This window comes from Pseudoalteromonas sp. SWXJ133 (assembly GCF_015864365.1).
Taxonomy (GTDB): Bacteria; Pseudomonadota; Gammaproteobacteria; order Enterobacterales; family Alteromonadaceae; genus Pseudoalteromonas; species Pseudoalteromonas arctica.
Genome location: NZ_JADYXJ010000030.1, coordinates 1 through 53,763 on the forward strand (window position 1 = coordinate 1; position 53,763 = coordinate 53,763).

At 40.0% G+C, this 53,763-nt stretch carries 59 protein-coding genes; 18 read left to right on the forward strand and 41 right to left on the reverse strand.

Annotated features, from left to right (window positions below; genetic code table 11):
- Positions 1 to 821: 821 nt before the first annotated feature.
- The 18 genes from rplQ to I6F40_RS17640 all read right to left on the reverse strand — a co-directional run bounded on the left by rplQ (position 822) and on the right by I6F40_RS17640 (position 11,541).
- Positions 822 to 1,223, reverse strand: coding sequence for a 50S ribosomal protein L17 (gene rplQ / locus I6F40_RS17555; protein ID WP_002959450.1), 402 nt, complete (start codon positions 1,221 to 1,223; stop codon positions 822 to 824).
- Positions 1,224 to 1,262: 39 nt separating this feature from the next.
- Complete coding sequence (locus I6F40_RS17560; protein WP_002959452.1) at positions 1,263 to 2,249, reverse strand: DNA-directed RNA polymerase subunit alpha; 987 nt, start codon at positions 2,247 to 2,249, stop codon at positions 1,263 to 1,265.
- Between the two features lie 24 nt (positions 2,250 to 2,273).
- On the reverse strand, positions 2,274 to 2,894 hold the full coding sequence (gene rpsD, locus I6F40_RS17565; RefSeq protein ID WP_002959461.1) for a 30S ribosomal protein S4: 621 nt from the start codon (positions 2,892 to 2,894) through the stop codon (positions 2,274 to 2,276).
- 21 nt (positions 2,895 to 2,915) lie between these two features.
- A complete protein-coding gene (gene rpsK / locus I6F40_RS17570; protein ID WP_002959471.1) occupies positions 2,916 to 3,302 on the reverse strand; it encodes a 30S ribosomal protein S11 in 387 nt (128 codons plus the stop codon).
- 12 nt (positions 3,303 to 3,314) lie between these two features.
- The gene (rpsM, locus tag I6F40_RS17575; RefSeq protein ID WP_007584664.1) at positions 3,315 to 3,671 is read right to left on the reverse strand and encodes a 30S ribosomal protein S13; all 357 of its coding nucleotides are present in this window, start codon (positions 3,669 to 3,671) and stop codon (positions 3,315 to 3,317) included.
- Between the two features lie 124 nt (positions 3,672 to 3,795).
- Positions 3,796 to 3,909 carry a 50S ribosomal protein L36 gene (rpmJ, locus tag I6F40_RS17580; RefSeq protein WP_002959476.1) on the reverse strand — a complete coding sequence of 38 codons (114 nt, stop codon included), beginning with the start codon at positions 3,907 to 3,909 and terminating at the stop codon, positions 3,796 to 3,798.
- Between the two features lie 22 nt (positions 3,910 to 3,931).
- Complete coding sequence (secY, locus tag I6F40_RS17585; RefSeq protein WP_007584663.1) at positions 3,932 to 5,260, reverse strand: preprotein translocase subunit SecY; 1,329 nt, start codon at positions 5,258 to 5,260, stop codon at positions 3,932 to 3,934.
- 10 nt (positions 5,261 to 5,270) lie between these two features.
- The gene (gene rplO / locus I6F40_RS17590) at positions 5,271 to 5,705 is read right to left on the reverse strand and encodes a 50S ribosomal protein L15 (RefSeq protein ID WP_002959480.1); all 435 of its coding nucleotides are present in this window, start codon (positions 5,703 to 5,705) and stop codon (positions 5,271 to 5,273) included.
- Between the two features lie 4 nt (positions 5,706 to 5,709).
- Positions 5,710 to 5,892 (reverse strand): 50S ribosomal protein L30, encoded by a 183-nt coding sequence (rpmD, locus tag I6F40_RS17595; protein WP_002959482.1) that lies wholly within the window; start codon positions 5,890 to 5,892, stop codon positions 5,710 to 5,712.
- Between the two features lie 2 nt (positions 5,893 to 5,894).
- Positions 5,895 to 6,401, reverse strand: a complete 507-nt coding sequence (gene rpsE / locus I6F40_RS17600) for a 30S ribosomal protein S5 (protein WP_002959485.1) — start codon at positions 6,399 to 6,401, stop codon at positions 5,895 to 5,897.
- Between the two features lie 9 nt (positions 6,402 to 6,410).
- Positions 6,411 to 6,761, reverse strand: coding sequence for a 50S ribosomal protein L18 (rplR, locus tag I6F40_RS17605; RefSeq protein WP_002959486.1), 351 nt, complete (start codon positions 6,759 to 6,761; stop codon positions 6,411 to 6,413).
- A 9-nt stretch (positions 6,762 to 6,770) separates the two neighbouring features.
- Positions 6,771 to 7,304, reverse strand: coding sequence for a 50S ribosomal protein L6 (rplF, locus tag I6F40_RS17610; protein ID WP_002959488.1), 534 nt, complete (start codon positions 7,302 to 7,304; stop codon positions 6,771 to 6,773).
- A gap of 13 nt (positions 7,305 to 7,317) precedes the next feature.
- Positions 7,318 to 7,710, reverse strand: a complete 393-nt coding sequence (gene rpsH, locus I6F40_RS17615; protein WP_007584660.1) for a 30S ribosomal protein S8 — start codon at positions 7,708 to 7,710, stop codon at positions 7,318 to 7,320.
- Between the two features lie 21 nt (positions 7,711 to 7,731).
- Positions 7,732 to 8,037, reverse strand: coding sequence for a 30S ribosomal protein S14 (gene rpsN / locus I6F40_RS17620; protein ID WP_010554914.1), 306 nt, complete (start codon positions 8,035 to 8,037; stop codon positions 7,732 to 7,734).
- A 10-nt stretch (positions 8,038 to 8,047) separates the two neighbouring features.
- Positions 8,048 to 8,587: a 50S ribosomal protein L5 gene (rplE, locus tag I6F40_RS17625; RefSeq protein WP_010554915.1), complete on the reverse strand. Its 540-nt coding sequence runs from the start codon at positions 8,585 to 8,587 to the stop codon at positions 8,048 to 8,050.
- Between the two features lie 16 nt (positions 8,588 to 8,603).
- Positions 8,604 to 8,918, reverse strand: coding sequence for a 50S ribosomal protein L24 (gene rplX / locus I6F40_RS17630; RefSeq protein WP_002959496.1), 315 nt, complete (start codon positions 8,916 to 8,918; stop codon positions 8,604 to 8,606).
- A gap of 10 nt (positions 8,919 to 8,928) precedes the next feature.
- On the reverse strand, positions 8,929 to 9,297 hold the full coding sequence (gene rplN, locus I6F40_RS17635; RefSeq protein ID WP_002959498.1) for a 50S ribosomal protein L14: 369 nt from the start codon (positions 9,295 to 9,297) through the stop codon (positions 8,929 to 8,931).
- Between the two features lie 273 nt (positions 9,298 to 9,570).
- Positions 9,571 to 11,541 carry an AsmA family protein gene (locus tag I6F40_RS17640; protein ID WP_024608096.1) on the reverse strand — a complete coding sequence of 657 codons (1,971 nt, stop codon included), beginning with the start codon at positions 11,539 to 11,541 and terminating at the stop codon, positions 9,571 to 9,573.
- Between the two features lie 213 nt (positions 11,542 to 11,754).
- Between I6F40_RS17640 and I6F40_RS17645 the strand changes: the two genes are divergently transcribed.
- The 4 genes from I6F40_RS17645 to I6F40_RS17660 all read left to right on the forward strand — a co-directional run bounded on the left by I6F40_RS17645 (position 11,755) and on the right by I6F40_RS17660 (position 14,666).
- Positions 11,755 to 12,174: a hypothetical protein gene (locus I6F40_RS17645; protein ID WP_166378892.1), complete on the forward strand. Its 420-nt coding sequence runs from the start codon at positions 11,755 to 11,757 to the stop codon at positions 12,172 to 12,174.
- Between the two features lie 8 nt (positions 12,175 to 12,182).
- Positions 12,183 to 12,383: a helix-turn-helix transcriptional regulator gene (locus I6F40_RS17650; RefSeq protein WP_002959505.1), complete on the forward strand. Its 201-nt coding sequence runs from the start codon at positions 12,183 to 12,185 to the stop codon at positions 12,381 to 12,383.
- 155 nt (positions 12,384 to 12,538) lie between these two features.
- Positions 12,539 to 13,702, forward strand: a complete 1,164-nt coding sequence (locus I6F40_RS17655; protein WP_024591362.1) for a hypothetical protein — start codon at positions 12,539 to 12,541, stop codon at positions 13,700 to 13,702.
- Between the two features lie 277 nt (positions 13,703 to 13,979).
- Complete coding sequence (locus tag I6F40_RS17660; protein WP_197193272.1) at positions 13,980 to 14,666, forward strand: TorF family putative porin; 687 nt, start codon at positions 13,980 to 13,982, stop codon at positions 14,664 to 14,666.
- Positions 14,667 to 14,720: 54 nt separating this feature from the next.
- Here I6F40_RS17660 and I6F40_RS17665 read toward each other — a convergent pair whose 3' ends face one another.
- The 4 genes from I6F40_RS17665 to I6F40_RS17680 all read right to left on the reverse strand — a co-directional run bounded on the left by I6F40_RS17665 (position 14,721) and on the right by I6F40_RS17680 (position 20,036).
- Positions 14,721 to 15,023 carry a Bor/Iss family lipoprotein gene (locus tag I6F40_RS17665; protein ID WP_166378894.1) on the reverse strand — a complete coding sequence of 101 codons (303 nt, stop codon included), beginning with the start codon at positions 15,021 to 15,023 and terminating at the stop codon, positions 14,721 to 14,723.
- Positions 15,024 to 15,051: 28 nt separating this feature from the next.
- Positions 15,052 to 15,363 (reverse strand): Bor family protein, encoded by a 312-nt coding sequence (locus tag I6F40_RS17670; protein ID WP_166378888.1) that lies wholly within the window; start codon positions 15,361 to 15,363, stop codon positions 15,052 to 15,054.
- Positions 15,364 to 15,566: 203 nt separating this feature from the next.
- A complete protein-coding gene (locus tag I6F40_RS17675; RefSeq protein WP_197193273.1) occupies positions 15,567 to 19,145 on the reverse strand; it encodes an ABC transporter permease/M1 family aminopeptidase in 3,579 nt (1,192 codons plus the stop codon).
- Between the two features lie 9 nt (positions 19,146 to 19,154).
- On the reverse strand, positions 19,155 to 20,036 hold the full coding sequence (locus I6F40_RS17680; protein WP_166378884.1) for an ABC transporter ATP-binding protein: 882 nt from the start codon (positions 20,034 to 20,036) through the stop codon (positions 19,155 to 19,157).
- A 187-nt stretch (positions 20,037 to 20,223) separates the two neighbouring features.
- Here I6F40_RS17680 and I6F40_RS17685 point away from each other — a divergent pair, with 187 nt between their 5' ends.
- A complete protein-coding gene (locus I6F40_RS17685) occupies positions 20,224 to 20,901 on the forward strand; it encodes a nitroreductase family protein (protein WP_166378882.1) in 678 nt (225 codons plus the stop codon).
- Here I6F40_RS17685 and I6F40_RS17690 read toward each other — a convergent pair.
- Positions 20,894 to 21,202 carry an ArsR/SmtB family transcription factor gene (locus I6F40_RS17690; RefSeq protein ID WP_002959523.1) on the reverse strand — a complete coding sequence of 103 codons (309 nt, stop codon included), beginning with the start codon at positions 21,200 to 21,202 and terminating at the stop codon, positions 20,894 to 20,896. The genes I6F40_RS17685 and I6F40_RS17690 overlap by 8 nt on opposite strands.
- A 285-nt stretch (positions 21,203 to 21,487) precedes the next feature.
- On the opposite strand from I6F40_RS17690, the gene I6F40_RS17695 reads away from it, so the two are divergent.
- Positions 21,488 to 21,832 (forward strand): rhodanese-like domain-containing protein, encoded by a 345-nt coding sequence (locus tag I6F40_RS17695; protein WP_166378880.1) that lies wholly within the window; start codon positions 21,488 to 21,490, stop codon positions 21,830 to 21,832.
- 21 nt (positions 21,833 to 21,853) lie between these two features.
- Here the strand turns inward: I6F40_RS17695 and I6F40_RS17700 are convergent, their stop codons facing one another.
- The 4 genes from I6F40_RS17700 to I6F40_RS17715 all read right to left on the reverse strand — a co-directional run bounded on the left by I6F40_RS17700 (position 21,854) and on the right by I6F40_RS17715 (position 24,123).
- On the reverse strand, positions 21,854 to 22,249 hold the full coding sequence (locus tag I6F40_RS17700; protein ID WP_165736156.1) for a DUF1801 domain-containing protein: 396 nt from the start codon (positions 22,247 to 22,249) through the stop codon (positions 21,854 to 21,856).
- A gap of 37 nt (positions 22,250 to 22,286) precedes the next feature.
- Entirely contained in the window at positions 22,287 to 22,832 is a 546-nt protein-coding gene (locus tag I6F40_RS17705) for a PH domain-containing protein (protein ID WP_007584611.1), read from the reverse strand.
- A gap of 66 nt (positions 22,833 to 22,898) precedes the next feature.
- Complete coding sequence (locus I6F40_RS17710; RefSeq protein WP_166378878.1) at positions 22,899 to 23,516, reverse strand: LysE family translocator; 618 nt, start codon at positions 23,514 to 23,516, stop codon at positions 22,899 to 22,901.
- A 208-nt stretch (positions 23,517 to 23,724) separates the two neighbouring features.
- Positions 23,725 to 24,123 carry a DUF3224 domain-containing protein gene (locus I6F40_RS17715; protein ID WP_165722784.1) on the reverse strand — a complete coding sequence of 133 codons (399 nt, stop codon included), beginning with the start codon at positions 24,121 to 24,123 and terminating at the stop codon, positions 23,725 to 23,727.
- Between the two features lie 88 nt (positions 24,124 to 24,211).
- Here I6F40_RS17715 and I6F40_RS17720 point away from each other — a divergent pair, with 88 nt between their 5' ends.
- On the forward strand, positions 24,212 to 25,990 hold the full coding sequence (locus tag I6F40_RS17720) for an ABC transporter transmembrane domain-containing protein (RefSeq protein ID WP_197193274.1): 1,779 nt from the start codon (positions 24,212 to 24,214) through the stop codon (positions 25,988 to 25,990).
- Positions 25,991 to 26,034: 44 nt separating this feature from the next.
- Here I6F40_RS17720 and I6F40_RS17725 read toward each other — a convergent pair whose 3' ends face one another.
- Positions 26,035 to 26,667: an OmpA family protein gene (locus I6F40_RS17725; protein ID WP_197193275.1), complete on the reverse strand. Its 633-nt coding sequence runs from the start codon at positions 26,665 to 26,667 to the stop codon at positions 26,035 to 26,037.
- A gap of 190 nt (positions 26,668 to 26,857) precedes the next feature.
- On the opposite strand from I6F40_RS17725, the gene chrA reads away from it, so the two are divergent.
- Positions 26,858 to 28,012, forward strand: coding sequence for a chromate efflux transporter (gene chrA / locus I6F40_RS17730; protein ID WP_197193285.1), 1,155 nt, complete (start codon positions 26,858 to 26,860; stop codon positions 28,010 to 28,012).
- Here chrA and I6F40_RS17735 read toward each other — a convergent pair.
- Genes I6F40_RS17735 through speA form a run of 4 tightly spaced genes read right to left on the reverse strand, consistent with a single transcriptional unit; the run spans position 27,969 to position 32,990 of the window.
- Positions 27,969 to 29,228, reverse strand: coding sequence for a mechanosensitive ion channel family protein (locus tag I6F40_RS17735; protein WP_101163384.1), 1,260 nt, complete (start codon positions 29,226 to 29,228; stop codon positions 27,969 to 27,971). The two genes, chrA and I6F40_RS17735, sit on opposite strands and share 44 nt — an antisense overlap.
- On the reverse strand, positions 29,225 to 30,145 hold the full coding sequence (locus I6F40_RS17740) for an acetyltransferase (protein WP_197193276.1): 921 nt from the start codon (positions 30,143 to 30,145) through the stop codon (positions 29,225 to 29,227). The genes I6F40_RS17735 and I6F40_RS17740 overlap by 4 nt, the downstream gene beginning before the upstream one ends.
- Positions 30,146 to 30,170: 25 nt before the next feature.
- Positions 30,171 to 31,049 (reverse strand): acyltransferase, encoded by an 879-nt coding sequence (locus I6F40_RS17745; RefSeq protein WP_010554936.1) that lies wholly within the window; start codon positions 31,047 to 31,049, stop codon positions 30,171 to 30,173.
- Between the two features lie 60 nt (positions 31,050 to 31,109).
- Complete coding sequence (speA, locus tag I6F40_RS17750; RefSeq protein WP_007584591.1) at positions 31,110 to 32,990, reverse strand: biosynthetic arginine decarboxylase; 1,881 nt, start codon at positions 32,988 to 32,990, stop codon at positions 31,110 to 31,112.
- Between the two features lie 198 nt (positions 32,991 to 33,188).
- On the opposite strand from speA, the gene speE reads away from it, so the two are divergent.
- Positions 33,189 to 34,052: a polyamine aminopropyltransferase gene (gene speE / locus I6F40_RS17755; RefSeq protein WP_007584590.1), complete on the forward strand. Its 864-nt coding sequence runs from the start codon at positions 33,189 to 33,191 to the stop codon at positions 34,050 to 34,052.
- A gap of 221 nt (positions 34,053 to 34,273) precedes the next feature.
- Here the strand turns inward: speE and I6F40_RS17760 are convergent, their stop codons facing one another.
- Positions 34,274 to 35,506 (reverse strand): hypothetical protein, encoded by a 1,233-nt coding sequence (locus I6F40_RS17760; RefSeq protein ID WP_197193277.1) that lies wholly within the window; start codon positions 35,504 to 35,506, stop codon positions 34,274 to 34,276.
- Positions 35,496 to 36,119, reverse strand: coding sequence for a hypothetical protein (locus tag I6F40_RS17765; RefSeq protein WP_007584982.1), 624 nt, complete (start codon positions 36,117 to 36,119; stop codon positions 35,496 to 35,498). Before I6F40_RS17765 ends, I6F40_RS17760 begins: the two co-directional genes overlap by 11 nt.
- A 158-nt stretch (positions 36,120 to 36,277) precedes the next feature.
- Between I6F40_RS17765 and I6F40_RS17770 the strand changes: the two genes are divergently transcribed.
- The gene (locus I6F40_RS17770) at positions 36,278 to 38,320 is read left to right on the forward strand and encodes a glycoside hydrolase family 97 protein (protein WP_197193278.1); all 2,043 of its coding nucleotides are present in this window, start codon (positions 36,278 to 36,280) and stop codon (positions 38,318 to 38,320) included.
- 22 nt (positions 38,321 to 38,342) lie between these two features.
- On the opposite strand, the gene envZ is transcribed toward I6F40_RS17770, so the two are convergent.
- Positions 38,343 to 39,656, reverse strand: a complete 1,314-nt coding sequence (gene envZ / locus I6F40_RS17775; protein WP_007584979.1) for a two-component system sensor histidine kinase EnvZ — start codon at positions 39,654 to 39,656, stop codon at positions 38,343 to 38,345.
- 5 nt (positions 39,657 to 39,661) lie between these two features.
- Positions 39,662 to 40,381, reverse strand: coding sequence for an osmolarity response regulator transcription factor OmpR (gene ompR, locus I6F40_RS17780; protein WP_002959552.1), 720 nt, complete (start codon positions 40,379 to 40,381; stop codon positions 39,662 to 39,664).
- 195 nt (positions 40,382 to 40,576) lie between these two features.
- On the opposite strand from ompR, the gene greB reads away from it, so the two are divergent.
- From greB to I6F40_RS17800, 4 genes are all read left to right on the forward strand, one after another.
- On the forward strand, positions 40,577 to 41,056 hold the full coding sequence (gene greB / locus I6F40_RS17785) for a transcription elongation factor GreB (RefSeq protein WP_007584978.1): 480 nt from the start codon (positions 40,577 to 40,579) through the stop codon (positions 41,054 to 41,056).
- Positions 41,057 to 41,172: 116 nt separating this feature from the next.
- Complete coding sequence (locus I6F40_RS17790) at positions 41,173 to 41,484, forward strand: hypothetical protein (RefSeq protein WP_007584977.1); 312 nt, start codon at positions 41,173 to 41,175, stop codon at positions 41,482 to 41,484.
- A gap of 50 nt (positions 41,485 to 41,534) precedes the next feature.
- Positions 41,535 to 42,116 carry a CBS domain-containing protein gene (locus tag I6F40_RS17795; protein ID WP_024594284.1) on the forward strand — a complete coding sequence of 194 codons (582 nt, stop codon included), beginning with the start codon at positions 41,535 to 41,537 and terminating at the stop codon, positions 42,114 to 42,116.
- Between the two features lie 168 nt (positions 42,117 to 42,284).
- Entirely contained in the window at positions 42,285 to 44,612 is a 2,328-nt protein-coding gene (locus tag I6F40_RS17800; RefSeq protein WP_197193279.1) for a Tex family protein, read from the forward strand.
- A gap of 72 nt (positions 44,613 to 44,684) precedes the next feature.
- On the opposite strand, the gene I6F40_RS17805 is transcribed toward I6F40_RS17800, so the two are convergent.
- The 3 genes from I6F40_RS17805 to bioH all read right to left on the reverse strand — a co-directional run bounded on the left by I6F40_RS17805 (position 44,685) and on the right by bioH (position 46,680).
- A complete protein-coding gene (locus I6F40_RS17805) occupies positions 44,685 to 45,539 on the reverse strand; it encodes a putative metalloprotease CJM1_0395 family protein (protein WP_165722793.1) in 855 nt (284 codons plus the stop codon).
- Between the two features lie 4 nt (positions 45,540 to 45,543).
- On the reverse strand, positions 45,544 to 45,852 hold the full coding sequence (locus tag I6F40_RS17810; protein WP_007584971.1) for a hypothetical protein: 309 nt from the start codon (positions 45,850 to 45,852) through the stop codon (positions 45,544 to 45,546).
- A gap of 90 nt (positions 45,853 to 45,942) precedes the next feature.
- Positions 45,943 to 46,680 (reverse strand): pimeloyl-ACP methyl ester esterase BioH, encoded by a 738-nt coding sequence (gene bioH, locus I6F40_RS17815; protein ID WP_010554945.1) that lies wholly within the window; start codon positions 46,678 to 46,680, stop codon positions 45,943 to 45,945.
- A 74-nt stretch (positions 46,681 to 46,754) separates the two neighbouring features.
- Here bioH and I6F40_RS17820 point away from each other — a divergent pair, with 74 nt between their 5' ends.
- A complete protein-coding gene (locus I6F40_RS17820; RefSeq protein ID WP_197193280.1) occupies positions 46,755 to 47,432 on the forward strand; it encodes a ComF family protein in 678 nt (225 codons plus the stop codon).
- A gap of 224 nt (positions 47,433 to 47,656) precedes the next feature.
- On the opposite strand, the gene I6F40_RS17825 is transcribed toward I6F40_RS17820, so the two are convergent.
- Complete coding sequence (locus I6F40_RS17825) at positions 47,657 to 50,206, reverse strand: M14 family zinc carboxypeptidase (RefSeq protein ID WP_197193281.1); 2,550 nt, start codon at positions 50,204 to 50,206, stop codon at positions 47,657 to 47,659.
- A gap of 146 nt (positions 50,207 to 50,352) precedes the next feature.
- On the opposite strand from I6F40_RS17825, the gene nfuA reads away from it, so the two are divergent.
- Positions 50,353 to 50,928, forward strand: coding sequence for a Fe-S biogenesis protein NfuA (gene nfuA, locus I6F40_RS17830; protein ID WP_197193282.1), 576 nt, complete (start codon positions 50,353 to 50,355; stop codon positions 50,926 to 50,928).
- Between the two features lie 9 nt (positions 50,929 to 50,937).
- Positions 50,938 to 51,207, forward strand: coding sequence for a hypothetical protein (locus tag I6F40_RS17835; RefSeq protein WP_002959572.1), 270 nt, complete (start codon positions 50,938 to 50,940; stop codon positions 51,205 to 51,207).
- A 14-nt stretch (positions 51,208 to 51,221) separates the two neighbouring features.
- On the opposite strand, the gene I6F40_RS17840 is transcribed toward I6F40_RS17835, so the two are convergent.
- Entirely contained in the window at positions 51,222 to 52,493 is a 1,272-nt protein-coding gene (locus tag I6F40_RS17840) for an MATE family efflux transporter (protein ID WP_197193283.1), read from the reverse strand.
- A gap of 42 nt (positions 52,494 to 52,535) precedes the next feature.
- Here I6F40_RS17840 and I6F40_RS17845 point away from each other — a divergent pair, with 42 nt between their 5' ends.
- Positions 52,536 to 53,573, forward strand: a complete 1,038-nt coding sequence (locus tag I6F40_RS17845) for a polysaccharide deacetylase family protein (protein ID WP_197193284.1) — start codon at positions 52,536 to 52,538, stop codon at positions 53,571 to 53,573.
- Positions 53,574 to 53,763 lie beyond the last annotated feature (190 nt).

A 53,763-nucleotide genomic window follows, 5' to 3' on the forward strand; every position in this document is an offset into this window, starting at 1 on the left:
TGTCAACACTTAAATTTAAACTTTCTAAAAAGATTCAATCTAAGTTTTACTTAACACCCTGAGTTGTTCGTGCCTCGCTATGCGTTGGCGTTTCCCGTCTCAGTGGGGTCGCATTATAGGGGGATCCGAAAACAGATCAACCCTTTTTTGAAGAAAACTTGAAATAATGTGCTGTTCGCTGAGTATTTGAGCTAAACGCTCAAAAACACAACTAAACTACCATTATTAATAGGTTCATAGAGCTATTTGAAATGAAAGTTGTGGCAACTTCTAACGGATAGAGACATATTTCGATCATCGATGCGGAAGAAATAACCAATAGAGCAAGAGTCGTATTGCTATAAATCATTTAAATTAATCAAAAGTTGAGAATTAAATTGATCAGCCTATGTTTAATAATAGTTTTACATATTTTAGGAGGAAGTTTACTTAGGCCGTAATGGTTAACTTTACTCTGAGGTTCTTAGTGCCGTTATATTGATAAGAATGCGCACGTTATATCTTTTAATCAGCTCTATAAGTAGAAACTTCGTTAGGGATTGCTCTAATTGTAGCTCAATTCGCGGCGGTATTATTAATAGCTGTAAATCACAATATATAGTGGAAATGATCTTTAACTAGAATCTGATAGGCTATTTTGAATGAATGGTAAATAAAGAGTAATTAGGTAGAGCTATTAAAGTAGCTGTCAAAAGAACTTATCAATTCAGAATCTATGAGTCATTGCCCATAATAGAAGGTAATTACTGGTTCATATAGTTTGACAAATTTTAGGCAAGAAAAAGCCGAGCATAGGCTCGGCTTTTAGGTTTCTTTAAGACTTACTCTGCAGACTGTGCGTCTTCTTGAACTGCTTCGCTAGTCGCTGGGCGACCAACTAGTTCAATATAAGCCATTGGTGCATTATCACCAGTACGGAAGCCACACTTAAGAATACGAGTGTAACCACCTGGACGATCCGCGTTACGTGGACCGATTTCACTGAATAATTTACCAACAACTTCATTATCACGCGTGCGAGCAAACGCTAAACGGCGATTTGCTACACTGTCAGTCTTAGCCAGTGTGATTAAAGGTTCAATTACACGACGTAACTCTTTCGCTTTAGGCAAAGTAGTTTTGATGATTTCATGTTTCACCAAAGAACCTGCCATATTGCTAAACATCGCTTTACGATGGCTACTGTTACGGTTTAATTGACGACCACTCTTACGATGGCGCATGACCCTATCCTTCTAACTAAACTAATATAGTGATTTAGATTATTCAGCTAAACTTGCAGGTGGCCAATTTTCTAGGCGCATGCCCAGAGAAAGTCCACGTGAAGCTAGCACGTCTTTAATTTCAGTTAGAGACTTCTTACCTAAATTAGGTGTTTTAAGAAGCTCAACTTCAGTGCGCTGAACTAAATCACCGATATATTGAATTTGCTCGGCTTTCAAACAATTTGCTGAGCGTACTGTTAATTCAAGGTCATCAACTGGACGAAGTAGAATAGGATCGAATTCTGGCTTCTCTTCTTTCTCTTCTGGCTCAGTTACATCACGTAAATCTACGAATGCATCTAATTGCTCAGCTAAGATAGTAGACGCACGGCGGATCGCTTCTTCTGGATCTAAAGTGCCGTTTGTTTCCATATCAATGATTAACTTGTCTAAATCTGTACGTTGCTCAACTCGAGCTGATTCAACCGAGTACGCAATACGTTCAACTGGGCTAAATGATGCATCAAGCAACAATCTACCAATTGGACGCTCATCGTCATCAGAGGATAAACGACTAGATGCCGGCACATAACCACGACCACGTTCAACACGAATACGCATGCTGATCTCGCTGTTATTTGTAGTTAAATTACAAATAACGTGATCTGGATTAGCAATTGTTACATCGCCATCGTGCTGAATATCAGCCGCAGTAACAGGGCCTACACCAGATTTAGTCAGGGTCAGAAAAACTTCATCTTTGCCTTCTAACGTTACTGCTAAACCTTTAAGGTTTAATAGTATTTCAATGATGTCTTCTTGAACGCCTTCTTTCGCGCTGTACTCATGTAAAACACCGTCGATTTCAACTTCAGTTACTGCACATCCAGGCATAGATGAAAGTAATATACGGCGTAAAGCATTACCCAGAGTATGGCCAAAGCCACGCTCTAATGGTTCTAAAACTATTTTAGAACGCGTTGGGTTAATAGCGTCGATGTCGACTAACCTTGGTTTTAGAAATTCTGTAACAGAACCCTGCATGTTATCCTCTCTTAACTCTTAACTTTACTTAGAGTAAAGTTCGACGATTAGTTGTTCATTAATGTCCGCAGACAAATCTGAACGCTCAGGTAGACGCTTAAAGCTGCCTTCCAATTTCTTACCGTCAACTTCAACCCAAGTCGGCTTTTCACGTTGCTCAGCCAACTCTAGAGCAGCGATGATACGTGCTTGTGTCTTAGACTTCTCACGAATTACAACAGTATCTTCTGGAGTAATTACGTATGAAGGAATGTTCACAACACGACCATTAACTAAAATCGCTTTATGGCTTACTAACTGGCGTGCTTCTGCACGTGTGCTAGCAAAACCCATGCGATATACAACATTGTCTAAACGTTGCTCTAAAAGCTGTAACAAGTTTTCACCTGTGTTGCCTTTAAGGCGAGCAGCTTCTTTGTAGTAGTTACGGAATTGCTTTTCTAATACACCGTAGATACGACGTACTTTTTGCTTTTCACGTAATTGTAAACCGTAATCAGATAAACGACCTTTACGGGCGCCGTGCTGACCAGGTGCAGTCTCAAGTTTACACTTAGAGTCGATAGCTCTTACGCCGCTCTTAAGGAACAGGTCAGTACCTTCACGACGACTCAGCTTGAGCTTAGGGCCCAAATATCTTGCCATGTTATTTCTCCTAACCTATTGTTAAACGCGACGTTTCTTCGGTGGACGACAACCATTATGTGGTATAGGCGTCACGTCAGTAATGTTGGTAATACGGTAACCAGCGGCATTCAAAGCACGTACAGCAGATTCACGACCTGGACCTGGACCTTTAATGAAAACTTCTAGATTTTTTAAACCGTATTCTTGAGCAGCAGTACCTGCACGCTCTGCAGCAACCTGAGCAGCAAATGGTGTAGATTTACGTGAACCACGGAAACCTGAACCACCGGCAGTAGCCCATGATAGTGCATTACCTTGACGGTCGGTAATCGTTACAATAGTGTTGTTGAAAGACGCATGAACATGAGCCATACCATCAGCAACTTGTTTTTTAACCTTTTTACGACGAATTGGTGTCTTAGCCATAATACTATCCCCTTATCGCTTAATAGGCTTACGAGGACCCTTGCGGGTGCGCGCGTTAGTCTTAGTTCTTTGACCACGTAGTGGTAAAGAGCGACGGTGACGTAGGCCACGATAACAACCAAGATCCATAAGGCGCTTGATATTTAAAGTAACTTCACGACGAAGATCACCTTCAACAGTGTACTTGCCAACTGCATCACGCAATACGTCAAGAATTTCGTCTGAAAGTTCACCGATTTTTGTGGTTTCGGCGATACCAGTCGCTACTAAGATAGCCTTAGAGCGAGTCTTACCTATGCCATAAATAGCTGTTAAACCAATAACTGCATGTTTATGATCAGGGACGTTAATGCCAGCAATACGGGCCACTAACACATCTCCTATATTCGAATTTGGTAATCATCTGTTTGAAAAGCCCGTAAGGATACTCAAACGAAGACCAAATTACTACTAAAAACACAGGCCGAGAAAACTCAGCCTGCACGCTGTTTACTTAACCTTGCCTTTGCTTATGCTTAGGCTCACTGCAAATTACGCGTACTACACCAGCACGTTTAATAACTTTACAGTTACGGCATATTTTCTTAACGGAAGCACGTACTTTCATTGCTCAACTCCGTAAACTGACCTTATCGACCGTAGCCTTTAAGGTTCGCTTTTTTCAGCACAGAATCATACTGATGAGACATCAGGTGAGTCTGTACTTGTGCCATAAAGTCCATGATCACTACAACGATAATCAAAACTGATGTACCGCCGAAGTAGAATGGCGTTTGCCACGCCATCGTCATGAATTCAGGCACCAGACAGATAAAGGTTATATACAAAGCACCTGCCAATGTCAGGCGTGTCATCACTTTATCAATGTATTTAGATGTCTGCTCACCTGGACGAATACCTGGGATAAATGCGCCAGATTTCTTAAGGTTATCTGCAGTTTCACGTGGGTTAAACACCAACGCTGTATAGAAAAAGCAGAAGAAGATAATAGCCGCAGCTAAAACAAGAGAGTACAACGGTTGACCTGGGGTCAACGTAGTAGCAACAGCTTGTAATACATCAGCGACTGGACCTTCACCTTGGCCGAACCAGCTAGCAATTGTACCAGGGAACAGAATTATACTGCTAGCGAAGATTGGTGGAATAACACCCGCCATATTTACTTTTAGTGGTAAATGCGTGCTTTGAGCAGCAAATACTTGACGACCTTGTTGGCGTTTAGCGTAGTTAACAACAATACGACGTTGTCCACGTTCGAAAAACACTACAAGATAAGTAACAGCGAATACGATTACCGCAACCATCAACAGTACAAAAACATTCAAATCACCTTGGCGCGCCATTTCGACTGTCGAACCAATAGCAGACGGCAAGTTAGCTACAATACCAACAAATATTAGAACAGAGATACCGTTACCGATACCACGCTCTGTTATTTGTTCACCCAACCACATAAGGAACATAGTACCAGTTACTAAACTCACCACTGCGGTGAAATAGAAACCCATACCAGGGTTAACAACTAACCCCTCCATCATGCCCGGTAAGCTAGAAGCAATACCGATTGATTGAATAGTAGCTAGCACAAGCGTGCCATAGCGTGTGTACTGGCTAATTTTTTTACGCCCTTGCTCACCTTCTTTCTTAAGCTCTATAAACGGAGGATACATATGCGTTAATAGTTGCGTAATAATCGAAGCCGAGATATACGGCATAATACCCAGTGCTAACACTGAAGCTCGCTCAAGTGCACCACCACTGAACATGTTGAACATTTCAACAATGGTGCCCTTTTGTTGCTCGAAGAAATCGGCAAGTACAGCGGCGTCAATCCCAGGGATCGGCACAAATGAACCTAGACGGTAAATTATGATAGCACCCAATACGAAGAGTAATCGGCGCTTCAATTCCGAAAGTCCACCTTGTGCACTTTTTGTATCTTGACCTGGTTTAGCCATTAGTACTTCCTTAGTCTTCTACCTTGCCTCCGGCAGCTTCAATAGCTTCGCGAGCACCTTTAGAGGCTTTAAGGCCTTTAACGGTAACAGCGCGTGAAACTTCGCCAGATTTAACAACTTTAACGAAAAGAACGTTCTTTTTAACTAGACCAGCTGCTTGTAACGCGCTTAGGTCTACCACATCGCCTTCTACTTTAGCGATTTCAAAAAGGTTTATTTCTGCAGATACTAAAGATTTGCGAGAAGTAAAACCAAATTTAGGTAGACGACGTTGCATAGGCATTTGACCGCCTTCAAAACCAACGCGTACTTTGCCGCCAGAACGTGATTTTTGACCTTTGTGACCACGGCCGCCAGTCTTACCTAGACCAGAACCGATACCACGACCAACACGTTTTGGAGCAGTTTTTGAACCTGCAGCAGGTGAAAGTGTATTCAAATGCATCGAATTAACCCTCTACCTTAACCATGTAAGAAACCTTGTTTATCATACCACGTACACATGCTGTGTCTTCTAACTCAACAGTGTGGTTGATACGACGTAAACCAAGACCGCGTAATGTAGCTTTATGTTTCGGTAAACGACCGATAGAGCTTTTTACTTGTGTTACTTTTACAGTTTGATTTGCCATGGTTACCCCAGTATTTCGTCTACGCGAAGGCCACGTTTTGCAGCGATTGACTGTGGAGAATTCATATTCTCAAGAGCCGAAATCGTTGCACGTACCACGTTGATCGGGTTAGTAGAACCGTAACATTTAGAAAGTACGTTCTGCACACCAGTAACTTCTAGTACTGCACGCATAGCACCACCTGCAATGATACCAGTACCTTCAGATGCTGGTTTCATGAACACTAGTGAGCCAGCATGACGTCCCTTAACAGGATGCTGTAATGTGTTGCCATTTAGGTCTACGTTGATCATGTTACGACGTGCTTTTTCCATTGCTTTTTGAATAGCAGCTGGAACTTCACGTGCTTTACCATAACCGAAACCTACTTTACCTGCGCCATCACCAACTACAGTTAGTGCAGTAAAGCTAAAGATACGACCACCTTTAACTACTTTAGACACACGGTTCACCGCGATTAGCTTTTCAGCTAGATCAGGCTGTTGTTGCTTTGCTTCTACGTTAGCCATAGTCTACTCCTAGAATTGCAAACCGGCTTCACGCGCAGCATCAGCTAGCGCCTTCACACGGCCGTGATATTTAAAGCCACTGCGATCAAAAGCAATCTTTTCGATGCCTTTGTCAGCCGCACGTTCAGCAACCGCTTTGCCAACTGCTTGCGCAGCTTCAACGTTACCGGTGCCTTTAACTGTTTCGCTAATAGCCTTTTCAACAGTAGAAGCAGCAGCCAGTACATTACCCTCAGCATTTACTACTTGAGCGTATATGTGACGTGGCGTGCGGTGGATAACAAGACGCGTTGTGCCTTGTTCAATATAATTTCTACGAGTGCGTTTAGCACGACGTAGACGAGCTGTTTTTTTATCCATCGTCTTACCTTACTTCTTCTTAGCCTCTTTACGGCGTACATTCTCATCTGAATAACGAACACCCTTACCTTTATAAGGCTCAGGTTTACGGTATGCACGAATGTTAGCAGCTGTTTGACCAACTAACTGCTTGTCTACGCCCTTAACTAGAACTTCTGTTTGGCTTGGAGTTTCAATCGTAATTCCTTCAGGAACTGCGAAATTAACTGGGTGTGAGAAGCCAAGAGTTAAATCTAATGTTTTACCCTTAGCTGCAGCACGGTAACCCACGCCTACTAACTGAAGTTTCTTCTCGTAACCTTCATGCGTACCAACAACCATGTTGTTGATTAGAGCGCGAGCAGTACCTGCTTGAGCCCATGCATTAGCTACGCCATCACGAGGTAAAGTAGTAATAACGTTGTCATTAACTTGTACTTCAACAGCGTTGTTGATAGTACGAGTAAGTTCACCGTTTTTGCCTTTAACTGTGATTTCCTGGCCTTTTAATGTAACTTCTACACCGGCAGGAACAGTAATTGGTGCCTTTGCTATGCGAGACATAGTTCCCCTCCGATTAAGCTACAAAACCAATGATTTCACCACCAACACCAGCACTACGTGCTGTGCGGTCTGTCATTAGGCCTTTAGAAGTTGATACGATAGCGATACCAAGACCACCCATTACCTTAGGTAATTGGTCACGTTTCTTATAGATACGTAGACCAGGGCGACTTACACGCTGGATATTTTCAATTACAGCTTTGCCTTCGAAGTACTTCAACTCGATAGAAAGCTCAGGTTTAGTTTCACCGTTAACGGCGAAATCTACGATATAACCTTCGTCTTTTAGTACTTTAGCTAATGCTACTTTCAGCTTTGAAGTTGGCATCGTTACAGATACTTTCTTCGCTGATTGACCGTTACGAATTCGTGTAAACAAATCCGCGATAGGATCTTGCAAGCTCATAGTCTTACTCCCATGATTCTATTACCAGCTAGCCTTTTTAAGGCCAGGAATTTCACCGCGCATAGCTGCTTCGCGAACTTTAATACGGCTCATGCCGAATTTGCGAAGGAAACCATGTGGGCGGCCCGTAATGTTACAACGATTACGTTGACGTGCAGGGCTAGAATCACGAGGTAAAGCTTGTAGCTTAAGTACCGCGTCCCAACGATCATCTTCAGATGTGTTAACATCACTGATGATAGCTTTTAGTGCCGCGCGCTTTTCAGCGAACTGAGCAACTAGTTTTGTGCGCTTTGCTTCGCGCGCTTTCATAGAATTCTTTGCCATAACCCTACCCTTATTTCTTAAATGGGAAGTTAAACGCTTCTAACAACGCACGGCCTTCCTCATCAGATTTCGCAGAAGTAGTGATAGTAATATCCATACCGCGTACACGGTCTACTTTATCGTAATCGATTTCTGGGAAGATGATTTGTTCACGTACGCCCATGCTGTAGTTGCCACGTCCATCAAAAGACTTAGCACTTACGCCACGGAAGTCACGAATACGTGGGATAGCGATTGATACCAAACGCTCAAAAAAGTCCCACATACGCTCGCCGCGTAGGGTTACTTTACAACCAATCGGGTAACCTTCACGCACTTTGAAGCCAGCAACAGATTTGCGTGCTTTAGTGATTAGAGGTTTCTGACCAGAGATTGCTGCTAGATCCGCTACTGCGTTATCTAAAATCTTCTTGTCAGCTAGGGCTTCGCCCACGCCCATATTCAATGTGATCTTTTCGATCTGAGGGACTTGCATGACAGAGCTGAAACCAAACTTCTCTTGAAGTTCCGCAACTACTTTGTCTTTATATACTTCATGCAGTTTCGCCATCATTCTACTCCAACTATTAGATAGTTTTACCAGTAGATTTAAAGATACGTAATTTCTTACCATCTTCAATCTTGAAACCTACACGATCAGCTTTACTCGTTTCCGAGTTGAAGATCGCAACGTTTGATGCATCCATAGATGCTTCTTTCTCAACAATGCCGCCAGCTTGGTTCAATTGTGGAACCGGCTTTTGGTGTTTCTTGATCAAGTTTATGCCTTCGACAAAGATTCGACCAGATTCAGTAACAACTGAAAGCACTTTTCCGCGCTTACCTTTGTCTTTACCTGCTAGTACGATTACTTCGTCATCACGACGTATTTTTGCTGCCATGATTGGCTCCTTACAGTACTTCTGGGGCTAGTGAAACGATTTTCATGAACTTATCATTACGAAGTTCGCGAGTCACAGGGCCGAAAATACGTGTACCAATTGGCTGCAAGTTATCATTTAAGATAACAGCCGCGTTGCTGTCAAAACGGATCAAAGAACCATCTGGACGGCGAACACCTTTTCTGGTACGCACAACTACCGCGTTTTTAACATCACCTTTCTTCACTTTACCGCGAGGAATAGCTTCCTTTACAGAAACTTTAATGATGTCGCCAATCGCTGCGTAGCGACGGTGTGAACCACCAAGGACTTTTATACACTGCACTTTGCGAGCGCCGCTGTTATCAGCAACTTCCAGCTGAGTTTGCATTTGGATCATGTTAATGACCTCCGGTGTAGTAATTACAACGTGTCTAAAATTCGTTTAAAAATCAGACATTTCGATTAAATCCCAATCAAAAAACAAACGAGTTGTCTCTTAAGGGCGGGCAATTGTACCAGCATTGAGGGGGTAGTGATAGGTTATTTTTTAATTAATTTAGAGCGTATGGTTATTAAAGTTGAGTAATTACGGCTATGTAGCTATTTTACAGGTGGTTACAAAACAAACAAGGCACTATATAAGTGCCTTGTTTGTTTTAACTATAGATGATTAACCGAATAAACCTTTTAATTTATCTTTAATCTTATCCTTTGCTTTGTCTTTGGCTTTTTCTTTTGCTTCATCAACCTTCTGCTTAGCTTCATCTTTAAGCGCATTACCCACATCAAGCTTTATACCAACATCGTGGAAAGGCCCTTTTATACGTAGTGGTATTTTAAAACCAGTGCTGTCATCGGTAGTCCCCTGTCCTTCGATTGATCCAACTATGCCTGTAACCAAACGGTAATTAACTGTTGTTTGTGGTAAATCAACATCGCCTTCACCTGATATTCTTATGAGTGGGCTAATAAGTGATAAATCAGTATTTTTACCAACACCATTAGTAAAGTTAAAACTTCCCGTTAGTGCAGAGAAATCTGTTTGCTCTGATTCTTCAAACCCGGTATCCAGCCCTTCAGACGCAGCACCAAAGTTTCCTGAAATGAGTTCCTTACCTTTACGAACCATCTCAGCTATATTCGCACCTTTTACAGCTCCATCAGCAAACTCAAATCCAAGTTTTCCGTTAAGCGCACCAATAAACGACTTTTGACTTTGGCCAGTTGTGTTTAGGTTCCAATTTAAAGACCCCTTACCCATTAGCTTGTCAAAGCCTGCCCCATCCGTTAATAAAGGCTGCGCATCTATACCAGCTAAGTCAAAGTTAGTTGATATTTTATAAGGTACTTGTTGTGCGTTTACATTGATAACGCCTTTACCTGACCCTTCATAAGCAGAAAAGCTATCTAGGCTTAGTTTTGCAATGCTATTTTTTAAAGCAACAGTAAATTGATTTGCGCCCAACTTAATATCATTAGCTTTTAATCCACTTGAACGAATAACTACATTCGCATCTAGTGAATTTAACGCACTTAGATCAATTTTAGTGTCATCCCATACTATTGGCTCTGCAGGTTTATCATTTTGCTCTACTGGCTCTTCTTGTTTTGCTACTGCTTCAGGTAGGTACGGGTTTAAATCAAGCATACCTAAATCAATATCAGCATTTACAGCTAAACGCTTACCTAGGTTAAGCTCGCTCTTACCTTTTATTTCCAATGCGTCTAACGTCGCAACTAAATCGTCTAAATTAAATTCCTCACCTGCTAGGTGCATTTTACCGTTTACACTGAATGCGTTAAAAGCATTGTCTTTAGCGTCTAACTCTACACCTTGCCATTTTGCAATACTTTTAACAGACTCACCGCTTAGTGATAACTGACCTTTAATATCTTGTCCTTGCCCAGCGATGCTCCCTTCGAACGTTAGATCAACTAAACGAGAATCTAAGGTTTGTTTAACATTAAAAGTAGCACCTTCAATTGCTTTAGCAGGAGTATCTAATTTTATATCAAGCTCAAAACGCTCCTGCATATAAGTAATACCCCCTTTTACTTCTAATGTTTTACGAAGTGATGGAAGTAAAATAGCGAGTTCTAAATCACTAATTTGTTGCTTAGCACCTGTTAGACCATCTAGATAAGTAAATGTGCCGCCATAAATAGCAACCTCACCTAACTCAATATCAAAGTTATCTGGAAGCTTTATCGCTTCACCTGATTGGCTTTGCTCTTTAGGTTGCTCTGCAACTGCATCAAACAACTGCCAATTAGCTTTACCATTTTTGTCAGTTTCTAATAGGATATTTGGTTCGTTTATAACAAACTTATCTAATTTAAACTCACCACCAAATAATGAAAACCAAGGTATGTGTACAGCAAGCTGTTTCATACTCGCCATATCGGCGCGCGAACCTGATTCCATATTTGCAAAATGCACGTCGTTAAGTTCTAACTTTAATGCAGGGAATACGCTAAGTGTTTTATCACCTTTAATAGTAAGAGTGCGCCCAGTTGTTTGTTCTACCTGCTGCGACACTTTATTAAAAATAGTATCAGTAGGAATTAAAAACGGTGCGGCAACAATTAGTGCTATACATAGTAAAAGTATTACACCTACAATTTTAAGTAAGGTTTTCATGATCGTCCTTTCAAACGTGCAAATAATGTTCTTATCATAGCGAGTGTTAGCCTTAAAATCATTGTAGTTGATGTAAAAAAGCCACTAAAACCATTTTACCTGTTATATATGAATCTTTCCTGAAACATTTTGATACCTTTAGGTTACAAATAAATATTGACCCAATGAAACCTTAAGGTTACATATTGTAAAAATTTTAAAAGGAAATGAGCTATGTCTAATTACGATATTAAAAGTGAAGAAAAATTTATGGACCAAAATGCGTGGTTTTCATTGTTCATGGGGGTCACTTTATTAATCATTAGTGTTTACCCAATGCTTAATCAAACATCAGCCCCACTATTGTTTTTAGGAACTGCTGCTTTTTTAGGTTCATTCTTTATGTTTGTGATCAGAGGCGGGTTTACATGGAGAATGAAATACCACCTTACATATAAAGATGAGTATTTAAATACCATCGACACTATTGCCTATAAACATGTTGTGCTTGGCTTACTTTTTAGTATGGGTGGCGTGTACTTACTCTCCGATACTCTTGCTTTAGAAGTATCTCACAGCATGATGGCTACATTTTACCTTGCTGTAATGAGTCTAATATACGGCGTATCAATTCTTTGGCAAAGCAAGGATTAGGAGCAAAAGTGCAAAATAAAATTGCAAAATACCGCAAAGAAGCAGGCCTTTCTCAACAAGACTTGGCTGATCTAATTGCGGTTTCACGTAAGACTATTAGTACAGTAGAAACGGCACGATTTACCCCTTCGGTAATAATCGCTCTAAAAATAGCAAAGCATTTTAATACCTCAGTTGAAAGTCTCTTTGTACTAGATAAAAATGATTGATACATGTAAAGCGTTAGTCTCATTCTATTAGCAAAAACACCGATTTAGCTACTTCAATTACAACGTATGGAGGACAGCGCTGTTGTTATCAGCGTAATTGCGCTAAAATAGACCAGCAAAAAAAATATATATCTAAACCGGAGATTCTACAAGGCATGAAAAAACTGCTAATTTCACCGTCAAAAATGACGCTAGGCGAACAAGAAAATCAAATCTATCAGAACATTCTGAAGCAATCTTCAGAATTAAGCCTTAACCTTATGGCCGTGAAAGTAGAAAACCACCCTGATGATTTTTTACCTTGGTGTTACGAATTGCTAAGTGCAAGCAGAGATCGTATGAACTACGATTTGCTAGAGCCACAGCAGTTACCAGTACTTAAGAAGCTACACGATCAGCTTATTTCAGCTATCAGCTTTTTACAGGTTAAAACTTTACGTATTGCTCCGTGGCCTGTTGTAAGTGTATTTGTAGAACAACACAAAGACGTTATTGCACTTGACGAACAGCTTCGTTTGGTAGACTACATCAAAAGCATTCGTGAACAGTCTCTTAAAGATATGATTCCTGAAGACTTACTTGCGTTTAGCGGTAAGCACATGGCATCACTTGATCCAAGCACATACAACTTTGACGTTGAATGGTTTGCATCTACAAAGAGTGCAAAGAGCTTCCATCAAATGCTTGGTGATTTACCAGGTGCTTTTGACGATGCACTAGTGAATATTCCACTTGAAGGTGATATTACTCAATACGAATATCAACAATTTGTTGCTGCTTATTCAAAAATATTCACCGACAATAACGAAAAACCAACACTTGCGCCTGCAACACGACTGCTTGCAATGCGTCGCCCTGATTTATTTACTCCGATTACAAATAATCGATTAGATGCATTATGTGGTGCCCTTGGTGTTTCTAAACTTAAAAATAGTGATTTTGAGCGTTACTGGCAAGATATCGTAAAAGGTATTCAAGCTATGTCATGGTACAAAATGGCTAAACCTAGTAACGAGTTAGAAGAACAATTGGTTGCTATTAAAGCATTAATTCCATGTTTCTTTCACTACGCTGATGCTAAAACACCAGATAACTCTAACTACATTAAACTGCTAACCAAGCCTAAACGTACTACAACTACAACAGGTAAAACTCAGCGTAGAGGTAAAGAGTCTGCAGAAATATTAGTAGACCGTGCTCTTGCTGCTGACGATATTCCTGAACACATTCGCAGTAAACGTGATTCAATTGTGAGTGAAGTACAAAAAGGTCGCAGCGTAAACGAAACAATTAGCCTTATGCGCACTATATTCGGTTAAAATCTTCTAATTTAGCCGTACTTTTATGGTGCGGCTAGGTTAATTTATGCACCAGCAATGTGCGCAACATCTTTCTTCATGTTATATCCCTATCCTATTCATAAAATTCAAGCTCATGTTTTTAATACATAAAAAATAATTTTTAATAAAAAACAATGAAGCTGGCACACACAGTGCAATTATCCCGTTAGTTAAACAATAAAAAGCCGTCAGCCTGAAGGTTCCAATTACATAATAAAAACCTTGGCGAGCAAAAATCATATAACGGGAAATGGACATGCTAAAACTAAAAAAAACCATCGCTATAAGTGCTATAGCATTAATGGGCGCAACATCTTTAACGTCAACAGCCGTACATGCTGAAGTAACTGCTAATGCAGCGGCAACATCAAACTACTTATGGCGTGGTCAAGAGCAAACTGGGGGCGATGCAGCTATTTCAGGCGGTATTGATTATGCCAATGAATCGGGCTTTTATGCAGGTACTTGGGCTTCAAATGCATCGTGGGCAGATGAAATGACCTATGAGCTTGACTTATATGCAGGCTTTGGTGGCGATATTAACGAAAGTGTTAGCTACGATGTTGGTTATATTTATTACGCTTACCCAGACGCAGCTTCTGAAGCAGACGCAGATTTCTCTGAAATTTACGGTAGCATCAGTGTTGAAGGCTTTACCTTTGGTGCTTCTGTATTAGCAACATCAGCTGCAAGTGGTGATGATACAGACTTTGGTGATTCACTTTACCTGACAGCTGACTACGGTTTTACTGTTGGCAGTAACGGCACTGAAATGGCACTTCACTTAGGCCATTACTCTGGTGATTTTATTGGCGATGATAATATCTTAGATTACGGTGTATCAATTTCGAAAGACGGTTTTACTTTTGGTTTGTCTGATACAGATATGGATGATTCAGATATTAAAGCTTACGTTGCTTATTCTGTAGACTTTAATTTATAAGAAAGAATGTGTTACTTGCTGCAACACGAAGGGCCTTTTGGCCCTTTTCTCGTTTTATAGCTGTTTTGCCTTAAATGGTACCTTATTACATTGTACTTCTACTGTTTTAGGGTACCAAGCTGGGCCGATTTGATTCACAACCACCTCAGCTAAACCATTAGTAAACGATTTATACGTATGAGCGCTTTGCCATTCACCTTGTGGGCAATGTGTTGTTAAATCTAACGGCTCTGATCCCTCGTACAACGCAAGTGCAAAATTATGATGCCACTGTGAGCTTTTTAGCGTTTTATTGCTTACTTTGCTCTGTATACCGTTATCAAAGTAAATATTTGTACACCCCGTTAAAATAATCAGTGTGCAACCGGCTGCAAATAGCTGATACTCATAATGTCTCCCCTAGTATTTGCTCTTGGCACCACACTTTAATGGTATGGGGCGAGTATATTCCAAGCGTAATTAAACTCAGCGCTCCATCGCTAAACGTTTGTTGTGACTGCATTTGAATAACCGGTGTATTTGAACATATTTGTTTTACGTCTACCCGCTGCTCACCCACTAATCCCCATAAATAAAATGGGCGGCTATCTTCGAAATTAGCTTGGCTCGTTATTTTTGCTGTTGCCTGTGGCTGAATGGTTACCACAGAACAAGCACTGAGGCTTAATGCTATCGCCCCTATAATTAATGGTTTCATACTCTTCCTTATAAACTAAATACCAGTAAGGTAACTTTATAAGAAAACATAAAATATTAGCGTAAAAAGCTGTGAGGAATATGTAGAATCGCTATGAAGTTTTATACAATTTATTACACATAAAGGCCGCATAAATGCGGCCTTTGAAGTAGTTAACCTGTGTACAGATTAGTTAACTAAAAGAATAGTTATTTAAATAGCAGTTAAAACTTAGCTAAGTTGTTTTTACTGTCTTTATCGACCAGCTTAATGTAAGGATCAACCCCCGCAAATAATGGTTTTTCTTTTACTTTAAGCTCAATAGTATTGGTACCAGATACTATTTGATGCTTTTTCGAGTAAATAACAAAGTCTTCAGCTAGTAAGTTTTCAGGGTCGTCGCTAAACAATGCAATATCAACTAGCTCATCGAGCGGCTGTTCAGTTTCTTCACCTTGGCCATCCGCACGCTGTTTAACGGCTTCTACGCTAAGTGTTACAGTATAAAATCCTTCGCTATCAACGCTATCTGTAACTGAAACGTCTTTCATCTCAAGCTCATACAAAGTGATATATTTAAACTGATCGTCAATAAAACTTTGTTCTGCTTGCGTTGCGTCTTGTTTTAAATAGCTAAGTAAATCAAGCGTAGTTGGGTATGGCGTTGACTGGTACTGAAATTCATTTAAAAATGCTTTGAGTGCATTGTTTAAACGTTTTTCACCTAAACGATCATAAATCGCCATCATCACAACTGATCCTTTATTGTAATGAAGATATTGTTGCGACTGTGTTTTATATAGTGGCATTTCTTCAAAGGCTTCCCCTGTACGCCCTATTAAGTACCTATCAAGCTCATATTTTAAAAACTTACGTAGCTTCTCTGCGCCAAAGCGTTTCTCAAGCACCATAAGCGCACTGTACTGTGAAAGCGTTTCAGAAATAACCGCGCTCCCCTCTACATTAGCCGCCGATACTTGATGCCCCCACCATTGGTGCGCTACTTCATGTGCGGTAACATAGTAAGGGTAGTCAACTTTACTCTCATCTCTTAAGTCTGTAATAAACCCTATGCTTTCGGAGTATGGCACTGTATTGGCAAAACTTTGTGCAAACGAGCGATATTTAGGAAATTCAATAATACGTAGTTGTTTATGCTGATACGGCCCAAATGCTTGTGTAAAGTAATCTATCGAGTCTTGTACCGACTCAATCATACGGTCAACATTCCATGCATGATTTTTGTGGTAGTACACCTCAATATTTACCCCATTATGCTCAACCTTTTTACTTTCAAGTTCTGCCGAAAGCACCGCGTAAAAGTTTAAAATGGGCGCATCCATTTCATAAACAAAGGTACGGCGCCCCTCTTTTACACTTTCACTTTGTAAATACCCTGGGGTAATAGCAAATTGCGACTCGTCGGTCGTTACCGTCGCCTTAAAGTTAATAAACCCATTAGCTGCACCTAAATCACTTTGTGTATAGTACTGACTGTCCTCTAGCTTATGGGCACGTTCAAGTTCTGGTAAATCATGCTTACGACGTTCAAATTTATCAGCTACCTGTAAACCATGGTTATAACCAAAGTTAGGAAGGAGTTCCCAATTATTAATAAAAGTGCCATTGGCAACTAATTGTGTATCAGAGTCTTTATCGGTAAAGGCTGTATGATCACGAGTAACCGACAGTTGCCCTTCTCTTACTTCGTTTGGCATAAGCGGCTGCTCAAACTCAAACCATGCTGAATAAAACGCTGGTAATTTTTCAACTATCTTTCCGCCAGCCATGGCTACATCCCAACTTTTAGCGTGTTGAGGTGAGGTAATCAAAACTCGCGTAATTGGCTCGTTAGAGGTATTGGTAAATTTAATTTTTGCCACAGCACTTAAAGCACGCTTTTTTGGATAAATATCAACAGTTAAATCAACATCGGTCACCATAGGTAGTGCTAAGTCTTTGTATTGTGCAAACTGCTGCTCATAACTTATTTGCTTGTCTTGAAACTCATCGCTCGTAGTAAACTCATTCAAAACTCGCGTGTTGTTATAAATATTGTAGCCTGCACCAACAAACACTAATGCACTAATAACCGCAACCGCTTGCCCTTTTAACGACATATTATAACGAAGCATAGACAAGCGTGTGCGCAGCGTTTGTGAAGGACCGCGATGCCATAACGCAAACCCAACAATCGCTAAAACAAGACTTAACGCACCCCAATATAATGTGTACCAATGCGCGCCTTGTAAAAAGTGCCCATAACCATTTATATCAGAATACGGTACGCTACTGCTTTGCGAAAAGTGATACATATGGTGCTCAAACCCATAAGAACCCATTACTTTTTGCGCTATGTAATACAAAATAAACAAGCCCATTCCTACATATTTATTCGGGCTAATAATTTGTAAAAAGAAGGCGAGTACCGTCAGCATAATTAACGGTAAAATCGATAAATAAACAATCCTAAATAAATACTGTCCTAGCTCTAAATTAAATTGACCTTTAAATAACTGAACTGTAATTGTGAGTATCATTCCCACTAGAAACAACCCAGAAATAGCGGCGATTAAAGCCAGTATTTTTGACACCCAAAAAACACTGTTATGTACCGGAAAGCTGTCAACAATATCGCCCATGCCACTTTGTCGCTCTCGCCACACAAGCTCAGCACTATAAAAAGCGATAATAACAAACAAAAATAAACCGGAAATACCACTAATAACATTTACCATATTCTGAGTTAAAGGCCAGTTAGTAGTGCCATAGGCGCCAATAGGAGCAAGTAGTGGGATCATAAGCGTTACAATGCTTACACCCGCTAAAATCATAAAAGGAGCACTAAATATAACTTGTTTAAGTTCGAATATACTGCGCATTATTAGCTGAGATTTAGTACTAACCCCCGCTGATTTATAATTTTTAGCACTATTGATAAGTGCAGCTTGTTTATTTTGTACAAAAGCAGAGACTTTAAATTGCTTCTTCTGTTTTTTAGTTACTATGCGATTGCTTAGCTTTCCAAGGCCAAAAAACATTGCAACACTGATTGCCACCCACAATATACGGTTAACTAAAAGGTCACCTGTGAGCGTTAGAACTTCTGTGTTTTTATCATTTACAGTCCAATAACGTGTTAAATCAATTAACGAACCAGAGCCAAATGGGTCGGCGTAAACAACAATATTTCTAAATGCTAAATCATCAAAGTAAACGCCGGCAATTTGATAGGCTATAAAAATCACAACAGCTGCTACATACACCGACATCATGGTTTTAAAATAGACCGCTACACTATTAAAAATAGCCGAAAGCACCAGTAAACTTGGCACTGCTAAATAAAGATAAGGCGCAGCGTAGTACATTAGCTTATTAGGACCTACCAATTCGCTATCGAGCCAGCCAACCAATAAACCAAATTGCGACCCTAAAAACACACCCAATGGCACGCTTAAAAACACAATAAGTACAACTAAGTAAGAACCAAAAAAACGCCCTGCTTGATAAGGCACAGGATTAACAGGCTTACTAAAAACCAGCTCATCCATTTTGCTTTCACTGTTGCGAATAGCAGAGCTGGCAACAAAGTTAACCACTAAAAACATAGCGAGTGTACAAAATGTAACGGTTAAAAGCATAATAGAGAAAGGCGAGTTCATATGAACATTCGCCCCACCTAACGGGAACTTACTACTAGAGCTTATAAAAAACGCCATAAAAAAGAAGATTAATGAGGTCACATAAAACGAAGGCTGGCGCACAAAGTAGCGCAGCTCAAACGCGAGCATATTAAAAAACATAACGCCTCCTTATGCTACTTGGCTGTTACGATGATTAAGCAGAGTAGAAAAATACACATCTTCTAAATTTGCATTACTTGCTTCAAACCCTTGTGGGGCTTGCTCTGCTATTACATGTAAAATTGTTTTACCTGCAAATAGGCGCTTAGAAATAACCGGTAATTGCGGCTCAAGTTCTTGCGCTTCTTCTTGGATCATAGCTTTGCGCCAAATTTGTCCTTGGAGCTTATCGGTAAGCGCTATTGGGTTACCTTCTAGTAAAATCTTACCGCCAGCCAACACCGCCATATTTGGGCAAAGCTCTGCAACATCTTCAACGATATGGGTCGATAATATAACTACTTTTTGCTCGCCTAAGCTTACTAATAAGTTATGGAAACGATTACGTTCCTCTGGGTCTAGCCCCGCTGTTGGCTCATCAACTATTAGTAAATCAGGGTCACCCAGTAATGCCTGTGCAATACCAAAACGCTGGCGCATACCGCCCGAAAAGCCACTGACCGCTTTTGAGCGATGTTGATATAAATTAGTGTGCGCAAGTAATCCTTCAACCGACTCTTTACGCTCTGCTTTATTATGAATACCCTTTAAAACAGCCATATGGTCCAGTAAGTCGTAAGCACTAACACGCGGGTACACACCAAAATCTTGTGGTAAGTAACCTAAGCGTTGGCGCAGTGCCTGTGGGTCTTTAAATACATCAATGCCATCAAAAGTAATTGAACCTGAATCAGCCGACTGCAGTGTTGCAATGGTACGCATAAGCGATGATTTACCTGCGCCATTTGGCCCAAGCAATCCAAACATCCCTTTACCGATAGATAAATCAACACCTTGTAGTGCATGTACGCCGTTATCGTAGGTTTTAGATAACCCAGTTATTGATAGCATTTTTACTTCCTTGAATATGAGTAATTATTTTTATAATGTTTTATATCACAAGAAAAACAGGAACATAAGTTACTTGTTAGTTAAATTTGTAACAACAAATAAACATAATTTAAACTCATAACACTTGCCTGCACTGTATTCACTCGGTATAAAAACCACATATACTTTTTATAAGAAGCGAAAAGCCATGCAAGATCACCAAAGCCAACCATTAAACGACTTTATAGAATATCCACACGACGAAATGCTAAATCGCGCTAACGAGTTTTTAACCACCAGCCAACGCCGTCATAGTATTCGTAGCTTTAGCGATCGCCCAGTACCAAAAAATATTATTAAGGCATGTATAAAGGCAGCAGGTACAGCACCAAGTGGAGCGAATCATCAGCCTTGGCATTTTGTGGCTATAAACAGCAGTGATGTAAAAAAACAAATAAGAGAAGCCGCCGAAAAATTAGAGCGTTCTTTTTACGAAGGCAGAGCAGGTGAAGAATGGTTAGATGCACTAAAACCGTTAGGGACCGATGCTAATAAGCCTTATTTAGAACATGCACCTTGGCTTATAGCTGTATTTAGTCAAAAAAAGGGCGGTGTAAGCACCGATGATAAAAATACGAATTATTATGTGCATGAGTCTGTTGGTTTAGCTACCGGCTTTTTAATTCAAGCTTTGCACCGCAGTGGTTTGGCAACCCTTACTCATACTCCAAAGCCAATGAGTTTTTTAACCGACATATGTAATCGCGATAAAGATAACGAACGCCCATACATGCTACTTATTACAGGCTACCCAGGTGATGATGCAACAATACCTGCTCATGCTCTGGATAAAAAATCTATCGATGAAATAGCTACGTTTATTTAGTATCTTCTTGTCGGCAAAACCAGTCATATAATAAAGCGATGATCGACTCAACTTTTGGGTCGATCAATGAGTAATAAATAGTATGCCCTTCTCGGCGAGTAACAACCATATTCGCCTTGCGTAAACTTGCTAAATGCTGAGAAAGCGCCGACTGCGCTAAAGGTACATTTGTGTTTAGCTCACCTACACTTTGCTCACCTTGTAATAAACTACATAAAATCATTAACCGATTTTTGTTAGCCATTAATTTTAAAAACTGTTCGGCTTGCTCTGCGTTGACAGCTAGTTGTTCAATATTCATTTTATTATTTCTCTTTTTGATACCTTTTTAAGTATAGACTTTTACATTAGTAAGTTCTAATATAATTAACATTAGGTTTTACTAATGTTAAGGTAGCCATGAAACTAGCGATGCCATTTTATTAATCGGCAGAAGTGCTGTAGCAGTATCCGCACTATTAAGTTACTTTATATAAAGTAACTTTCAGTTTTTAACGTTATTTATAAGTATTAACTCAATTCAACCTACTTATACCAAGTAGCACTCATTAATGTCTTTTTTAAGAAAAAGAGGATTTACAAACTAATGCTTACATCAATCCCTGATTTACTAAAAATTATCACACCTAACCAACGCCGTATTGACGCAGCGCAAGCAAAACTCGAGCTTGAACAAAATAGAGGTTTACTTATTGATGTGCGAGAACCTGCAGAGCACGCGACAAAATCAGCTGCCGGCGCTATAAATATTCCGCGTGGATTACTCGAGATGAAACTAATGGAAATAGAAAAAGACGCAGCTCGCCCTATTTACGTGCACTGCGCAAGTGGTGCACGCGCAACGTTGGGAGCAGAAGCATTAACGCGTGTTGGTTATGAAAACGTAACCGTTATTACCTGTGACGCAAATCAAATATGTAGCGTATTTTAAGTATCTACTAAGTACTTATAATTATGCGCCTAACAAAGGTAGGTGTTTAACGCTGTGATAAGTCAGTGCTAATTTAATACACGCTTTAAGTGGGTACTCTGGTAATGGCTTTTCACTATTTAATACAATTGCTCTATTTCCTTCAAAGGTAAGATTATGAGAGTACAACTCTCTAAATGTGCTTACTAGCTTTGATTGGCAATGAAAAAACAAATAACACGATGAGCCCTTAAAGCCTACGCGAATGGGGCTGCCATTTATTGTGTTATAACTTGGCTCTCCCCACCTTAAAGACTCTTCAACAGCTCCTAAGTTTTGCTCTTGTGCTACGGTATAAATTAGCTCTCGTAATTGTATAAGCGTACTTTTAGCTGCCTCAGGATGATTATTAAATATATTTTTTATATCCGTATTCATAAAAACATCCTTATAAGTATTACAAGTTTAAAACAGGTTACTTTTGCTGCCTTTCATCAACTAAAACAAGTAGCATCTGCTCAATATTTTTAACACTATAAGTAAGTGCTCTCAGTAGCTCTTTCTCACTTTGCTCTGTTGCCTGCTGCGACGTTTTACCTTGATTAGCCAATACATCTTTTTGCTCAAGTATCGCCTCTCTAAACTCACTCGCATTAACCACACCAAGCAAAGACACTAAAGCACCATTTCCTGACTGCCCTGCTGTTTCAAAGCTTAAACGATATAATCCAAAAATTCGCATGAGCGGCCCTTGGCTTAACCCTACATCTGTTATTTTTTCAAGCGGAATAGATTTTTCTTCTTTAAATAATATGCCACGTTTAACTACCAATTTTTGTGGTAATAAGTCAGCCGACATAGCTGCGAGTATTCGCCCGCCCACCAGCCATACAATCGCTAAAACAATGGGTAACAACGGAATAGTCACCAGCGCTAGTACACTAAAAAAAGCGGCCATTAGCATCCAGTATTGCTGAACCTTCGGGTCGAAAGATGCACTTTTTAAAATATGTTTTGTCATTGTTTTAATCCTTTATCTATATAACTACAAATACACTCTGCAAACTTCAATAATCTCTACTCAATCTTACAAACTAATAACGACTTTTATAGCAAGAGCAATAAACACAACCCCCAGTATTTTATCAAGCCATGGGTTCTGCTTAGTAAAACCAAAGCGATTTTTTGAAACCTCAGTAAGTACTGCAACTAGTAAATACCAACCTGTATCAATTACAAACACGGTTAAGCACATAATAATGCCAATGCTTAAAGTGAGATTTTGCGGGTCAATAAACTGTGAGAACAAGGCTAAAAAGAAAATAGCGAGCTTGGGGTTCAAAAAGGCAATGGCAAAGCCATCTTGTAATGCTTTAACTGCACTTATCTCACTTTTTTGTACTTGCAGTTCGTCATTATTGGGTTTTGCTAATAGTATTTTTAAACCTAAATAAGCTAAATACCCAGCGCCTAAATATACAAGTACTTGGTATACCGTTGGAAACTGAGCCATCAATGTCCCCAAACCAAGTAACGAAGCTGCCGCATAAAGCCCAACACCCATGCCATGGCTAAGTGCAGCAAGCATACCGTTTTTCATTCCGCCACTCATTGTATGCTTTAGTACAACTGCAAGGCTTGGGCCTGGCGACATTGCACCCATCATGCATACAAGTACTAAACTAAACCATGCTGCTAATGTCATTTTTGTCCTTATAGTTCATCGTTTTCTATTAATAATATATAGGCCGTTATTTGGCCTTGAAAAGCAGTCGCGGTATTTATACTTATTACTTTCCAACCTTCTTGATTTAAGTGGTATATGCGCTCATTCAAAGCATCTACATCAATGCCGTTACTAAAAAACCACGCCTTTTAAATTCTACTATTTTTTGCATTGTTTGTTATCCATTTTATAAGCGGTAGTCAAAGTCGTAATAGTGAATACTCTGCTCAATGCGTATTTTCATACTGCCAGTTAATCCTTTTAGCTCATTTGTGCCTGAATCAGGAATAACATTTAAAATAAGACTATCTTGTCCTTTATTCATAGTGCCAAAGTGTTGCAGTACAAAACTGCCCTGCTTACCTTCAAGCTCACCTATCACTTGCTCTATTGCCACGTAACCCGCACTGCCTTGGGTTGGCGTCATTGCGCTAAGCATCTCGCCTTGGCTTGTAGCATTTAAGTCACCTTTAAATGTTTTATCAATCGACATGCGTCCTAAGTTAATACCTTGCTGCCCTTTGGCGTAACCTTCAATTGGCGCTAAAGCCACTGTAAATTCACCACTTATTATTTTTGTTGTCATAACAATTCCTTATTGATGATATTTAATACTATTGATTTTTAATCCGATGATGCCATATCTATACCTTAACCTTTAAAAAGAATCCACTATGTCAAAAAACACCTCTGCATCCGAAAAAGCAGCTTTTAGCAGCTTATTACCTGTTTTTGCTTTTATAAAACCTTACAAATGGATGGTAGTAGCTGCGCTAGCCGCGCTATTGGTCACTGCGGGGGTTAACTTATCACTAGGTCAGGGGGTTAAGTTTGTTATTGATCATGGGTTTATTGCAGGCTCCAAAGATCAATTACAACAAGCTGTACTGGTACTCATTGGCTTAATCAGCTTATTAGCGATCGGTACCTTTAGCCGTTTTTATTTAATGTCGTGGATTGGCGAACGAGTCAGTAACGATATTCGAAAAGCCGTGTTTAATCGTATTGTTACGCTACACCCTAGCTACTTTGAAGAAAACCGCAGTGGCGAACTTATGTCGCGTTTAACCACCGACACCACATTACTGCAATCAATTATCGGCTCATCATTTTCTATGGCACTGCGCAGTGTACTTATGTTGATTGGTGGCTTAGCTATGCTGTTGTTTACTAATTTAAAACTTACTTTAGTGGTTGTAGCCTGTGTACCGCTGGTACTTGTTCCTATGATGATATTTGGTCGCAAGGTACGTAAACTAGCAAGCTCTAGCCAAGATGCCATTGCCGACATAAGTACCTATGCCGGAGAAATCATACAAAATATTAAAGTAGTGCAAAGCTATAGCCACGAAGCACAAGAACAACATGCCTTTGCGCTTGAGACCGAAAAAGCCTTTAACGTTGCTAAAAAACGTATTAAGCAACGTTCATTTTTAATAGCCGTGGTGATTTTTTTAACCTTTAGTGCTATTAGCGCTATGTTATGGGTAGGTGGTAACGACGTACTTGCAGGCACCATGAGCGGCGGCGAGTTAGGTGCGTTTGTGTTTTACGCTATTATGGTTGCAATGTCGGTGGCAACCGTTGCTGAAGTATATGGTGAACTACAACGTGCAGCTGGTGCTGCGGCAAGGTTACTTGAGTTACTTGCTGTTAAAAGTGAGATAGAAAACCCGCTAGATCCACAAGACGATAGCTTACTGCAAGATAGTAACAGCCCTGCTATTACGCTTGAAAATATAAGCTTTAACTACCCCTCTCGCCCAGACGTAAGCGCGCTAAATAAAATAAGCCTAAATATAAATCAAGGCCAAACCGTGGCAATTGTTGGCCCTTCTGGCGCAGGTAAAACAACGTTATTTGAATTACTACAACGCTTTTACGATCCGGCTAGCGGAGCCATTAAATTTAAAGATGTAAACATTAAAGATTTATCGCTTAATACTCTGCGTAATAAAATGGGCATGGTAGCGCAAAACCCTATTTTATTTAGCTCCGACGTAATGCATAACATCCGCTACGGCAACCCAAGTGCAACCGATGAGCAAGTATATGCCGCAGCAAAGTATGCGCATGCCGATGAATTTATCAAACAGCTACCGCAAGGTTATAACAGCTTTTTAGGTGAGCAGGGTGTGAGGTTATCGGGTGGGCAAAAGCAGCGTATTGTACTGGCACGCGCTATATTAAAAGACCCTGAAATACTCCTTCTTGATGAAGCCACCAGCGCGCTGGATGCGCAAAGCGAACACCATGTACAAGCTGCACTTGAGCATTTAATGCAAAACAGAACAACGTTAATAATTGCCCATAGGCTGGCAACGGTAAAACATGCCGATGTAATTGTAGTAATGGAAAATGGGGAAATCATAGCAACGGGTACTCACCAAGAGTTGTTAGCAAGTAACCCGTTGTATCAAAAACTGTGTGAATTACAGTTTAATAAGGATTAGGGTCTGTTGACCTTTCAAGGTTGAATTTGCAAGGTTCAAGAACCCTAACCTTCAGTATTTGGCACTATCTGAATTTCTACGCGACGGTTTTGAGCACGGCCATTTGCATTATCATTAGTTGCAATTGGGCGTGTTTTGCCATAGCCCATAGTGCTAACACGTGTAGCCATAATTTGTTGGTTCACTAAGTAGTCTTTCACACTTTGTGCGCGTTCACGCGATAGGTTCATGTTGAAGCTATCTTTACCCGTACTGTCGGTATGACCTTCTACACTTAAGTAGGTTTTTTCGTACTTGTTCATTACTTTAGCAATCGCATCTAACGTATCGTTAAAGCCTGATGAAATATAAGATTGAGCAGTCGCAAACGTAATGTTTGATGGCATTACTAAACGTAAATTATCACCCTCTCGTACTACTTCAACACCTGAACCTGCTAACTCATCACGAAATGCTTCTTCTTGCTTATCCATGTAGTCGCCAACAGCAGCGCCCGCCAGTGCACCAATAGCTGCACCAATAAAAATACGTTTATCTTTATGATTACCCGTAGCCTTACCTAATACACCTCCGGCTGCGGCGCCTATAGCGGCTCCTTTACCTGTGTTATTCATTTCACAACCAGAAAGTAATACAGCTACTACGGTTACGCTTAAAAGTGATTTAGTTAAAGTCATGGTGATACCCTATTCATTAAGAATTTAGCAAGAGTATGCAAATACATGTATGAACAAACTATGAAGAGAGTGTTAAAAGCAACGCATCTTGCTTGATTGTTAAACAGACCTCAAACTAATGTGCCATTTTAATAAAAATGTCATACTCCCCTGTGACAATTTAATGAACTTTACAAAGGATATTGGCGCAATGTTAATTGCTATTTTTAGACAGTTTTTTTTATTAGGGTGTATGAGCTTTGGCGGCCCTGCTGCGCATTTAGGTTATTTTAAACGCCACTTTGTAGACTCGTTAAATTGGCTTACTAACACGCGTTACGCACAACTTATTAGCTTAAGCCAAGCCCTACCAGGTCCTGGCTCTAGCCAAGTTAGTTTTGCAATTGGCGTTGAGCGTGCTGGTGTACTGGGTGGTATAGCTGCATTTGTAGGCTTTACTCTGCCTTCGTTTTTAATAATGGTGCTACTTGCGGTTAGTGCTCATCAGTTTGACGCTATTTACTTTGCTATTATTGCAGGTTTAAAGTTATTTGCCGTTGTTATAGTTGCTGATGCAACGCTTAGTATGGCTAAAAGCTTTTGTACAAGTACCGTACTTAAGCTACTTGCTGTAATGAGTACACTTGCTTTGGTGTTATTACCAATGCTAGGCACTCAAATCGCTATTTTAATAATTGCTACAGCAATAGGTGCTATATGGCCTTTATTAAAACTTGGTACAGCCACGGAAGATATTAGTAGCAAAAAAAGTAATATTAACTGGATTGCTCTGGGATTATTTGCGCTTCTACTTGGTGTTAGCTTTATTCCGCTTGGTCAAGAGTTTGCTTTATTTGCGCCTTTTTACCAAGCAGGTGCAATGGTGTTTGGCGGCGGACACGTAGTACTACCCGTACTTCAAGCTGGCGTACCAGCATTGAGTGATGATCAGTTTTTAAGTGCTTACGCGAGTGCACAAGCAGTGCCTGGGCCTATGTTTACTATTGCTACTTACTTAGGCGCACAACTTACTACAGAACAACCTTTAGTGGGTGCTCTTATAGCTACACTGCTTATATTTATGCCTGGTTTTTTACTTATTTTGGCATTTCAGAAGAGCTGGATTAACTTGGCAAGTAAGCCACGTTTTGCAAGCTCAATAGCGGCGCTTAATGCCGCGGTAGTAGGTTTTTTAGCGGCTGCACTGTATTCGCCAATTTGGACATCAGCGGTGCATAACCTTTGGCAAGTTGCGTTAGTAATAATTACATTTACATGGCTGCGATTTAAAAAGCCACCTATTTGGTGGCTCTTAGCTTTATTTATTGCTGTGGGTCTTTTACAACACTATTTGCCATCACTCTAAATGTTGGCTTATCTGTTTGTTGCTCGTTAGGTGGGCTTAATTGTCCACTTACACTTTGATATGCTCTAAGCCCAAACACGGGTAATACCGCAAGCAAATGGTCCATTATTTCGGCTTGTAAATGCTCGTACGAAATCCAGCGTTTGTCTTCACTAAAGCAATAAAACTCAATAGGTAAACCATGGTTTAGTGGTTGTAGCTCTCGTACCATTAACGTAAGCGACGTATTAATTTTACTGTGCTGTTTTAAATAGCCTTCAGCATAGCGACGAAATAGCCCTAAATTAGAAACCTGAGCAGGTAATGTCGTCACTCGAATATAGTCGTGCAGCGGAATAGCCGCATCAATTTGTTTTCTAAACTCATCACCCACTAAACAAATACTGTGCATATCAATATTGAGTGAGCGTTTAATACGTCTACCGCCCGACTCTTGCATCCCGCGCCAGTTTTTAAATGAACCCGCTACCAGCATATAAGTTGGAATAGTTGTTATAGTGTTATCCCAGTTACGTACCTTTACAGTGTTTAAACCCAAATCAATTACTTCGCCATCGGCGCCGTAATTTTCTACTTGAATCCAATCACCATAGGTTACTAGGCGATTTGCTGCTATTTGAATACTGGCTACAAAGCCTAAAATAGTGTCTTTAAATACTAATAACGTAACAGCAGCAATAGCACCAAAGCCAGAGAGAATATAAGTAGGTGACTTCTCAAGAAAAATGCTCACAATTAAAATTGCACACACAATAAAGGTTATTAGCTTAACAACCTGAATTAAGCCCTGAATAGGGACTTCGCGTGCAAACTCTAACTGGTTATAAATAGTACCCGCAATGCTCACAATACTACTAAAAATAAAACCAGCATAAATAATAAGCAAAGCTTGTCCTATTGTTTTTAGTATTTCTCCTGCAATTTCATTAACTGGGTATACGCTATCAAACGTAGCTAAAAACAATACGCAGCACAGCATTCCGGCAATACGTTTATTTAGCTTATTAAGCATAGGAGAAAGCGCACCAATTCGCTCAGGAGAAAGCCTCGTCACTATTTTTTGAATGCCAGGTAACATTAATCTACGAGTAAATAAGTAAACAATTAATAAAGAGAATATTCCTATTGAGACTGCGGTAATTGAGCTAAGAAAATCCGCGTCGGGTACTTTTTCAAACCAAGGAGCAATTAATTCCTGAAGATGGGTGTTGGTCATAGTGTTTCAATTTCCTTACTGATTTGTGGTTCAGGTAAATCTTGTTGAGCATAAATGTCGGCAAGCTGCTGATCTTTAGCAACCCATAGCTCATTCACATAATGTTGAAAATTAACTTTAAATACGTCATCGCTTTGATAGCTGCCCTGCATATTGTCATTAATGGGCGTTACGTCTATTGAAACATAAATAGAATCTAGCTCACCTTTTAGCAAGTTACGACAAACGTGATCTGTCTTACCGCTATATACTAAACTTGTATTAAGCATGGCATCAAATTGATCGGCTAATACTTCAAGCGCAAAAGCAATGCCGCCCGCTTTGGGCTTTAATAAATGCTTAAAAGGACTTTGTTGCAGATTATGTTTGGCTGGCGTATAGCGTGTACCTTCAACAAAATTAATGATGGTAGTAGGATGATGACGAAAATTACGACAACTACGCTTCGTGCGCTCTACATCCAACCCTTTCAACTTTGGATTTTTAGCTAATTGCGCTTTGCTTACCCGTTTCATAAACGGCATACCCATAGCCCACGCACCAGTGCCAATAAAAGGCATGTATTTTAACCCGTCTTTTAAAAAGAATTTAGGGGCAGGCAATGCATGTAATGAGCTAAGTACAGTTATATCTAACCAACTCGCGTGGTTACAAATAAGTAAATACCAACTTTTTGAGTTTAAGTCGCCACTTATATCAACCACAATGTTAGGGCAACCTAACCAAAGCCCTAAACGGTTGCCGTTACACCAACCTCGGTAAGCGCTGTGCAATAAAGAATTAACAACAGGCAAAGGCAGTAATAACTTAATAAGGCCCAGTACAAATACTAGCGAGCCAAAAAGTATCATGTTAGAAAACAATACGCAGCCTACAATTAAGCCGTTAAGCCAATTTGGTAACCACTTTTTTAGCATAACTGTAAGCTCATATTTTTACCTTTTACTTATGGGTTTTTTCGAGCGATTGCAGTGTTTGCTCTTTGTTTTCCCATAAGCGGTTTAACTCGCTTTGAAAGCGAACTCTAAATTCAGAATCACCTGTGTAGTCACCAATAAGCTCTGCGCTTACTGGCCTTACTTCCACGTGTACGTTGATATTTTTTACCTTACCACCAGCAAAATCCATAAAAGTAGGAATACCATCTGGGTAATGAATGGTGACGTTAACCACTTTAGTAATTTGCTCGCCCATTGCTTGCATTACAAAAGCAATACCGCCCGCTTTTGGTTTTAATAAATGTGGGAACGGACTATTTTGGCGCTCATGCTTTTGCGTAGTAAAACGAGTGCCTTCTACAAAGTTAACCACACTTACTGGCATCTCTTTAAATTTTTCGCAGGCTTTACGTGTGGTTTCTAAATCTTTGCCACGCAGCTTTGGATTCTTTTTTAATTGGCTTTTACTCGTGCGAGTCATAAACGGAAAATCAAGCGCCCACCAACATAAACCTAAAATAGGCACGTAAATAAGCTCTTTTTTCAAAAAGAAGTTTAAAAATGGAATTTTACGATTAAACACGCGCTGTAATACTAAAATATCGACCCAGCTTTGGTGATTTGCAATTACTAGGTACCAATCTTTTAGTTTAAGGTCTTCAAGGCCAGTTACATTAAGTTTAGTTGGCGTGAATAACGCTTGATTTAAGCTATTAAAGGTAACCCAAATAGTTGCAAATTGCTTAGCTGCCCAGCTCATAAGCTTTTGTAGAGGCTTAATAGGGATAAGCTTTATAAGCCCACAAACAAAAATAGGCACAAACCAAAAAAGTGTGTTTATTGTGTAAAAAATAATACTAAATACACTGCGAATAACTGACATTACTTCCATTCCTTTAAACATTGCGCAGCCACTAATACTGCGCTTTCAGTTGCTTACAAATTAATCTTCAAAATAGGTATAGCCTTCAAGGCCTGCATTAAGCTCAGCTAAATAACCTTCTTTACACTGCGTCGATACATCAAGTTTATTAACTTGGTACGCAAAGTTGTCAGCTAAAATGGCGCTATCATAGTCAACAAACTTTAATACATCCTTAACGCTATCACCTTTTATAGCATTGGTTAACACGTAACCATCGTCGTTAAGCTCTACGTGCACCGAATCAGTGTCACCAAATAGGTTATGTAAATCACCTAAAATTTCTTGATACGCGCCTACCATAAACATAGCAATGTGGTATTGCTCGCCATGCTTATATTCTGGTATTGGTAGGCTGGTTTCGATACCAGCGCCTTCAACGTATTCACGAATCTGCCCGTCAGAATCGCAGGTAATATCTTGAATAATCGCGCGCTGAGTCAGTGGCTGAGTTAAGTTTTCGATTGGCATAACAGGAAACAACTGCTGAATACCCCATACATCAGGCAACGACTGAAATAATGAAAAGTTAACAAAGAGTTTATCAGCAAGCTTTTCGTTTAAATCGTCGAGTACTTCACGGTGCGCGCGCGCATTATTACTAAGCGATGCACGTACACGATGTAAAATAGTAAAGTAAAGCTGCTCTATTTTCGCCCACTCTAGCATGCTTACTAAGCCATGCACGTACTGATCGTGCGCTTCGCTAAATAAGTGCATAGCATCGTGATAAATCTCAAGTGCCATACGCGGGTTTAAACGCTGTAAACACTGCCACATTTCATCAAGCACTAATGCGCTATTTTCAAGCGGTGGCTCTGGATTTAAATGATTAGGCGCTTTTTCTACGTCAATTACATCGGTAATTAATACCGCATGGTGAGCAGTTAAAGCACGCCCCGACTCGGTGATAATGGCCGGATGCGTAAGGTTATGCTGATCGCACACTTCTGCAAATGCATTCACTACGTTACGCGCATACTCTTCTACGGTGTAATTCATTGAACATGCACTACGCGAGCCAGAGCCCTCGTAATCAACACCTAAGCCGCCGCCCACATCAACGGTATTTAACGGTACGTTTAATTGTGTAAGCTCAGCAAAGTGGCGTGCACATTCACGTAAAGCACGGTGAATATCACGAATATTGGCAATTTGAGAACCAATATGAAAATGCACCATTTGCATTAAGTGCAGCTTATTATGCTTTTTAAGCACTTCAACAGCACTTAGTACTTGGCCTGCTGTTAAACCAAACTTGCCTTTTTCGCCGCCCGTGTTTTGCCACTTGCCTTTGCCTACTGAGTTTAGGCGAATGCGAATACCAATAGCCGGTTCAATGCCTAGGTTGTCTATTTCTTCAAGTAGTGTGGTCAGTTCTGAAAGCTTTTCTACCACAATTTTTACGCTGTGGCCCATTGCTTGACCAATACACGCTAGGCGTAAAAACTCACTGTCTTTATAGCCGTTACACACTATTGTGATTGGCTCTTTTGCTACACCCAAAATAGCCATAAGTTCTGGCTTTGAGCCTGCTTCTAAGCCAACAAGCCCGCTTGGATGCGCTAATAGCTTACTTACTACAGAACGTTGCTGATTTACTTTAATTGGGTAAACACAGGTGTATTTTCCGTTATATTCACGATTTGCTCGCGCTTGCGTAAACGCGTTAGTAAGTGTGTCTACACGATTTTTTAAAATATCAGTAAAGCGCACTAAAACCGGCAACGTTAAACCTTGTTGCTTAAACTGCTCAGTTAATTGCGTTAAAGAAATGGCCGGTTTTGTTTGGTCGCCATCTGGGTAAGCCACCAGTTCGCCTTGTGCGTTAATATCAAAATAACCATCACTCCAATGAGCAACGTTATAAGTGGCGCGTGCTGTTTCTAAACCCCAGGTCATGGCAACTCTTCTTTAGTCAATTAGGTATAAAGGCGCATTTTAATACGTCACTATCCACTAGGCTAACAAAAATTGAACTTTCACTCACTCCTAACTAACTTTATTCGTCAAATCAGTTAAAATGTCATTGAGCAAAACGCCAAGCACTGGCAGAATTGCCCCTTTTTCATACTCAACCTAAAAAGTGTAATAGTAACTATGGCAAATTTAGATCAAAGTAAGTGGTTTACTGAAATTAGCGACCGCGATGGCAGCGCATTTTCATTACGTATTAATAAAAAGTTAGATGAAAAACAGTCTCCTTTTCAAAAGGTAGAAATGTTTGAAACCACAGACTTTGGTAATTTAATGATCATCGACGGGTGTACTATGGTAACAACCCGCGAAAACTTCTTTTATCATGAGATGATCAGCCACCCTGCACTTTTAGCGCATCCAAACCCTAAAAACGTCGTTATTATTGGCGGCGGCGACTGCGGTACTTTACGCGAAGTATTAAAACACCCAGGCGTAGAAACTGTAACGCAAATAGATATCGACGAAGTAGTAACGCAAATGTCGTTAAAATACTTCCCAGAGCTTTGTGAATCTAATAACGACGCCCGTGCAACTGTTATGTTTGACGACGGTATTAAATACATGCGCGAAGCCGCTGGCGAATCTATCGACGTAGTGATTGTTGATGGCACAGATCCGGTAGGTCCAGGTGAGGGTTTATTTAACCATGCGTTTTACACAAGCTGTTTAGATGCACTGCGCCCAGGTGGTATTTTAGTACAACAAAGTGAATCACCACTTATGCACATGCCATTATTAGTTGAAATGCGCGAAGCAATGCTAAGCGTAGGCTTTAACGATTTACAAACACTGCCATTCCCACAACCAATTTACCCAAGCGGTTTATGGTCAGTAACACTTGCACGTAAATCACAAGCATTTGACGGTTTTAGAGAAGATGCAGCTGCAAATATTGCGCAGCATAGCGAATACTACAACAACGGTATTCACCATGGTGCACTCGCTACACCTAACTACATGAAACGCGCATTCGATAAAAAATAATACCAATCTGCTTATATATAGGGTCTATTTAACGTTAAGAAAATTACGCTAGAACTAGGCAAAATTTTTTGTATCTAGTTGTTCTAAATAAAAAATTTTTAACGACGTTATAGTGCAATTTAATTCGTTAAATTGATCAAAGATTTATGCAGGTTGGTATAATCTATACCAATTTTATTAAACTAAAAAGGGAGCATTTAAATGCTCCCTTTTTTATACTTTTAAAAACGCCATTGCGCATTTAGCATGATTTGCTGCTGCGAAATTCGTTCATTAAATCCAATCGGCTCTCTATTTTTTGCAACACTTTTAAGTGCAGAACCTTCAATCCCTATTTGTAGTTTATTAGTGAGTTGGTAGCGCCATGTTGCTGTTAAACCTTCGCCATTGCTTGCATTAGGGTCAAACGCGGTTGTGTCGTTGTCAGTAACTTTAAAGTAATCGTAACGTACTGAAACTCGATGTTTGCCTTCTTTATGGCTCAGCATTAAATAATGGCTATAAAAAGCATTATCAATTAATGCGTTACTGCCCATTTCAGTTTTACCATTAAGTACCTGTGCTATTAAACGTGTTTTACTATTAAACTTATAAAGCCAAGCGGCGCTTGTAAAGCGAGTATCCCAAGCATACTGCCCTGTACTAATATTAAGTGTGGTTGGGTCGCCATTATTGTTGTAATAATAAATTCGAAATTGTGATTTTTTTAAGTAATCCCAATGTACGCCAGCGTAATAGCCAAAACGACCGTCTACTTCTTCAAACGGTAAAACCTGATTAGCCTGCCAACGTAATTCGTATGCATTTAATGCCGCTATAGGCGCAAATTTAATACTTTCGTTAAATGTAGTTTGTCTATCGTGTAATGCAAAACCACGCCACGCAAGTAAAGTACCGGCAGGATCATTGCCTTTAAATGTAGCACCTACAAAACTAAAGCTATGAGCGCTGTTAAAACGTTTTGCTGGGCGCTTAATAGTTACCTCTGCGCCAACAGTGCGTACTTCCTCGCCTATCCAGCTATTAATAGCTGAGTTTGTATAGTTATAAGGAGAAGTCCACCCTATATCAGGGTTTTCAAGCGACATAAGTGGGTAAAAGCCCCCCACGCGCATGTGCCATTTATAGTTGCTGTTAGATAGTGGCTGATACTTTATATAAGCCTGCGTAAAACCAAGGCCAACGTCAGGATCTTGATTCGCATTTAACACCCCATGAGCCGACCAACTAGATGCTAAATCAACATTAAAATCTAAAATACCTTGGGATAAAATAAGTTCGTCGCTTTTAGTATCGTGCCGATATAGCCCAAGGCCGCCCTCTTGGAAGCTACGTATATCGTCCCCCTGCACGGCTCTAATTTGTATCAAGCCTTTTACTTGTGCATACAATGCATTACTAAAACATAAAGCACCGGCTAAAAATGCCAGCCTCATTAAGCGATTAATAGTCATCAAATTCATCCGTAGCAAAGTCAATTTGCTCCGCAATTTCCTGCTTTACTTTATAAGTGATCGGGTTAGTAGCCACAGTAATAGTTTGAGATTCAACCTTACTAATATCACTAAATCCAGAATGCCAAACACTTAACGTGTATTCGCCTGCATTGGCATTTAAATCAACATTCCCGTTTTCATCAGTGATTGCAAAAATAGTACTATCTACCACCACAATATAACCTAACATCCAATCATGAATATTACAGCCAAGCTCAACAACACCCGTTTGATCAAAAGTAATGGGCGCTTTTGGGTGCTCCTTATATAGCTTTAATTCGAACGTTTTGGCTTTAGAAAATGAATAAACATGATGCATGATTGAGTCTGCATTCGGAAACTCTACCTTTGCATTTTGCGGGACAACTAAAATACGCGGCTTAAATTCTCGATTTTGCTGGGTCATCGCATAAGGTGCTTCTGGAGGAATAACGCTAGAGGGGTCTCCTGCAGTTAGCCATACAACAGCATTAGGTAATGGGTCATTATTAGCATTTTTAATTGTAATATTTGCTGCAAAAACTCCAGTACTAACACTTAGTAAAAATACATAAAGTAAGCTTTTTATCATTTTCTTGTCGCTATTATCAATTTGTTTACATTATAGACCGATTAAGCCACCAAATTCTTTCTATTTTTTAAAACATTGAATACGTATGTAAGCAGTCGTATTAATCATCAACAGTCATTATCCTTAGATGTCACCACCGACTCATCTAAGGACACACCATGAGAATACCAGCACTTGTGCTTTTAGCCTTTGCTAGTAATAGCTACGGACAAACCGTAGAGCTAAAATCGCCAGACACACAAATAACAGTAAGCATCTCTGACGAAAACAACACGCCAAGCTACGCAATAAAATTTAAAAACAAAGCGGTTATAAACAAATCTTTACTGGGGTTTGAATTTAAAACACAAGCAGCTTTTAGCGACGGCTTTAAAATTAAAAGCATTAAACAACAAAGCGTTAACTCGCAGTGGCAACAACCTTGGGGCGAACGCCAAAACGTTGTTGATGAATATAACGAAGTAGCCGTTACCTTTACAAAAAACGAGCCAAATAAAGGTACTTACACTATTCGATTTAAAGCATTTGATAGTGGTGTAGGTTTTCGATACGAAGTACCACAACAAGCCGGGTTCGAACATACAGAAATAACCAAAGAGTTAACTGAATTTGCAATAAACAATAGCCATGATGCAACAGCATGGTGGATACCTGCTCGTGGCTGGAACCGCTACGAATATGTTTACAACACTACTCCACTTAACGAAGCTCCACTAGCTCACACACCATTTACGTTTAAAACAAGTGACGGTACTCATATTAGTATTCATGAAGCCGCACTTGTTGATTACGCAGGCATGGTGCTTAATCAACGCCGCTCTGGTACGTTCACTGCCGATTTAACGCCGTGGTCAGATGGTGTTGCCGTTAAAAAACAAGGTGCTTTTAAAACACCATGGCGCACCATTCAAATAGCCGACAGCGCTGTTGGCTTAGTTAATTCAGATATAATACTAAACCTAAACGAGCCTAATAAACTCGGCGACGTGTCGTGGGTTAAGCCTGGTAAATATGTCGGTATTTGGTGGGGTATGCATATAAATACACAAACTTGGGGTAGCGGTAAAAAACACGGCGCCACTACGCAAACCACAAAATACTATATGGATTTTGCAGCGCAGTATGGTTTTGATGGCGTACTCGTTGAAGGCTGGAATATTGGTTGGGATGGCGATTGGTATTTTAATGGCGATGTATTTAACTTTACCAAACCGTACGACGACTTTGATATAGCAGCGCTTGCTCAATACGGCAAAGAAAAAGGCGTACAGCTCATTGGCCACCATGAAACATCAGGCAATGTAAGCAACTACCGTGACCAAATGGAAGATGCTTTTGCCCTTTACGAAAAATCAAACGTAAGCCAAGTAAAAACAGGTTATGTAGCCGATGGCGGAAATATAAAACGTATAGACAAAAACGGTATTGCTCGCCACGAATGGCATGACGGCCAGTTTATGGTTAACGAATACCTTTATAACGTAAAACTTGCGGCTAAGCATAAAATTAGCATTAATACTCACGAGCCAATTAAAGATACAGGCCTGCGCCGTACTTATCCAAACTGGATTGCGCGCGAAGGTGCACGCGGACAAGAGTATAATGCATGGGGTTCACCACCTAACCCACCAGAGCATGTACCAATGCTTGCTTTTACCCGCATGCTTGCAGGACCAATGGACTTTACGCCAGGTATTTTTGATATGAGCTTTAATGGTTTAGGAGGCGATACAAACCGCCCACAAACCACACTCGCCAAACAACTCGCACTTTATGTTGTTTTGTATAGCCCAATTCAAATGGCTGCCGACTTACCTAAAAACTATTTGGCTAAGCCCGATGCGTTTCAATTCATTCAAGACGTACCAACAGATTGGCAGCAAAGTATTGCTATTGATGGTGAAGTAGGCGACTTTATTGTATTCGCTCGTAAAGAACGTAAAAGCACTAAATACTCAGGAAACGATTGGTACCTAGGTGCTGTTACTGACGAAAAAGCCAGAACAATTGAGGTGAAACTCGACTTTTTAGAGCAAGGCAAAAAGTTTGAAGCACAAATTTATAAAGATGGTAAAAGCGCAGAGTGGAAAAACAATCCGTACGATATTGCTATCGAAAAACGTGTTGTAACTGCAAACGATAAACTAACGCTTAAATTAGCCACTAGTGGCGGTACAGCTATTCGTTTTAAAGCACTTTAATATAATGGGCCCCCTGCATTTGCTATGCAGGGGTTGATACCTTTATTGGCAAGTATACTTGTGCACTTAAACCGCCTTCTGGGCGGTTTTCTAGCTTTACTTTACCGTCGTGCATATCAACAATGCGTTTAATAATAGCAAGGCCTAGGCCACTGCCTTCACTTCCTCGTGCAGCATCGCCTTGTTTAAAAGGCTCAAAAACAGACTCTAGTTCGTTTTCAGGAATGCCGGGGCCATTATCGTTTACAGCGATAACTACATACTTTTTGTTTGAATTAAAGTAGCTAAGTACTTCAATATCGCCCTCAGAATAACGCAGCGCATTACCAATCATGTTGGTAATTACACGTTTAATAGCCACAGAGCTTAACGGTATATTGCCTATATTTGGATTACTTTTAAACGTAATAGTACGTTGATGCTGAAGCTCAGAATTGACAACCTCGGCAACTAAAGCATTGATATCTTCGCAACTTAGTTCTTCACGTTTATGGTGGCGTAGATACTCAATAAACTGATCAATAATCCCGTTCATGTCTTCTATATCGTAAATAATACCTTCACGAAGATAATCATCTTCATCAACCATCATTTCGGTGGCTAAACGGATACGCGTAAGCGGCGTACGTAAATCATGAGATACACCGGCCATTAGTAAACGGCGGTCGTTTTCAAGTGCAGCAATTCCGCGCGACATTTGGTTAAACGCGCGCGTTACTTCTATTACTTCTGTTGAGCCTTGTTCTTCTAACTTGGTAGAAAAGTCGCCTTTACCCACTTTCACTGCAGCTTGTTGCAGTGCTTTTAATGGTCTATTAAGGTGCCTTGCAAACAACCACCCACCCAGCACACTTAAAAAGCCAATACTTGATAAGTAAAAAGTTAAAAACTCTAAGTTGTTCTCTTTAAAGCCTTTAAGCGGTACTTTGACCCAATAACCTGGCGCTTGCGGTGCTTCAACCCAATAAATCAACGGATCAGTTTGGCTAATACGTACACGAGAATAACCACCAAGTTGCTCAGTCATGCTACGCGATAGCATAGAATATTCGCGGCTTTGCCCAAGCCCTTGGCGCATTGCTTCGCGCTGCGTCATGACTTCAATGCCGGTAATTTCAAAAAACTTTGCAGATACTTCGTCGTTTATTTCAACGCCATCTTCCCAGTCAATAAATACTGTTTTAATTTGCTTAGCAAGCATCAAGTTAACTTGCTCAATGGTTGGTTTTACAACATAAAAACTAACCGTAACATAAGACACTATTTGATTTATGAGCAGCAGAGCCGCCACTAAAAAAACAGTTTGTCCAAAAGCACTGCGCGGAAACATGCCCATAAATATTACTTTTCACCGTCGGGAACAAACACATACCCCAAACCCCAAACGGTTTGAATATATCGCGGATTGGCAGCATCTACTTCAATCATGCGGCGAAGTCTCGACACTTGCACATCAATGCTTCGCTCAAGCGCACTGTAATCGCGGCCACGCGCTAAGTTCATTAGCTTATCGCGGCTAAGTGGCTCACGTGGATGCGAAACAAGCGCTTTAAGCACTGCAAACTCACCACTGGTAAGCGATATTGTTTTATCCCCTTCACTCATTTCGCGCGTTGCCAAATTAAGCGTAAATTTACCAAAAGCGATTAAGTTTTCTTCAGCAGCAGGTGCGCCTGGCACTTCTTTTGCTCGGCGACGTAAAATAGCTTTTATGCGAGCAAGTAGCTCTCGTGGATTAAATGGTTTTGGAATGTAATCGTCAGCGCCAAGTTCAAGGCCAATAATGCGATCTACTTCGTCGCCCTTTGCAGTAAGCATAACAATAGGAATTTCATTTTCTTTTTGGCGTAGACGGCGACAAATAGATAAGCCATCCTCGCCTGGGAGCATTAAATCGAGAACCATTAAGTGAAAGTTTTCTCGCTCTAGGAGTCTATCCATTTGCTCCGAGTTTCCTGCGGTTCTAACAATAAAGCCTTGCTCTACTAAATAACGTTCAAGCAAACTGCGTAAGCGCATATCGTCATCAACAACTAATACTTTTGTGGTTTCGTGTCCCATAATCTCTTTCTTATTTTTATATCCAATTACTAGTTAATATAAATGAAAAACTTAATAATCAAAAACTAATTACTTGCTTAGATTGTTACTGAACATTTCAAAGCTTACTTACTCGTACTTTATTACATTTTACGCTCGACAAGTTTTGGCAAATTTAATAACGTGCACACCATTAGAGCTAATAAAGAATTCACCATGAAAACAAATTTAGTCACCCGCGAAGGTTACTTACAATTACAACAAGAACACGACCAACTATGGAACGTTAAACGCCCAGAAGTAACAAAAATAGTTAGCTGGGCAGCCAGCCTCGGAGATCGCTCTGAGAACGCAGACTATCAATATAACAAGCGTTTGTTACGCCAAATTGACCGTCGTGTACGCTATTTACGCAAACGCATACCTGATTTAAAAATCATCGACTACTCTCCCGTTCAAGATGGAAAAGTGTTTTTTGGTGCATGGGTCGAAATTGAAAACGAAGAAGGTGAAACTAAAAAATTCAGAATTGTCGGACCTGATGAAATTTACGACCGAAAAGATTACATATCGATAGACTCACCTATGGCGCGGGCGCTGATTAAAAAACAAGTAGATGACGATTTTGAGGTACCTACTCCTCAGGGTAAAAAACAGTGGTATGTAAACAGTATCGATTACCAAAAAAAGAAATAAAAAGTTTTGATTCAGATCATGTTAACTTTTGATTGTGTAAATTAAACCAATAAGCTATAACTGAATTATTCAAGTTGATTTGTTTAATTTGAAAGCAGTTAATTAAGGTCGTGGTTATGTCAAACATAGTACAGCGCATATTAAATAATGCCGTATTGTTTGCACTTTTAATGAGTGTAAGTTTGACGCTGCATGCCAGTAACACTGAAGTAAACCTTGATAACGCTAAACTATCTAATCACTTTATTGCTTGTGACATTCCTGACCAAGCAAACCTCGATTTTGACGTAGACTCTCACGTTAATACTATTACCTTTAGGTCGCCTCAACCACTTCCTAATGTCGTAGATTCTTTTTATAAGAGCACCAACCTAAACAGACCTTTTAGCACTGCGTACCAACGCGGACCACCTAGCTATTTAATTTAATTCATTATTTTACAACTTAATTAAATTTTATAACTACTAAGGTGACTACTATGTCTAACTTTAAAGAATTACGTACTCAAAATGTTTCTCACGGCGTTATTGCAAGCACATTTGCAGATGACCAACCATTGATTGATTTATCATCTCCAGCACTAAAAATGGTAAATAACTTTACTCAAAAAACGCCCATTCGTGCAGAGCATACAACAACGATTACAGATGCACTTAAACAAGTTAGTGCACAACAATCTGATTTTGTTTTAGTAACCGACGAGAACCAAAAATTGATTGGTCTTGTTTCTAGCGCCGATTTACAAAGCTCTAAAATTACTATTATTGCAGAGCGTTTAAATACCCCACGAAGTGAAGTAAGCTTGCGCGATATTATGACGCCAATTAGCCGACTTACAGGTGTAAGCATGCAAAGTTTAAGCTATGCATGTATTGGTGATGCGCTGCAAACAATGGAGCATCAAGGTGTAATGTTTTTATTAGTAACAACAGCAAGTAGCGAAATTTGTGGTTTAATTTCAGCTCGCCAAATAGCTAAAACATTACATATTCCACTACATATTAGCCCTATTGCTCACTCTTTCAGTGAAGTATTAGAAAACATTGAGCATCCTCACTAGGGCGCTCTTTTAGTTGAATTGATTTACTCCCCTCCCAACCATCTTAAAGCAAGTGAAATAGCTTGCTTTAAGAGCTTTTTATTACTACCTCCTGTGATATTATTCAAGCAATTAACGGCGCCAGTAACACGCTTCTGGTCTTATTTTATTGTATAAAAAGGTTTTTGCATGAGCGATATCTCTGCACGTTTAGCCGGTGAGTTAAACGCACAGCAGCAACAAGTTGTTGCAGCTACAAAATTACTTGATGAAGGCGCAACTGTTCCTTTTATTGCCCGCTACAGAAAAGAAGTTACCGGCGGCCTAGACGACACCCAATTACGCCTTTTAGAGCAGCGTTTATCGTATTTACGTGAACTAGAAGAGCGCCGTAGTTTTATTTTATCGACCATCGAATCGCAAAATAAATTAACGCCAGAGCTAAGTGCCGATATAACTAATGCACAAAGTAAAACTGAACTTGAAGATTTATACCTACCTTATAAAGCTAAGCGCCGTACTAAAGGCCAAATAGCAATTGAAGCTGGTTTAGAACCACTTGCAGATGCACTATTTAAAGATGCTAACCTTGACCCAGAGCAACAAGCAGAGCAGTTTGTAAATGCTGAAAAAGGTTTCGCAGATACAAAAGCGGTACTCGAAGGCGCTAAATTTATCTTGATGGAGCGCTTTGCTGAAGACGCAAAATTACTTGCTAAATTTAGAAGCCACATAAGCCAAAACGGCGCAATTGAAAGCACTGTAATTAAAGGCCAAGAGCAAGCGGGTGCAAAATACCGTGACTACTTCGAGCATCAAGAACTTCTCAAAAAAGTACCTTCTCACCGTGCGCTTGCTATGCTTAGAGCCCGAAATGAAGGTGTACTTCAGTTAAATGTTAATCCAGAGCCTAGCGCTGAAAATTCAGCGCAACTATGTGCCAACATGATTGCTGACCATTACCGTTTAGATATTAAATATAAAGCGGCAAGTCCTTGGCTATTAAACGTTGTGCAATGGGCGTGGAAAATTAAGTTAGGATTACACCTAGAGAATGAATTTTTTGCAGCAATGCGCGAAAAAGCAGAAGCTGGTGCAATCGACGTATTTGCTAAAAACTTAAAAGATTTATTAATGGCAGCACCTGCAGGCCCCCGTACTACTTTAGGTCTTGATCCAGGCCTTCGTACTGGCTGTAAGATTGCCGTTGTTGATAGCACAGGTAAATTACTAGCTACACAAACTATTTTCCCTCATGCACCACAAAATCATTGGGATAAATCAGTGCGTACGTTAGAGCAACTTTGTCGTCAGCATAAAGTTGAGCTAATTGCGATTGGTAACGGTACTGCATCACGCGAATCAGATAAGTTGGTTGCTGAGCTTATAAAAGCAAACAGCGAACTTAAGCTTAGTAAAATTATGGTTAGCGAAGCGGGTGCATCGGTTTACTCAGCTTCTGAATTTGCAGCTAATGAATTCCCAGATTTAGATGTTTCTATACGAGGGGCTGTCTCTATTGCGCGCCGCCTTCAAGATCCTCTTGCTGAACTTGTTAAAATTGAGCCAAAATCAATTGGTGTTGGCCAATACCAACACGATGTATCGCAAAGCCAATTAGGCCAAAGCCTTATTTCAGTAGTTGAAGACTGTGTAAACTCAGTAGGCGTAGATTTAAACATGGCATCGGTACCGCTACTTACACGCGTATCTGGTTTGAACAAAACATTAGCGCAAAATATCGTTAATTATCGCGATGCTAACGGCACATTTACTAAACGTAGTGAGCTTAAAAAGGTTGAGCGTTTAGGGCCAAAAGCATTTGAACAAGCGGCTGGTTTTTTACGTATTAACAATGGTAGCGATCCTCTAGATAACTCATCAGTTCACCCTGAAGCTTATCCTGTTGTTAAACGTATTTGTGAACGCAATAGCGTAGATGTCAGTAACCTAATTGGTAACAGCGACTTTTTAACTAAACTTGCTGCTAACGATTACACTGACGAAAAATTTGGCTTACCAACCGTTACCGACATTATTACTGAGCTTGATAAACCAGGTCGAGATCCTCGCCCTGAATTTAAAACAGCTGAGTTTAAAGCCGGTGTTGAAAAAATTAGTGACCTAAAACCAGGTATGATTTTAGAAGGCGTGGTTTCAAACGTTGCTAATTTTGGTGCGTTTGTTGATGTAGGTGTTCACCAAGATGGTTTAGTGCATATTTCAGCAATCACGAATAAATTTATATCAGATCCGCGTGAAGTTGTTAAAGCTGGTGATATTGTAAAGGTTAAAGTTGTTGAAGTAGACGCTGCACGTAAACGTATAAGCTTTACTATGCGCTTAGATGACGACATTGACACAAGTAATAAGTCAGCAGCGCCAGCTACGCAAAAGCCACAAACACGTGCTAATAATTCGCAACCTCGCGCTGCAAAGCCTAAACGTGACAATGGCAATGCGTTAATGGGTAATGCATTTGCCGATGCGTTCGCTAATGCTAAAGTGAAAAAATAATACTTGTACAGCTAAGCTAAAACGAAAAAAACCGCGTAAGCGGTTTTTTTGTGGTTACGTTTTACTAAATTATTAACTTAACGCTGAAAAACTACTTTGTCTCGCTGGCGATGTAGCCATTTGATAAAAGTTAGCAATACGCCCCGCCCGTGCCTCAACATCGGCATCACGTGTTTGCTCGTCACTTTTAGCTGTTTTTGTATCGCTGCTTTCATCGCTAGAGAATGACGCTTCAAGTTTACTTTTTGCGTCTTCGTCGTCTTCTTTTTCAGGTTGTGCAAGCTCGGCCTGAGCCGCTGCTAGCTTTTGCGTAGCATCTGCAGCAATAGAGCGATCAGCTCCCGAAGGCTCTGCAGGCGCTAATGCGGCAGCGCGTACCGTTTGCATTTTGTCTATAGTCGCTTGCGGGTCACCCGGAATTTCTGACACATCTATTTGTACTTCTCCGCCAACTGCGTAGTTAGTACCATCTGGGCCACGTTGATACTCATAGCTTGGCGAGCCAGCATGTTGCCCACCTACAGAAGCGTGCGCTTGCTCGTGTATTCGTACTTCAGTATCTCGTGCTTTTAGCTCTGTAATTTGTTGTTGTTCTTGTTCTAATTGCAGCTCTTCTTGCTCAGATTCTTTTTTCTCAATTGCTTCACTTTCTTCCTCAGAGCCCTCAGGGTTTTCTGAGTTTCCATCGCGCTGCTGAACTGACTTTTCGTCTGCTATTTTTCCCGTTGCGTTATACGTCGCACCATCGCTACTGCCTGGTAATTTTGCTTTTTCAGAATCACTTTGCGCTTTGGTTTCTGTATTGCTTGCGCTACTAGATGCGGGAGCAGGAATAACTTCGCGTAGTTGGTTGTCACGCCGTGCAGTTTCCGTATAAACATTTGCAGTGTTTATATTAATAGATGGAAATGGCGTGACAATATTCATAATACTAAACTTTAATATCGATTAACGTGCCAAGTACATCATCGGCCGTTTGAATTGATTGCGTATTTGCCTTGGCATTAAACTCTTCAACTTTTAAGTTAACAAGCGCTTCATCAACACGAGCAGGCTGTGCTACAGGTGCAGTAATAGCTTCTTCAGGGCGTGCTGCTGTAAGCTGACGTTGCTGCGCTAATTGCGCGTCATCTTGCTGTTCTATACTGGCACGGTTAATCTCAGCACTGGCTTTTTCAATACCTTGGCTAGCTCGATTAAACCCTTCTACACCACTATTAAATACAGATCCGATTGGCATATTAAAACCTCCACCAAATAAACATTGTTTAATTATCGCTCAGGTTCTGCTCAAAATAAAGCTTTAAACAGCGCTATTCTTAGCTCTATTTTAAAGCATTGATTTAACGACAGATAAAAACTCACTTTTATGAGAAATAAATGGCGCGTGCGACGCTTTATCTAGCACCTCGTATTCAAACTCAGTATTTAGTACTGACATTTCACTAATTGCTTTATAAGGCACTAAGGCATCAAGTCGGCCAAATACTCCTTTGATAGGTACTGGGCAATGAGCAAATAAATCGCGTAAATCGTCGTTTTGTAAAATATCTAAACCAGCACTCAGGGCGTCGCTTTGTGGTGCGCTGTACTGATTTAGTAATTGTTTAAGCAGCTTTATATCATCACGCGCCGACTCGCTACCCATCGCTTGAATAGCTAAGAAGCGCTCTATTGTTTTTTCTCGATGATTAACTAACTGCTCTTTAAACTGCGCCAATACATTCGCTTTTATTCCGGGCCAATTATCTGCCTCCGCAAAAAAAGGAGTCGATGCAATTAAAATAACTTTTGATACTTTTTCAGGCCAATGCTTAGCAATATAAAGTGCAAATAATCCACCTAACGACCACCCCATTAAAATGGTCTTCGGCTTTAACTGCTTACTTAAAGTTTCTGCTGCATCATGCAAAGTATAAGGGCTTGGGCAAACATGGCTATTACCAAACCCAGGTAGGTCAAGGCTACGTACACTTCCTGAATATAAAAACTCAAGTTCTGGCTGTACTAACTGCCATACGCCCTGATTCATTCCCCAACCATGTAATAACACTAACTCATTTTGCATATTTGCCTAACCTTTACCAAACTTAGGCTCATCATAACGTTTAAAAAGGCGATTGCAATGCAAGGAGAGAGTCAGTGAAACAAGCCGTTTTAAATTGGTTATTTCCCTCTTATTGCGTGCAATGCCAAAATACGATTACGACCTCTTTAGGGCTTTGTGATTATTGCCTTGAAGATTTACCATTGTTTGATTTTAGTAAGCATAAGAATTTACTGCATCGACCCGATATTGTTGAGATGTTTCCTAATTGCGAGTTTGATAACTTATTTGCCTGTGCTTTTTATCAACCTCCCTTTGAACATTGGCTTAAAAGGCTAAAATTTAATAATCAAATCCATTATAAAAAGGCATTGCAGCAAGTTATACAAAAACAATTAACGCAGTTTTTTGAGCAAAGCCCTACTTTGCCAGATACCTTTATTATTTTACCTCTTCATAAAAGCCGATTCATTACTCGCGGGTTTAATCAGGTAAGCCAAGTTTGGCAACCATGTTTAGCTAATTACGCATCAGTGAGTAACGTACTTATTCGCAATAAAAAAACACAAGCCCAGTCGGAGCTATCTAAAGCAAAGCGTATTAAAAACTTAAAAAATGCCTTTATTTGTACAGAGGATATGGACGGTAAAACAGTCGCTATTGTTGATGATGTGATGACGACAGGGGCAACATTAAACGCAGCTACTAGTGCACTAAAACAAGCAGGCGCTAAACAAGTGTGGGCTTTTACAACTTGCTTAACGCCTATTTAATTATTAAAAAGTATTATACCAATCCGCAATAATACTTAATCATTTTACGGGGCTAAACGTGTCGCTACCTGAGTTAAAAAATTTTCATTTACGACTGCATGGATGCAGAAGGTAGAGCAATGCAGGAGCAATTGCCGAGAACAACTAAATAGCGAATTTTTTGCCTAGCTCTCAACACGTTTTTCCATCCTCAAAATAGATCACTTAATTTAAGCGAATTAGTATTATTCGCCATTTGCACGAAACGTATGGCCAAAAAATAAAGCGTTGCTTAGTAGTCGACTAGTCCCATACCAGTAACCTCTAAATACAGGGTCATCGGTCATGCCTATTACTGTACCTCGTCCGTATGAGTGAGCAATTAAGCCTGCGCCGCCAGCAACTTGCTCAACATTAACGGCATCGGTAAAGCCTGCCAATAATGGATTTTTAGTGTAGGTAAGTATATTTACGAACGGAGCATCGGAAGCTTCTAGCAACCAAGTACTGTTTTTGAATACGGGCAATGTATTACGCTTAAGTGAAAATGTAAGCGGATGAGTTAAATCTACATTAGTATTAAAAATAGCACCTGCAATGCGTTGACGTCCTGCTAAATGATCTTTATCGCCATAACTTAAATCTGTCGTTTTAAATGCACTTGCTACATCTTGTCGTGATAGATAGCTTGCTTTGAGTAATTGCTGATCAGCTAAAAATTTAGCGCCGCCTTTGTGACCCCAAATAACGCCGCCTTTTCTTACCCAGCTTTTAATAGCCACTTTGTCGGCATCAGATAGGCTATTGTAATTGCCATGAGCAAGCACAATATGACTGTAGTCACTTAACTCGAGTGAACTAAAGCGGTTCATTTCAACAATTGTTGGTGCAACACCTACAAAGCGATCTAGGTAATACCACACTTCGCCGACTTCGTACTGGCTTGCGCCTTGCCCGCCAATAAGCAGTACTTTTGGAGCACTAACAACCGCCATTGATCGCGACCCTAAATCGGCTCCTTTACTTGTTAAACCTGATGTAATCGGTTTGATTGCAATACCAAACTCATTTTGTGCTTTATTTAGCAAGGTAATCCAATCTGTATTTGTTTGTAGTCCAGCCGGTATAATAATACTTCCAGGTTTAAAATTAATTTCTCCTGATGTTGATTTAGCCGTTAATGCTTTTAGCGCTACACGTGCTTTTATACCTTGCTGTAATAAGCTATTTAACATTTTAGGTGCTAAATAATCATCCCACGAAAAACCAAATGCGTAACCTTCGGTGAGTGAAGAAAATGATGGGGTTGCTACTTTTTCCCATGCTTTATCAGCAACCTTTAATCCCCAACTACTTTTAACTTTAGAAAATGGCAAATTAAACGCATGCGCTAATGTCCAGCCAGATACATCGTAAAAAGTATTATCAGCAAAGTTTTTTTGCTCACTAAAAATCGCTTTTACCAAACGATATTGTGGTTGTGCTAATGGTACAAAATAGCTATGTGTACTGAAATTCTTACCATCTGCTTTTAATGATTTAGTAAGTGGGTAAGCGTTAATTTGATGCTGCTTTAACAATTCTAAAAAGTGCTTAATACGGGTGTTGTCGCTTGCACCTTCAACAACATAACCTTCAAAGCTTTCATCGCTGGCTAAATCAGTAGCCTGATTATAAAATTTAGCTTGGTAATCCAATAACGCTTGGCGGTTATCAACTGCTGCCTTAAAGGTAGATAAACTCGTTAACAGTTGATTTTTAATAGTGAAAGGAAAGCTCAAAGGTCCATTTATAGTTTCTTGAATATGTCCACGAGAACTTGCCTGCTCAAATAAAATGCCTATGCCACCATTTACATCGGGATAGGTTGAACCTTTACCGTAATAGAAGTCATCAAAGCTTTCTTCAGTAAAATAAAGTGCGTTGTTTTCATCTAACGTTTTTGCGTGATAGTTAGCAATCGCTTTAGTTAACGTTACATTTTCATCAGGTGTTATTGGGTGTTTACGGCTTGGAATACCTGGTTGAAAAAAGTAACTGCTGTTTGGTCCCATTTCATGAAAGTCAGTTAAAATATTTGGTTTCCACTGATGAAATTTGGCAATACGCGCGCGCGATTCAGGATGCTGTAGTAATAACCAGTCACGATTTAAATCAAACCAGTAATGATTGGTACGACTACTTGGCCAGTTTTCAACATGCTCACGGGTTTTAGGGTCACTTGATAAGTTCATTCCTCGGTTACTGTTTGCCCAATTAGCAAAACGAGCAAGCCCGTCAGGATTAAGTGAAGGGTCGAGTAAAATAACCGTGTTATTTAATAGCTCATCTATTTCAGTACCTTGTGCAGCAGCTAAGTAATATGCCACCAGCAAAGATGAGTTACTACCTGATGACTCATTACCATGCACACTGTATCCCATCCATACAACAGCAGGGTCGTCTTGTGCTTTACCACTGTTATTACTTAAGCGTGCTAAGTGAGCTTGGCGTGTCTGCTCTATGCTTGATAACTTATCAGCAGCAGTAATTGTTAGCATTACTAACGGGCGTTGTTCATGCGTGCGGCCAATCACCTCAAAATTTATACGGTCGCTTTTATCAGCAAGTATTTCCATATAACGTACGAGCTGATCGTGTCTCACGTGCCACTCTCCTACTTCGTAACCGAGTATTTGCTCAGGAGTAGGAATTGAAGGGTCAAATTTTACATCTTGTTCAAAATAATACGAAAGTGGCTTAGCTACACTTGAAAAGCTAAGCAACACCACCATTAATGTTAATACCAAACGCATATAAATCACTCAAAAAATGTTCGTTGTTTGCACGCTACCATTGCTTAAAATAGATGCCAACTTTTTACGCTCAACACTAGCCGCAACACGATGAGCGGAGTATGATACGCAGTATCCGAGTAATTTAGTCAAGTATAGATGGTTTTATGATTTCTATTTCCGAAACAGCGCAAGCGCATTTTGCTAAACTATTAGCAGATCAATCACAACAAACCAATATTCGTGTGTTTGTTGTAAACCCAGGTTCATCACAAGCGGAATGTGGTGTGTCTTATTGTCCAGAAGACGCTGTAGAAGCGAGCGATATTCGCCTAAACTTTAACGGTTTTGATGCCGTTGTAGATGCTGAAAGTGCTCCATTTTTAGAAGAAGCTGAAATCGATTTTGTTACCGACAAAATGGGTACTCAGTTAACGCTAAAAGCACCAAATGCAAAGGCGCGTAAAATAGGTAACGATGCATCGTTAAACGAACGTGTACAGCACATGCTAGAAACCGAAGTAAATCCACAACTTGCTAACCACGGTGGTCAAGTAAGCCTTGTTGAAATTACAGCTGCAGGTATAGCTATACTTCAGTTTGGTGGTGGTTGTAACGGTTGTTCTATGATCGATGTAACGCTAAAAGAAGGCATTGAAAAAGAAATGATAGCTAAGTTTCAAGAAATCACCGGTGTTGCTGATATAACAGAGCACGAAGCGGGCGATCACTCTTACTATTAGGCCTTCTAAATGCTAAAGCAGCTTATTTATCGCTTAGGGAGCAACCCTAAGCTGAGCTTAAAGCGCTTTTTTCGCGGCTTAGCACTGTTTGTGCTAGCCGTGATATTCATATCTATTGGGTATTACACTCACTACAGCTTACAAATAATTGGCGTTATAATTTTACTCCCCGCATTATTTTTTGCCGGTTGGGGCTACTGCGGTATTTTTGCTAATCGTTTTTCACAAGTTTTAAAAGATATGGGCCCTAAACACCACGACCCCGATCTCTGGAAATAAACCATTTATTTAGTTTAATCTAATAGCTGATTATTTATTTTTAAGTGGTGATATTTAATTATTAATGTAACCCCGCGCATTAACATAAAACAGCTCATAGCCAGCCATAACCCGTTATTTTGCAAGTCTATAAACACCCAAAACACACCAAAAAAGCCAACTCCTGCTGAAAGTATCATACTGTTACGCATGTTCTTTGCTCGCGTAAGCCCTACAAAAACACCATCAAACAAAAAGCAACTCATGGCCAAAATAGGCAACACTATTAGCCATGGTAAATAGTGTGTTGCCTCTTGAATAACCTCTGGCACATTGGTTAAAAGCTTGATTATACCGCTGCCGAATAATGCAAAACAAGCGCTATATAAGACGCCAAAAAGCATGCCCCAAAATACACTTATTTTAACCCAAAGCTCTATATTTTTAACGCTTCCTTGGCCTTTAGCTTGCCCTACTTTTGCCTCAGACGCGTAAGCAACGCCATCAAGAGCAAAACTCACCAACATTAGAAAGTTAAGTAAAACAGCATTAGCAGCTAATGTGGTTTCGCCTATACGCGCTGCGTAAAACGTCATAAAACTAAAGCATAATTGCAGTATTAAAGAGCGAATAAATATATCTCTATTCAAACTCAATAATTCAGCCATTTTGCTAATACTCAACCAATTCGGTACATTTAGATCAATGTCTTGTTTTTTAGCTAGTTTAACCACTAAAAACAGTGCAAATACTAAAGCCGTATAATCAGCAATAAGTGAAGCCCACGCAGCGCCTGCAACTGCCCAATCTAAATAAACAACAAAATAAATATCGAGTACTATATTAACGATATTAGTGACGAGTAATAAATAAAATGGACCTCGACCATAATGCACACCAAGCATCCAACCCAGTAACACTAAATTACACAATGCTGCTGGAGCACTAAAAATACGAATGCTAAAATACTGATACGCTTGGATAAGTACATCGCTATTGGCGGCGGAGAGGTAAGCAATAGCGTGCTTTATTAATGGGGATAACACAATTAATAGCACAGCCACTGCGCTTGCAAGCAATAGGCTTCGTTTAAGTAAAGCGGCAAGTTGGGTTAAATCGTTTTTTCCGTATGCTTGTGCCACGAGTCCCGTGGTGCTCATTCTTAAAAAACCAGCAAGCCAAAATAAAATAGATATAACTGCAGAGCCAAGGGCAATACCCGCTAAGTAATGAGCGCTTCCTAAGTGCCCAATTACAGCAGTATCAACAATTCCTAACAACGGCACTGTGATATTTGATAGTATCATCGGACCCGCTAACAACAGCAAGCTTTTATGGTGTGCCTTATTATGTATAAGAAATTGTTTCATTTAGTATTATTTATCCTCATTAGTGTATCTGTGCGGGCTCAAGCAGCCGTTATTTTACAGTATCATCATGTTAGTGAAACCCTACCCGCTGTAACGAGCGTTAGCGCCAATACATTCACTAAACATTTGAGCTATTTAAAAGAGCACAACTTTAACGTTATTCCTCTTAATGACTTAATAAACGCACTTCAGCAAGGTGAAACCTTACCTGATAAAACTGTCGCCATCACCTTTGATGATGGTTATAACAATAACTATGAACAAGCCGCGCCTATTTTAGAAAAGTTTGGCTACCCGTACACTATCTTTGTAAATCCTAAATTAATAGACGAGAGCATGAGCTACGTAATGGGGTGGGATAAGCTCAAAGAATTATCTAAAAAAGGGGCATTAATAGCCAATCATAGCGGACAACATGATTACTTACACCTTAAGCTTGAAAACGAAACCGATGCACAATGGCAATCACGTATTAAGCAAGATATTATTAGCTCTCAAAAGCGTATAAAAGAAGAAATAGGCCACGACTATAAATACTTAGCATACCCGTATGGTGAGTTTAATAACGAGCTGCAAGCACTTGTGACAGAGCTTGGTTTTGTGGGTATTGGTCAGCACTCCGGCGCTGTAAATAAAGACTCTAATTTTAGCCGCTTACCGCGTTTTCCTGCATCAGGCTTTTACAGCAAACTAGAAACTCTTATTACTAAGCTTAACTCACGCGCATTTAATATCACCAATTTAACTTATCAAGATAGCGTTACACAACAAAATCCACCCACGCTCATAATTGAATTTAAAATGGGTGACTTTCATAAAAGCCAATTTGCCTGTTACGTATCAAGCGTAGGCCAAGCAGATTTAAAATGGGTAAATAAAAATACAGTCGAAATAACCTCACCAAAGGTGCTTAATAAAGGGCGATCTCGTTTTAATTGTACGGCCCCTTCTATTTCTAGCCCTGGTGATTATTTTTGGTTTTCGCAGCCTTGGGTAATTGAAGCGCCTAAACCTTAACTGCCTGATGTAATAGTCGCTGGGTTATTTTATTAACTACTCTAGAGCACAAAAAAAGGAGCCTAAAGCTTAATGCCGATCAGTTAAGAAAATGACCGGTTGACCGATCCAAACGATCATGCAAAATCCGTAGTTAGGAAACTAACTACGGATTTTTTTGTGAATATAGAACAAGCACTGCAAGCAACAC

Coding starts and splice junctions, on each gene's coding strand:
- rplQ (WP_002959450.1), bottom strand. CDS start 1,223: ATGCGCCATCGTAAGAGTGGTCGTCAATTAAACCGTAACAGTAGCCAT.
- I6F40_RS17560 (WP_002959452.1), bottom strand. CDS start 2,249: ATGCAGGGTTCTGTTACAGAATTTCTAAAACCAAGGTTAGTCGACATC.
- rpsD (WP_002959461.1), bottom strand. CDS start 2,894: ATGGCAAGATATTTGGGCCCTAAGCTCAAGCTGAGTCGTCGTGAAGGT.
- rpsK (WP_002959471.1), bottom strand. CDS start 3,302: ATGGCTAAGACACCAATTCGTCGTAAAAAGGTTAAAAAACAAGTTGCT.
- rpmJ (WP_002959476.1), bottom strand. CDS start 3,909: ATGAAAGTACGTGCTTCCGTTAAGAAAATATGCCGTAACTGTAAAGTT.
- secY (WP_007584663.1), bottom strand. CDS start 5,260: ATGGCTAAACCAGGTCAAGATACAAAAAGTGCACAAGGTGGACTTTCG.
- rplO (WP_002959480.1), bottom strand. CDS start 5,705: ATGCATTTGAATACACTTTCACCTGCTGCAGGTTCAAAAACTGCTCCA.
- rpmD (WP_002959482.1), bottom strand. CDS start 5,892: ATGGCAAATCAAACTGTAAAAGTAACACAAGTAAAAAGCTCTATCGGT.
- rpsE (WP_002959485.1), bottom strand. CDS start 6,401: ATGGCTAACGTAGAAGCAAAGCAACAACAGCCTGATCTAGCTGAAAAG.
- rplR (WP_002959486.1), bottom strand. CDS start 6,761: ATGGATAAAAAAACAGCTCGTCTACGTCGTGCTAAACGCACTCGTAGA.
- rplF (WP_002959488.1), bottom strand. CDS start 7,304: ATGTCTCGCATAGCAAAGGCACCAATTACTGTTCCTGCCGGTGTAGAA.
- rpsH (WP_007584660.1), bottom strand. CDS start 7,710: ATGAGCTTGCAAGATCCTATCGCGGATTTGTTTACACGAATTCGTAAC.
- rpsN (WP_010554914.1), bottom strand. CDS start 8,037: ATGGCAAAGAATTCTATGAAAGCGCGCGAAGCAAAGCGCACAAAACTA.
- rplE (WP_010554915.1), bottom strand. CDS start 8,587: ATGGCGAAACTGCATGAAGTATATAAAGACAAAGTAGTTGCGGAACTT.
- rplX (WP_002959496.1), bottom strand. CDS start 8,918: ATGGCAGCAAAAATACGTCGTGATGACGAAGTAATCGTACTAGCAGGT.
- rplN (WP_002959498.1), bottom strand. CDS start 9,297: ATGATCCAAATGCAAACTCAGCTGGAAGTTGCTGATAACAGCGGCGCT.
- I6F40_RS17640 (WP_024608096.1), bottom strand. CDS start 11,541: ATGAAAACCTTACTTAAAATTGTAGGTGTAATACTTTTACTATGTATA.
- I6F40_RS17645 (WP_166378892.1), top strand. CDS start 11,755: ATGTCTAATTACGATATTAAAAGTGAAGAAAAATTTATGGACCAAAAT.
- I6F40_RS17655 (WP_024591362.1), top strand. CDS start 12,539: ATGAAAAAACTGCTAATTTCACCGTCAAAAATGACGCTAGGCGAACAA.
- I6F40_RS17660 (WP_197193272.1), top strand. CDS start 13,980: ATGCTAAAACTAAAAAAAACCATCGCTATAAGTGCTATAGCATTAATG.
- I6F40_RS17670 (WP_166378888.1), bottom strand. CDS start 15,363: ATGAAACCATTAATTATAGGGGCGATAGCATTAAGCCTCAGTGCTTGT.
- I6F40_RS17675 (WP_197193273.1), bottom strand. CDS start 19,145: ATGTTTTTTAATATGCTCGCGTTTGAGCTGCGCTACTTTGTGCGCCAG.
- I6F40_RS17680 (WP_166378884.1), bottom strand. CDS start 20,036: ATGCTATCAATAACTGGGTTATCTAAAACCTACGATAACGGCGTACAT.
- I6F40_RS17685 (WP_166378882.1), top strand. CDS start 20,224: ATGCAAGATCACCAAAGCCAACCATTAAACGACTTTATAGAATATCCA.
- I6F40_RS17690 (WP_002959523.1), bottom strand. CDS start 21,202: ATGAATATTGAACAACTAGCTGTCAACGCAGAGCAAGCCGAACAGTTT.
- I6F40_RS17695 (WP_166378880.1), top strand. CDS start 21,488: ATGCTTACATCAATCCCTGATTTACTAAAAATTATCACACCTAACCAA.
- I6F40_RS17700 (WP_165736156.1), bottom strand. CDS start 22,249: ATGAATACGGATATAAAAAATATATTTAATAATCATCCTGAGGCAGCT.
- I6F40_RS17705 (WP_007584611.1), bottom strand. CDS start 22,832: ATGACAAAACATATTTTAAAAAGTGCATCTTTCGACCCGAAGGTTCAG.
- I6F40_RS17710 (WP_166378878.1), bottom strand. CDS start 23,516: ATGACATTAGCAGCATGGTTTAGTTTAGTACTTGTATGCATGATGGGT.
- I6F40_RS17715 (WP_165722784.1), bottom strand. CDS start 24,123: ATGACAACAAAAATAATAAGTGGTGAATTTACAGTGGCTTTAGCGCCA.
- I6F40_RS17720 (WP_197193274.1), top strand. CDS start 24,212: ATGTCAAAAAACACCTCTGCATCCGAAAAAGCAGCTTTTAGCAGCTTA.
- I6F40_RS17725 (WP_197193275.1), bottom strand. CDS start 26,667: ATGACTTTAACTAAATCACTTTTAAGCGTAACCGTAGTAGCTGTATTA.
- chrA (WP_197193285.1), top strand. CDS start 26,858: ATGTTAATTGCTATTTTTAGACAGTTTTTTTTATTAGGGTGTATGAGC.
- I6F40_RS17735 (WP_101163384.1), bottom strand. CDS start 29,228: ATGACCAACACCCATCTTCAGGAATTAATTGCTCCTTGGTTTGAAAAA.
- I6F40_RS17740 (WP_197193276.1), bottom strand. CDS start 30,145: ATGCTAAAAAAGTGGTTACCAAATTGGCTTAACGGCTTAATTGTAGGC.
- I6F40_RS17745 (WP_010554936.1), bottom strand. CDS start 31,049: ATGTCAGTTATTCGCAGTGTATTTAGTATTATTTTTTACACAATAAAC.
- speA (WP_007584591.1), bottom strand. CDS start 32,990: ATGACCTGGGGTTTAGAAACAGCACGCGCCACTTATAACGTTGCTCAT.
- speE (WP_007584590.1), top strand. CDS start 33,189: ATGGCAAATTTAGATCAAAGTAAGTGGTTTACTGAAATTAGCGACCGC.
- I6F40_RS17760 (WP_197193277.1), bottom strand. CDS start 35,506: ATGACTATTAATCGCTTAATGAGGCTGGCATTTTTAGCCGGTGCTTTA.
- I6F40_RS17765 (WP_007584982.1), bottom strand. CDS start 36,119: ATGATAAAAAGCTTACTTTATGTATTTTTACTAAGTGTTAGTACTGGA.
- I6F40_RS17770 (WP_197193278.1), top strand. CDS start 36,278: ATGAGAATACCAGCACTTGTGCTTTTAGCCTTTGCTAGTAATAGCTAC.
- envZ (WP_007584979.1), bottom strand. CDS start 39,656: ATGGGCATGTTTCCGCGCAGTGCTTTTGGACAAACTGTTTTTTTAGTG.
- ompR (WP_002959552.1), bottom strand. CDS start 40,381: ATGGGACACGAAACCACAAAAGTATTAGTTGTTGATGACGATATGCGC.
- greB (WP_007584978.1), top strand. CDS start 40,577: ATGAAAACAAATTTAGTCACCCGCGAAGGTTACTTACAATTACAACAA.
- I6F40_RS17790 (WP_007584977.1), top strand. CDS start 41,173: ATGTCAAACATAGTACAGCGCATATTAAATAATGCCGTATTGTTTGCA.
- I6F40_RS17795 (WP_024594284.1), top strand. CDS start 41,535: ATGTCTAACTTTAAAGAATTACGTACTCAAAATGTTTCTCACGGCGTT.
- I6F40_RS17800 (WP_197193279.1), top strand. CDS start 42,285: ATGAGCGATATCTCTGCACGTTTAGCCGGTGAGTTAAACGCACAGCAG.
- I6F40_RS17805 (WP_165722793.1), bottom strand. CDS start 45,539: ATGAATATTGTCACGCCATTTCCATCTATTAATATAAACACTGCAAAT.
- I6F40_RS17810 (WP_007584971.1), bottom strand. CDS start 45,852: ATGCCAATCGGATCTGTATTTAATAGTGGTGTAGAAGGGTTTAATCGA.
- bioH (WP_010554945.1), bottom strand. CDS start 46,680: ATGCAAAATGAGTTAGTGTTATTACATGGTTGGGGAATGAATCAGGGC.
- I6F40_RS17825 (WP_197193281.1), bottom strand. CDS start 50,206: ATGCGTTTGGTATTAACATTAATGGTGGTGTTGCTTAGCTTTTCAAGT.
- nfuA (WP_197193282.1), top strand. CDS start 50,353: ATGATTTCTATTTCCGAAACAGCGCAAGCGCATTTTGCTAAACTATTA.
- I6F40_RS17835 (WP_002959572.1), top strand. CDS start 50,938: ATGCTAAAGCAGCTTATTTATCGCTTAGGGAGCAACCCTAAGCTGAGC.
- I6F40_RS17840 (WP_197193283.1), bottom strand. CDS start 52,493: ATGATACTATCAAATATCACAGTGCCGTTGTTAGGAATTGTTGATACT.
- I6F40_RS17845 (WP_197193284.1), top strand. CDS start 52,536: ATGTATAAGAAATTGTTTCATTTAGTATTATTTATCCTCATTAGTGTA.